Raw genomic sequence first — 45975 nt, 5'->3', positions numbered from 1 at the left:
ACTTGCCGCGATGGGGACGCGCGTCTCGCGCCGTTCATGCACGCGCCGCCAGTCGAGGCCTTCGAGCAACGCCTGCAACTGTGCCGCTGTCAGCCGAACGACACCGTCGGCGATGGCGGGCCACTGGAACTTGCCGTCTTCCAGCCTCTTCGAGAACAGGCAGACACCCGTCCCATCGAAGTAAACCAGCTTGATCCGGTCGGCGCGCCGCGCCTGGAACACATAAACCGTGCCCGAGAACGGATCGGCGCCCATGCTCTCGCGCACCAGCGCGGCCAGACCCTCCGCGCCCTTGCGGAAGTCGACCGGCTTCGTCGCGATCATGACGCGGACCGCGCCGGTCGGGCCGATCACGAGCCGCCCTTCAGCGCGCCGATCACCGCGGCAATCGTCTTCGGGYTCGCACCGGTTCCGACACGCACTACGACGCCGTCAATCTCAATCTCGATCCCGCCGCTCGGCCTGGCGACAGTGCGACGACGACGCGTGGCCGGCTGCTTCACGGTCTCGGGTTCCGAACGAGTTGCATCGACCACCGCAGGCACGAACATGGGCGACGATGCCGGCTCTGGCGCTCGCCGCAAAAGACGCCGCCAGCCGAACAACTGCTGCGGAGACAAGGCATGGCGGCGCGCAATCTCGCTTACCGTCGCTCCCGGCTCGTAGCTCTCCGCCACGATCCTTGCCTTGTCGTCGTCCGACCAGTCTCGTCGGCGCCCGGTCCCAGTGAAGACCTCGAACCGGCGAACCGGCTCGTCGTCGCCGGATTTAAGCGTAAGCTCTGAAATCGTCATGTGTCGAAGCCCTCAGGGGCTTCAAACATCGGCGCTCAGACCGCTCCAGCAAAGGTCCAACGGGACAGCGCTTACGATGTACCGCCGACCGAACACCTCGAAGCCGACGCCGGGGCACAAGATCTTCCCCTATCTCTTGCGCAAGCTGCCGGTGACGCGTCCCAACCAGGTCTGGGCGATGGACATTACCTACATCCCGATGGCGCGGGGCTTCGTCTATCTGACAGCCGTCGTAGACTGGTTCAGCCGCAAGGTCCTGGCCTGGCGGCTCTCGATTACCATGGACGTGGCCTTCTGCATCGATGCCGTCGAGGAGGCCATTGCGCGCTTCGGCAAGCCGGATATCTCAGCGCAATGCCAACGGCATTGTCGCGACAACACGGACCAAGGCTCGCAGTTCACCAGCCGCGAGTCCACCGCCCTGCTGAGCGGCGCGGGCATCCAGATCAGCATGGACGGAAGCGGCGCTTGGCCCGACAACGTCTTCGTCGAGCGCATCTGGAAATCGGTCAAATACGAGGAGGTCTACCTGCGCGCCTACGCCAGCGTATCCGACGCGCGCGCCTCGATCGGCCGGTATCTCGCCTTCTGCAACGGCCGGAGGCCTCACCAGAGCTTGGGACGGCAGACGCCCGATCAGGCCTACTTCAACGCGCTGCAGCCAATCCCGGTTGCGGCATAACCTGGGCCAAAATCCACTTAGAGCCTGAAGATTTTAGTTGGAAGCGTACCCTGAGTTTTTGAGGTATGCGGCGCATTCCTGTGCTGAGAAGGTTTCGAGCAGAGTTCCGATGCGGTGCCGCGTTGCCTCGACGGTGCGTTCTGCGGCCTTTCGCATGAGGTGCTTGAGCTTGGCGAAGACCTGCTCGATCGGGTTGAGGTCCGGGCTGTAGGGCGGCAGGAAGAACAGACGCGCGCCGGCGGCCCGGATGGCGCTGCGGACGGCTGCTCCCTTGTGCGAGCCGAGATTGTCGAGGACGACGATGTCTCCCGGCTTCAGGGTCGGCACGAGTTCGGTCTCGACATAGAGGCGGAAGAGTTCGCCGTTGATCGGCCCGTCGAGCACCCGGGGCGCGGTGATGCGGTCGCGACGAAGCGCCGCGAGGAAGGTCATCGTTTTCCAATGGCGTGGGGAACCTTGGCCTTCAGCCTTTCGCCGCGCCTGCACCAGCCGCGCAGCGGCGCCATGTTGGTCTTGGCCCAGGTTTCGTCGATGAAGACGAGGCGCGTCTGGTCGATCTTGCCCTGATGGGCTTTCCAGCGCACCCGCTTGCGCGCGACGTCAGGACGATCCTGCTCGCTTGGCAGCACGCTTTTTTTTGAAGCTTAGATCCGCGTCATGGATGAAGCTCCAGACTGTCCGATAGTCCACGGTCAGACCACGCCCGGCCAGTTCCGCGACGAGGCCGCGCAAGGTGAAACATCTAGAGACAGCCCACAAACTGTTCAGACAAACCGAGCCAGCTCTTTCTGAAGCCCGCAAGCGGACATTCGCTACTACTGCGATAAGCCGCAAGCCTCGCTCGCTCGTCCGAGCGAAATGCGCCAAAAGCGCCCTCGCCGTTCGCGGGCGAAATGCGCCAGCATCAGAACTTCAGCGACCTTTGGGAAGCTGCCCTTCGGATTTGGTCGCTTCGATCCATATCAGCGGCTCGAACATGCTATTTCCGAATAAGAGCCAGACTTCGGATCAATCGCGCGATGAGACAGCGACGCTGGCGCTAAAGCCGTGTTGTTCAGTTCTCTGACTGGCTCACAAAGCCCGCATCGGCGTCACGATGAGACGCCCATCTGGCGCCGACGACAGTGCTGCCTCCACCCCGAAGACTGAGGCGACCATACCTTCGTCGATGACGTCGCCGGGCCTGCCGCAGCAGACGACCCGGCCCTGCCGCATCACCATCACGGCATCGGCGAAGCGGGCGGCGATGTTGAGGTCGTGCAGGATGACGAGCGTCGTCAGCCCGCGCGCCTTCGTCATGCGCAGGACGATCTCCATCACTTCAAGCTGGTGGCGGATGTCGAGCGCGCTGATCGGCTCGTCGAGGAGGAGCAGCGTCGGTTCGGAGGCCAGCGCCTGCGCGAGGAAGACGAGCTGGCGCTGGCCTCCGCTGAGCTCGCCGAGATAGCGCGCCGCAAGCGGCATCAGGTCGAGCTCGGTCAGCACCGCCTCGACCGCGGCAAGATCATTCGAGCCGACGCGCAGGCCCAGGCGGCCGAGACGTCCGAGCAGCACCGTCTCCAGCACGGTCAGGGCCGTGCGGGCGCCGATATCCTGCGGCATGTAGCCGATGCGCTCAGGCCTCGCAGGCGATCCTTCGAACGCGATGGCGCCGATGTGATTCACCAGTCCCGCTATGGCCTTCACCAGCGACGACTTGCCCGAGCCGTTGGGGCCGATGACGGCCAGAACCTCGCCGGGCTCGGCGACGAGGTCGAGGCTCTCGATCGCCAGCGTCGCACCGTAGCGGACGCTCAGGCCTTCGACGGTCACCCTCACCAGAAGGCCCTCCGGTTGCGCAGGATCAGCCAGATGAAGAACGGCACGCCGATCAGCGAGGTGACGATGCCTATCGGAACGATGGCGCCGGGAAGCACGGTCTTGCTGGCGATAGAGGCTAGCGACAGCAGCAGCGCGCCATAGAGCGCCGAGGCTGGCAGGAAGCTGCGCTGGTCCTCGCCGACGAGGATACGCGCGATGTGCGGCGCGACCAGCCCAACGAAGCCGATCGTGCCGACGAATGCCACCGCGACGCCGGTCAGTGCCGAGATCAGGGCGAAGGAGCGCAGCCGCAGACGCCGGACATCGACGCCGAGACCCCGCGCCCGCTCGTCGCCGAGCTTCAGCGCCGTCAAGCGCCAGACATCGGCGATGAGGACAGGGATGCAGAGAACAAGCACCGCGGCGATGATCCAGAGCTTGCTCCAGGTCGCCTTTTGGAGGGAACCGAAGAGCCAGAACACGATCTGCTGCAGGGCCTCGGGCGAGGCGACGAACTGCAGCAGTGCCAGCAGCGCCTGGAACAGGAAGAGCAGCGCGATCCCCGCCAGCACCAGCATCTCCGGCGAGGACTCGCGCGCCTGCCCGATGCCGTAGACGCCGGCGCAGGCGATCGCCGCGAAGAGGAAGGCCATCAGCGGGATGCCATAGGCTTCGGGCACCGGCATGGCGACGCCGAGCACGATGACGAGCGCCGCCCCGAAACCGGCGCCCGCCGAGACGCCGAGCGTGTAGCTCGACGCCAGCGGGTTGTTGAGGATCGTCTGCATGATCGCGCCCGAGAGCCCAAGCGCCGCGCCGACGACGAGAGCGACGAAGGCGATCGGCAGCCGGATCGACCAGACGATGGCATCCACCGTGCGATCCTGCGCCAGGCCGAACACGGATTTCGCGACGGCAGCGACCGGCAGGAAGGCCGGCCCCGTCGCGACGTCTAGCACCAAGCTGACGAACAGGCCGACGCAGCCGATCGCGATGACGGCGACGCGCCGAACCGACAGCCGCCGGTACGTCGCCGCGATGGACGCCGAGGCGTTCACGGCTTCAACGGCAGCATCCAGGTGCCGCTATAGGCGATCGGCAGATACTTCTCGTGATAGGCCTTGAAGGAGGCGACCGGATCGACGTCGGCGAAGGCCTCGGGATAGAGCCGCTTGCCGATATACTGCATCGCCACGTAGTCGTAGAGCGTGCGGGCCAGCCCGTGCTCGATCGCGTTGATGTCGCCTGACTTGATCGCCTTGAGATCGGCCCAGCCTGCACGCTCGGCATAGGGCTTCAGGCTGGCGCGGGTCTCGGCCTCCGGAATGTCGTAGCCGGTGCGCACCGCCTTGGGCCTGCCCACCCAGGATGATGAGGCCATCAGGATCAGGTCCGGGTTCTCGGCAATCACCGCCTCGCCGTTGAGTGGGCCCCAGGGGCCGGGGATTTTTCCGGTGGCGATGTTGTCGGCCCCCAGCGTGGTGATGATCTTGCCCCACATCGTGTTGTTGTAGGTGTTGCCGACCGTGTCGGCCCCGGCCTGGCCGAGCTCGACATAGACCTTCTTCGGCTTGGCGCCGGCGGCACTGGCCCTTTCGACGCGGGCGATTACATCCTTGTATTGGCGCTCGTAGAGGCTCGCGAGTTCCTCGCCCCGGGCTTCCGCGCCCATGACCTTGCCGAGCGCCCGTGTCGAAGCGAGATGGCGCTCCAGAAGCTGGGCATTGTAGTCGATCACGACGACCGGGATGCCAGCCCCCTCGATCTGCTGCATCTGCGTCGTGGCGGCCGTGTAGCCCCATTCCGACATCAGCAGAACATCGGGCTTGAGGCTGATGATCTTCTCGGCGCTGAGGCTGTTGTCCTCGGTGAACCCGAAATCGGGCATGGCGGCGAGGTTAGGGATCACCGCCTTGTAGCGGTTGAAGATCAGCGGCCGCCAGCCCTCCCAAGGACCGCGCGAGATGCCGACGACCTTCTTCCAGCCATCGACGCCCGCGACGGCGGTGAACTCCTCGAAGTTGAAGTTCACCGCGACGCGCTTGACCGGCAGGTCGACGGTGACCTTGCGTCCGAGCGCGTCCGTGATCTCGATTGGGGCGGCGAGCGCTGCAAGCGACGAGGCGAGCAGCGCCGCGCCGGCGAGCAGATTTCTGAGAGACGGAATCATATTCGGCTCCTTGGGTTTCGGTCCGGGATGGGGTTGCAATGTCGGAGGGCCGGCGCGGTCATGGCCTGATCTCCAGTGTCTCGCTGAGGCGCAGCATCTCGAATCCGAGACCAGAATTTCGAGCTCGACGGTCCAGCGGCCGGGAACGGGCAGGTTGAGCCCGTCGATGCGCCAGACGCCGTCTTGCCCAAGAACTGCTGGACGCTCGATGGCTTCGATCCCGGCGACAGTGTTGGAGAGCGCGACGCGCAGTTCCTTTGCCGGCAGCGGCCCGAACTCACCGTTCAGCAGCGAGATCGCGAGCGTCACAGGCCCGACCTGGCCCGGCGTCACGGCGATGTCGGCCATCGCCTTGAGCGTGTGGATGTGGACCGAGGCCGGCTGGCTGGCGGTCATGGCGAGCGCGCGCGGCGGCGGCGTGAAGCGCCAGAGCGCCGCCGTGCCGAAGACCAGCAACATGAGGACGATCTCGGCCGCGATGATGCGACGGATCTGCAGGACCGCGCCGCCATCGCCCGATCCCGCTCGGGCCGTCAGTCGGAAGCGGTTCCAGGCGGCGAGCCCGAACAGGACGGCGACGAGGGCGAGCTTCACGAGGAGCACCCGGCCATAGGCCGTTGCGACCAACGCGCCCGGCGTCTCGACCTGGACGATGGCAAGGACCGCGCCACTGGCGAGGATCACGCCGACGATGAAGGGGATTTGCCTGGAGAACCGAGCGAGCGCCCCTGCGGCTTCATCACGTCTCAACGCGACCATCAGCGGCAATAGCGCGCCGGCCCAAAGGGCGACACCAACGGTGTGGAGGAAAACGGCGGGCCGCATCAGTGCCTGGGGCGATGCTGCGCTTGCATGACCGCTGGCAGCGAGCGCGGCTCCGACGCCCAGCAGCGCAGTCGCGGCGAGACCCGTCCGGGCGGTTGCGCGGACGACGAGGGAGGCTAGGCCCACCGCGAGCGAGATCGTGGCGATCAGCACCGTCACGCCAAAGCTGCTGCTTGCAGCCGTGCGCCAGACTTGCATCTGCGTGACGCTCGCGGCCGAGGCCCCGAGAGCGTCCAGCCCTTGCGCCGCCAAAGCGAGCGGAATGGCGATGAGACCCACGCCGATCAGCACGGCGGAGAACCTGCGGGCTCCAGCGGACAACGGCGCGACCCAGGCAACGAAGGCCGCCCCGCCGACGCCGAGAAACAGCCCGAGATAGAGTCCGAGCTTTCCCAACCAGAGCCCCGCGCGAACGACGGGATCGAACGCGGGCTCCACCACCGGAGCCGCAGCGCTCGGCGCGCCGATCGAGAACACGACCGCGCCGCCGACCGGATGGCCATCCTCGGAAACGACGCGCCAGCTCAGGACATGCGTGCCGCCGCCGAGACCGGCCGGCGGCTCGATCGCCAGCGTCTTATCCCGAAGAGCGTAACGGCCCAGCGTCCGGCTGGCGCCGTCGGGACCGATCAGCGTCAGGACCAGCGGCGACACGGGCTCGCTGAAGCTCAGCGCCAGTTGGCTCGGAGCCGTCGCCACGACCGCGCCATCGGCGGGCGACGCCGAGACCAACGCAGCATGCGCAAAGGCCTGCCCTGCAGTCGCCAGTGCGACGACCATGGAACAGAGCAGAGGGAGCGTGAGGCGAAGGAAGGCGGCCATGCGAGATGCCATGAAAGGTCCCTCGCGGCCGGGCGCGAGGCCCGGCCGCTCTGGTCGGTTCACTTCTTGGGGGTGAGCTTCAGGCCCGGAGCCGGGAATTTGTAGTCGTCCGAGACCTTGCCGGCGGCGGGGATCTCGATCCAGCGCTCGACCCCGCCGCCTTCGCACTCCTGCACGATCGGCACATAAAGCGTCGTGTCGGCCTTGAGATCGGTGGTGAGATAGCCGCGCAGGCCGAACTCGTCATAGTGCTCGTCGAGCAGCTTGCCGCCGCTCCAGACCACTTCCTTGACGCCTTCCGAGGTCGGGGTGCCGTAGTAGTCGTAAGCCTTCTCGTACTTGCCCTTGACGGTCTCGAGCGTCCAGCCGGGCTTGGGCATCGGCTTCACGGCGATCACCCCCTCGGGGATCTGAACGCGGACCTTGGTGGTGGCCGCGCCCTTGCAGCCATGCGGCACGCGGATCACCGCCTTGTAGGTCGAGCCGACCGGGGCGGTCTGCGTCTCCAGGGTGATATGGGCGAATGCCTGCGAGGCGCCGAGCATGGCGAGCGCAGCGGTTGCGAGCGATAGTTTCGACATGAGGTCGTTCCTTCGGTGATGAGGCCGCTTCGGGCCGGGGAGATTCGCCTGCGGTGCGGCAGGCTCGGTGGTGAGCCCGCGTCGAGCGCGGGCCCGATCGCGATCAGGCCCGCAGGATCGCGGGAAGGATGTGAGAGGCCGCGACAGCTGTGTTGCCGCCGAGCCAGAGCCAGGCGACCTTGAGTGCCGGTTCGATCGGCGCGAGCCGGTCAACGGCGATCAGCGCGACGGCCGCGATCAGCAGACCCGTCGCGAAGCACGCCGCAAGGCGCGTCAGCGGATGATGGAACATGGTGGAGTCCGCGCTGCTCGGCACGGCTTCGAGCGTGATCGCGGCGGATCAGCCCATGGCCGGCGAGATTCCGAATGACGTGAGCGAGCCTGCCTTGCGTCGCAGAGACGCTAGGCCGGGCAGGTCAGGCTACGGACGGTGGAGCGCGAGCCCGCCGCTGCGGGACAAACCAAGGTGACCCATGACCCGCAAAACCCTGTTTGAGCCCTATATTCTCGGCTCGCTGATCCTCTCCAATCGGATCGTGATGGCGCCCCTGACGCGCAATCGCGCCGGCCCGGGTTTCGTGCCGAGCGACCTCGCCGCGGAGTACTATGGTCAGCGCGCGTCGGCCGGTTTGCTGATTTCCGAGGCCACGCAGATCTCGCAGCAGGGACAAGGCTACCAGGACACGCCCGGCATCTACTCCCAGGCCCAGATCGACAGCTGGCGCAAGGTCACGACCGCCGTGCATGCCAAGGGCGGGCGGATCTTCCTGCAGCTCTGGCATGTCGGCCGTGTCAGCCACGTCGATCTCCAGGAGAACGGCGCGGCTCCGGTCGCGCCGTCGGCGATCCGGGCCGCGACCAAGACGTTTGTGAACAACGGCTTCTTCGATGTCTCGGAGCCACGCGCCTTGGCCCTCGACGAACTGCCGGGGATCGTGCGCGATTTCCGGAAAGCAGCCGCGAACGCGATCGCGGCCGGCTTCGACGGTGTCGAGATCCATGGCGCCAACGGTTATCTGCTCGACCAGTTCGCCAAGGACGGCGCCAATGTCAGGACGGACGCATACGGCGGCTCGGTCGTGAACCGCGCCCGTCTGATGCTGGAAGTCACAGCTGCGGTCGTCGACGAGATCGGCGCCGCGCGCACCGGTATCCGGATTTCGCCCGTCTCGCCTGCAAACGGCGTTTCGAGCAGCGACGCTCAGGCGCAGTTCGACTACATCGTGGATCAACTCGACGCCTTGGGCATCGTCTACATCCATGTCGTCGAGGGCGCCACCGGTGGGCCGCGCGATGTCGCGTCTTTCGATTTCGGCTCGCTCCGCCGTCGCTTCAAAAACACCTACATCGCCAATAACGGCTATGATCTCGACCTCGCGACGTCACGGCTGGCCGAGGACAAGGCCGACCTGTTCGCCTTCGGCCGCCCCTTCATCGCCAATCCCGATCTGGTGGAGAGGCTGGAAACCCGCGCACCGCTGGCGGCTGTCGACCCGGCTACGATCTACGGCGGAGGTGCGGCGGGATACACCGATTATCCCGCCATCGCCGCAGGCCGCTCCTGACCCCTTGGGTCGTCCTGTCGGCGAGATTGGAGAACAGACACCATGAGGGCCTTCATCCTCGATAAATACAAGAAGAAGGGCGCGCTGCGCTTCGGCGAGATGCCGGAGCCGGCGCTGCGGGATGACGACGTCCTGGTCGAGATCCACGCAGCCGGGCTCAACATGCTGGATTCCAAGATCCGGGATGGAGAGTTCAAGCTGATCCTGCCCTATCATACGCCTCTCGTTCTCGGACACGACCTTGCCGGAACCGTCGTTCGGATCGGGCCCAAGGTACGGCACTTCAAGCCAGGCGACGAGGTTTATGCCCGGCCGCGTGACGGCCGGATCGGGACGTTCGCTGAGTTCATCGCCATGAACGAAGCCGACTTGGCGCTGAAGCCCAAAAACCTCACCATGGAGGAAGCCGCTTCCATCCCCCTGGTGGGGCTGACGGCCTGGCAGGTGCTGGTCGAGCGAGCCGGCCTGCGCAAAGGGCAGAAGGTCCTCATACACGCCGGCTCTGGCGGCGTGGGCACTTTCGCCATTCAGCTTGCGAAGCATCTCGGCGCCACGGTCGCGACGACGACGAGCGCAGTGAATGCCGAGCTGGTCAGAAGCCTCGGCGCCGATGTCGTCATCGACTACAAGACGCAGGACTTCGAGACGCTGCTGTCGGGCTACGATGTCGTGCTGAACAGCCTGGACGGCGGTACGCTACGAAAATCCCTGAAGGTCCTTAAACCTGGCGGTAAATTGATTTCGATCTCCGGCCCGCCCGACACAATTTTTGGCAGAGAACAGGGCCTCAACTGGGGGCTGCGACAGATCCTGCGGCTATTGAGCTTTGGCATTCGCAAGAAGGCAAAGCGCCATCGCGTCGATTATTCGTTTCTGTTCATGTCCGCGAGCGGCGCGCAGCTGGGCCAGATCACGCCGCTGATCGAAGCTGGAATCGTACGTCCCGTCCTTGATCGGGTCTTGCCTTTCGAATCGACCAACGAAGCCATGGGCTATATCGAGACAGGCCGGTCGAAAGGCAAGGTCGTCGTCAAGCTCAGGTGAAGGCGGTATCATTTTACCTGAAATCACAACGATATCGCCGTTGCATCGCGCGCATCCAGAGGAATGATCATATAATCATCGTCTTTCCCTAGCCTAGGACATATTCTCGAGCGCAGGATATAAGAGCCCGCTGCGGAACCATATCTTCTCGTGAATAAGGCTCGCCATTTCGTGCCAGCCGGAAGCTTGTGGAGGTCAACGGCGGCCTCTGCTCGCCAAGGCGCCAAGGGAAGCCCATGGTTGGCCGTGGCGGCCGCAGGCTGACTGTCGGATGGAATGTCCGCTTCCGGGCGAGTGCCAAGTGTCAGCAAGTGGCGCATTCATTCAGTTGCACGAGCAGCCAATAGCCTACATTGGCGCCGTCAGTATTGGGGCTTGTCGAAGGCTTCGCGTCAGCCCGACAGCCAGAGCACGGAGCGGTCGTCCAGGGTCAGCAGGGCAGCGGCGCCGGGCTCCAGCAGATCGCGGCTCGAATAGAATGGCACGTCCACGGCCACTTCCGTTGCGCCGACACCCGCGAAATAGCGAACGCTCGAACCGAGAAACTCGCGGCCGATGATGTTGCAGGCCAGCGTGAACTGGCTTTGCTCGGGCGCGCCAACGGGCGATAGCCGGGCATGCTGCGGGCGGAAGACCAGCTTGGCCCGCTCCGGAATGGCGCCGGTATCGGTGACGCGGATTTTGACCCCGCCCTCGATCTCGAAATAGCGGTCGCTGCCGCTGCCGCGGAATTGTCCGCTCAGGATGTTGGCTGTGCCGAGAAAGTTCGCGACGAAGAGATTGGCCGGCCTTTCGTAGAGCTCGATCGGTGTGCCGACCTGCTGAATGACGCCGTCGTTCATCACGGCGATACGGTCGCAGATCGTGTTGGCCTCCTCCTGATCGTGCGTGACGAAGATCGTGGTCAGGCCGAGGCGCTGCTGCAAGTCCCTCAGCTCGCGCCGGACCTGGACGCGCATCTTGGCGTCGAGATTCGAAAGCGGCTCGTCCAGCAGCAGCACCTTCGGCTCGACCGCGACGGTGCGCGCGACCGCAACGCGCTGCTGCTGGCCACCGGAGAGCTGTGAGGGCCGCCGCTTGGCGAGGTGCCCGAGGCCGACGAGATCGAGCGCGACTGCGACCCGGCGGCGGACCTCGTCACGGCCGACGCCGCGTTCCTCAAGACCGAAGGCGACGTTGCGCGCCACGGTCATGTGCGGCCAGAGCGCATAGGACTGGAAGACCATCCCGACATCGCGCTTCCAGGGTGGCAGCGCCGAAATGTCATTGCCGCCGATCAAAACCCGGCCGCTATCGGCCTGATTGAAGCCGGCGATCAGGCGCAGCAGCGTGGTCTTGCCGCAGCCGGACGGGCCGAGGAAGGCAAAGAACTCCCCCGGCCTGATCGCGAGATCGACGGATTTCAGCACGTGATTGTCGCCATAGGACAGGTTGACGCCCTCGATGTCGACGGAGACGGCCGGTGTGGCGATGGCGGTGATGGCGTTCATGTCAGTGTCCCATGCTCGTCTCAGTGCCCCATGCCTTTGGCCTTCTGGCTGCGTTCGACGATGAGATGCGAGAGGAAGGTGCAAAGCGCGACGAGCAGCACGGCCACGACACCGAGCGCCGCGCCGGGCCCCCTGCCGGCCGCCGACTGCATGAAGACGTAGAGCCCATAGGCGAGCGGTGCGTCCGAGTTGGACTGGACCAGCATCAAGGTCGCGGAGAGCTCGACCGCGGCGGTCGAGAAGCTCGTGACGAAGCCGGCGAGGATGCCGCCGGCCATCAGCGGCACGACGATGCGCCTGACGGTGCGGCTCTTGGTGGCCCCGAGATTTTCCGCGGCTTCCTCCAGCGAGACCGAGATCTGCTGGAGTGCCGCGTAGCAGGCGCGCAGGGCATAGGGCAGGCGCCGGATCGCCAGCGCCAGGACGATGGTGATCCACAGCGAGGCCAGCGGCGTCCCGTCCGGCAGGGTGACGCCGTAGAAGGTCCTGAGATAGCCGATACCCAGCACGACGCCTGGGATCGCCAACGCGGCGGAAGCGGCCCAGTCGAGCCATTCGCGGCCGATCAGCCTGGTGCGCAGCACCAGATAGGCGATGGCGACGCCAAGCACGATGTCGATGCCGCCGGCCAGCGTGGCGTAGATCAGCGTGTTCTTGATGTAGAGCGAGCTCTCGCCGAAGACGCGGGCATAATGCGCCATGGTGAAGGCGTCGGGGAGAGGGGAGAACGACCAGATCGTGGCGAATGATAGCAGCAGCAGGCCCAGATGCGGCGCCAGCACCAACGCCAGGATCAGGATGACGATGCCGTAGCCAAGGAACGCCTCCCCGGGTGCCATGGCGCGCCGGGCAAGGCCGCCACCGCCGCGCTGGGTCGTGGCGTAGTCGCGGCCCTTCAACGCCGCAGCCGAAAGCCACATGGCGACGACCGAGGCAACGATCAGCACGACCGAGATCACATAGCCCATCGGGTCGGCGATGCCGATCGAGGTGACGCGCAGATAGGCCTGCGGCGCCAGCATGTCCTTGACGTTGAGCAGGAGCGGCGTCGCGAGATCGTCGAAGACCTTGACGAAGACGAGCGAGGCACCGGCGAGATAGCCCGGCAGAGCGAGCGGGAAGACGATGCGGCGGAACAGGCGGAAGCCGGAGGAACCGAGGTTCTGCGCGGCCTCTTCCATCGCCCGGTCGATATTGCGCAGTGCCGCCGAGAGGTTGATCAGGATGAACGGGAAATAATGCACCGACTGGACGAAGATGACGCCATTCAACCCCTCCATGAAGGCGATCTTGAAACCGAACCAGTCATCCAGCAGCAGGTTGATCGAGCCGTTGCGGCCGAAGAAGAGCTGCATCGCCACGGCACCGACGAAAGGCGGCATGATCAGCGGCACGAAGCCCAGCGTCTGGACCAGCGCGGCGCCGCGAAAGACGAAGCGGGTGGTCAGATAGGCGAGTGGAAGCGCGAAGACCGAGGCCCAGACCACCGACATCGCCGAGACATAGAAGGAATTCCACAGCGAGCGCATGAAGAGCTCGGTGCGGACGAAGTCGTAGAAGTTGACCAGCGTGAAGCTGCCCGTCCCCTTCTCGGTGAAGGCGACGTAGAGCACGGTTCCCACCGGCAGCCCGAGGAACAGCAGCAGGAAGGCGGCGATCGTCAGCGCCAGCGCGATCTGGCCGGGTGTCGCGGACAGAGCGCGGGCGCGGGGTAGGGCGGCGATGGGGGTGGAGACGGTGGACATCAAGGGCCTTTGCGAAACGCGTCACGCTCGGGCTTGACCCGAGCATCCCGGAGACCAGCGGGGAGCCTCCTCCGGCTGGAGATTCTCGGGTCAGCGCCGAGCGCTGCCGGAGAATGCCGGGATTGGCTCCTACTTCGCCGCCTTCAGCGCCTCTTCCGCCTTGGACTTGGCCTTGCCGTAGTTGTCGCGCGCGAAACTCGCCCATTGCGCCTCGACTTCGGCCTGACGGGCGCCCTTCTCCTTTGCTCCGGTGAAGGCGCCGCGCAGTTCGGCGCTCGCGGCTTGCGCCTCGGTTACGGGCAGCGCCGCAATCAGGCTGCGCGCCTCGTCGGCCATCGCCTTGGCCTGCGCGTTGGGCTTCTTCGCGAGCGCCGCATCGACCTCGTGCAGCGTCTTGGTCACGCCCTTCAGCGCATCGAGCTGGAAGGAGATCATCTGGTCGAACAGCGTATCCACGACGGCGGTGCGCGCCTCCGACTTGTCGACGTCGAAGCCGATCATCTTCTGGAAGCGCGGATCGGTGAAGGGATTGGGATAGTCGGCGCCGGCTTTGGCATAGACCGCCGGATTGACCGGGAGGCGACGGATGCCGGGCTCGAGCAGAACCTCCTGGCCCGTGGGCGAGAGCAGGAACTCGATGAAGGCCTCGGCGGCGGCCTTGTTGGGCGGGTTGGAGACGATGCCGACATTGGCCGGCACGACCGTCGTCACGGTCGGATAGACGAATTTCACCGGGAAGCCGGAGGCCTGCGCCGAGAAGGCGAAGAAATCGATTACGATGCCGACGCCCACCTGGCCCGAATTGACGGCCTCGGGTACGCCAAAGGAGCGGTCGGTGATCGTGTTGAAGTTGCCCGCCATCGCCTTGATCGTGCCCCAGCCCTTCTCCCATCCCTCGCCCTGGAGGATGGTTTCGATGGTCAGATGCGTCGTGCCCGAGCGGGCCGGCGAAGCGATCGAGACGTGGTCGTAGAAGGCCGGCCCTGCCAGGTCCTGCCAGTCCTTCGGCTCCGGCAGCTTCCGGGCCTTGGCATAGCGCTCGTTCCACATGATGCCGTAGCCCGAGGCGGCGAAGCCGGTATAGAAGCCTTGCGGATCGTTGATGGGGTAGGAACCGATTTTGTCGGGGATACCGGTGGCCTTGGGCTTGTAGGCGCTGAGCAAAGTCTTGCCCTTCAGCACCTCGAAGGCGTCTGGCGCGGACGCCCAGAACAGGTCGACCTGGTTATTCGCCCGGGTCTCGTCGAGATACTTCACGCCGGCATTGGTGTTGCGGTTCTGGACTTCGAGGGTGACGCCAGGCGTGGCCTTTTCAAAGGCCTTTTTGATGGGGTCCGTCACATCCTTCGAGAACGAGGTCACCACCGTGACCTTTCCCGTGGGCGCCTGCGCCTGAACCATCGATGTCGTCAGGGCAAAGCCCAACGCCAGAGCGAGCTTGCATATCGTCACGATGTCCTCCCGAACTGGTTAGCCCCGCCAGCATCGAGGCCGGACGTGGATCGCATGGCGGATGACCGGCCACGCTTGTCATGAATTTGTCATATCCGGCGGTGCGCTGTCACCCCGCACCATGGGTGCATGGCGCCACGGCCGCTCATGCCGCGATGGGGGCCCATCGCAGCTGCGCCAATGCGAACTCCGGATGCATGCGATGGCGATTGAAAAGCGCGCGGCAGGAATCCGGATCGACCCCGTCGACATTGTGCCAGACGAGGTCTTGCCGATGAATCCCGCCGGCAATGAATGCGCTTTGCATACCGACGCCTATCGCCCCCGCGACGTCATGTGCAAGCGAGTCGCCGATGCATAGAACCTCCGAGACGGCCAGCCCCAGTCTCGACAGGCAGGAGCGATAGATCCGCGGTTCCGGCTTGCCGTGATAGCGCACCACGCCGCCCATCGCAGCGTAGGCTTCGGCGATGAATCCGGGAGCCTCCTGCAGTGTGCCGTCGCCGCGTGTGCGTTGCACATCCGGGTTGCCGCAGACCATCGGCAGCCCTGCCGCAAGCGACGCCTCCAGCAGAGGGCGCCATCCCGCCAGAGACTGCTGCGGCGGATCCATGCTCATAAGCAGCAGAAAATCGGCTTCTGCGGGCCGATCGACGAGATCGAGGCCCAGGCCGTCGCCCAGATCGCGGTCGCTTTCCCTTGCCAGCAGCAGGCAGCGCCGGCCGAGATCGCGGTAGAATGGCTCGTCTGCTGCCGTGATGGCCTCGCGCGCGTCGTCGCCGGCGGACACGACGGTATCGTAGAGGTCGCGCGGGAAGCCCAGGCTCGCCAGATTGCGCGCGTTCGCCGCGCCGCTGCGCCCGGAGTTGGACAGAATGATCACGGGCTTTCCGAGATCGCGTAGCCTCGTCAGGCAATCCAGGGCATCCGGGTAAGGCCGCACGCCGTCATGCAGCACACCCCACTGGTCTATGAGGAAACCGCGATACCGCATGGCAACGGCCGAGAGGCCGCTGAGGAAGGTGGTTGGGCGGCCATCGGAGTGCTTTATCGACGTTGGCATGGATCGGCGGCGCTGTTTCTGATGTCGCGGTGCGGCGCGCCTGTCCTTCGGCACTTGCCACTTAAGTCTTAGGCGAACAGGGTCGCCCCGGGGCGAATATGACAGTTATGTGTCACACACCATAAGCAAGCCGGCAAACGGCATTCCGGGAGAAACGTTCGATGAGCCTGAAACCGCACTTCCTCGCCGCGACGGCTTCGCTGATGGTCGGCCTGTCTCCCGGCTTTACCAGCCCCGCGGCAGCACAGGATGCCTGCCAGCATACGGGTCAGCTGGACACGATATATTGCGACAGCAACAAGGACCTCGTTGCCGACGCGCCTTCCGATCCGAAGAAGTGGAAGGACCCTTCGGCGCTGGTCTGGGCCTATACCCCGGTCGAGGACCCTGCCGTCTACGCCAATATCTTCAAGCCGCTGACCGACCATCTCGCGACATGTACCGGCAAGCGGATCGTCTATTATCCGGTCCAGTCAAATTCGGCCGAAATCGAGGCGATGCGCTCCGGGCGCCTGCATTTCGCTGGTTTCTCGACCGGGCCGACCGGCTTCGCTGTCAACCTCGCCGGCGCCGTGCCGTTCGCGGCCAAGGGCTCAGGCGATGGGGTGAGGGGTTACAACCTCGTTGCGGTCGTCAAGGCCTCGAGCCCCTATCAAAAACTCGCCGATCTCAAGGGCAAGAAGGTCGCCCACACCTCGCCTTCGTCGAATTCGGGCAATCTCGCGCCGCGCGTGCTCTTTCCGGAACACGGCCTGATCGCCGATACCGACTACAAGCCGCTGATGTCGGGCGGGCACGACAAGTCGATCCTCGGCGTCGTCTCGGGCGACTACGACATGGGCGCGGTCGCCGGCGACGTCTATGAGCGCATGATCGTGCGCGGCACCATCAAGAAGGAGGATGTGCGCGAAATCTATCGCAGCGCGATCTTCCCGACCTCCTCCTTCGCCTACGCGCATGATCTCAAGCCGGAGCTCGCAAAGAAGCTGACTGACTGCTTCTTCTCGTTCCGCTTCACGCCCGAGATGACCAAGGAATTCAACGGCGACGATCGCTTCCTCCCAATCACCTACCAGAAGGACTGGGCGGTGGTGCGCGATGTCGCAGAGAAATCCGGCACCCCCTATAACAAGTCGGCCTATGACACCGAGGCCAAGCGCGAGGCGGACGAACTCGCCAAGAAGAAGGCGGCGCCTGCCAAGGCGCCCTGACGACAAGACGTAACCCCAGACGAGGTCTACCAATCATGAGCGCCCAGCCTGCGGCGTCCGGCCAAGGACGGGCGCTCGTCATTCGCAATCTCGTGAAGGAATACCGGCCCGGACAGCCGGTGCTGCGCGACATATCCCTGACCGTCTCGGAGCCAGGCATCGTCGCCATCATCGGCCCGTCCGGCACCGGCAAGTCGACGCTGATCCGCTGTATCAACCGGCTTGTGGACCCGACATCGGGTTCGATCGTGCTCGGCGGCACGGATCTCGCGAAACTGCAGGGCGAGGCGTTGCGGCAGGCGCGCCGCCGGCTGGGCATGGTCTTCCAGGAATATAACCTGGTCGAGCGGCTTACGGTCATCGAGAACGTGCTTTGCGGCCGGCTCGGCTATGTCCCGGTCTGGCGAGCCTGGACGCGACGCTTCCCCGAGACCGATATCGCGCGGGCCTTCTCGCTGCTCGATTCCGTCGGGCTGACCGAGTTCGCCACGCGCCGCGCCGACCAGCTCTCCGGCGGGCAGCGCCAGCGTGTCGGCATCGCGCGCGCCGTGATGCAGGATCCCGATCTCGTGCTGGCCGACGAGCCGACGTCTTCGCTCGACCCCAAGACCTCGGTCGAGATCATGGAGCTGCTGGCCAAGGTCGGCCGCGACCGCGACATTCCGGTACTGGTCAACATCCACAACGTCGCGCTGGCGCGGCGCTATGCGCTTCGCATCATCGGCATGTCGAAGGGGCTCGTGGTTTATGACGGCCCTCCGGCAGGCCTGCAGGACAGCCATCTCGCCGAAATCTACGGCGGCGAAGGTTGGATGGAATGAGCGCGCCTTCGCTCAAGGCCCCAGGCCTGCGTATGAGGGCCTTTCCAGCGAACTGGCCGCTGCGCATCGGAACCGCGCTGTTCCTGATCTATGTCGGCTATGCCGCGCGGATCCTCGACATCCGCTGGGAGCGTTTCGTCCAGGGCCTCGACAACGGCGCCAAGTTCCTCGGCCGGATGTTCCCGCCCAATGTCGCGGCCGACAAGATGCAGCTGCTCCTCGACGGCATGCTGGAATCGATGCAGATCGCCATCATCGCAACGGGGGCGGGGGTGCTGCTGGCACTGCCTCTCGGGCTGTTTGCGGCGCGCAACCTGATGCCGCTGCCCGTCACCATCGCCGCGCGTGGGCTGATTGCGCTGTGCCGCACCTTTCACCCGGTCATCGTCGCGATCCTGTTCGTGAAAGCGGTCGGCTTCGGTGCGCTCGCGGGCGTCATGGCGCTGGTGGTCGCGACGCTCGGCTTCATCGCCAAGCTGATCGCCGAGGCCATCGAGGAAATGTCGATGAAGCCGATCGAGGCACTTCGCGCCGCCGGCGCGCCGTTCCTATCGGTCGTCACGATGGGGGTGGTGCCCCAGGTGCTGCCGCGCTTCATCGGCTTTGCCGCCTACCAGCTCGATTCCAACCTCCGGAATTCGGCGCTGGTCGGGCTGGTCGGCGGCGGTGGAATCGGGGCGACGCTGTTCACGGCCTTCCAGCGATTCGACTACGACTTCGTGCTGACGATCATCATCGCGATCATCGTAACGGTGATGGCGGGCGAAATCCTCTCGGCCTTCATGCGCCGGATCTATCAGGATGAAGCCCCTTCGGGCGTGGTGGTCGAGAAGCCCGCAGGGCGGGTCTGGCACCGGTTCACACCCGTGGAGCGCGGCCTGCGCCTTGCGTTCTGGGGGCTGGCGGCGCTGGCGCTCGGCTGGTCGCTGCAGACCATCGAGGTCATCCCTGAATTTCTCTACGATGCCCCGCAGCAGACCGCCGACCTGTTCCAGCGGATGTGGCCGATCGACTGGAGCTATTTCGGCAAGACGGTCGGCGAGGCCTTGGTCGAGACCTTGCATACGGCGACGCTCGGCACGATCCTCGCCATCGGGCTGGCGACGCCGGTGGCGCTGCTATGCGCTCGCAACGTCTCGCCGTCGCCTTGGGCCAATGCGCTTGGCCGTTTCATCTTGGTCGCGACGCGCTCTATCCACACGCTCGTCTGGGCGCTGCTCTTCGTTGCGGTGTTTGGACCGGGCGCGCTGGCCGGCGTTATGGCGGTCGCCGTGCATTCGATCGGCTTCACAGGGAAATTCCTGTCCGAGGCCATCGAAGAGGCGAGAGCCGGCCCGATCGAGGCACTTCGTGCCGCGGGTGCATCGCGCCGCGCGATCCTGCTGAAAGGTTTTTGGCCGCAGGTCAAGCCGGCCTTCCTGGCGGTCAGCCTGTTCCGCTGGGATATCAATGTCCGCGAGAGCGCCGTGCTTGGTCTCGTCGGGGCCGGTGGGCTTGGTGTGGCGCTGCAGGCCTCGATGGACAACCTCTACTGGGATCAAGTCGGGTTGGTGCTGCTCGTGATCTTCGTGGTCGTCGTTTTAACGGAGATCGTCACCACGACCGTCAGGTCTCGCGTGATCTGACTGGCAGCGGATATCGCGATTGAAGACGACGAACGCGCTATCGCCGAAACCGAACAGGCAGGTCGGAGCGTTGCCCATTCGCAGGGCGGCCGATGGCTCCCGGGAAATGCTGCTCGTTACGACGCGGACGACGAAGCGTTGAACGATCCCGAAGGGCTGGCCGATCAAGGGCTTCAAGGCTCATGAGGCGGTAGCTCGCGAGGCCATGGAGGAGGCGGGCGCAATCGGCAAGCGCCGGAAGCGAGCCGTCGGACGCCATCTTTGCTGGAAGCGCAGGGAGGCCGATTTCGAGGCTGTTTGAGGAACCAGGGCTCAAAGCAGCGCTTCCGGGGCTGCTGCTGACATGATGGTGGCCGCTACTTGGTTCTGGCGTCCGAATTCGAACCCGGCCGGGCCGAGAACGTCTGCTTCTGGACGGCATTCCAACGTCAGGAATTGGCGCAATGCGGCTCTCGATTAGTCAGGCTTAAGGATCTCGGTGGTTTCATGCCCCCGCAACCAAAAATGTCGCAAAGCCCAACTCGTCGTGAGTTGGGCTTTTGTCGTTTCGGAGGTCGCTGTCGCGCAGCCGTGTCGGATCGCCGTGAAGCGCGAGCGAAACGCCGCCATCCTCGCGCGGCGTCACCATCAGCCGATCGATCGGCGTCCGGATGTACCCTGTCGGCCCGTCCCCGCACCAGGTGTCATCAGATCAGGACAGCGCTTCCCGCGGCTTGGCGGCGCCGGATCCGAACCGTCCGGGCCGAATAGCCCGCCATACCGCCTGCGGCGTCGCCGGCATGTCCAGATGCTTGATGCCATATGGCGTCAGGGCATCGACGACCGCATTCATGACCGACGGCAGAGAACCGGCGCAACCCGCTTCGCCGCAACCCTTGGCGCCGACACGATTATTCAGCGTCGGCACGCCCTGGCTGATGAACGAGAAGAAGGGGACGTCCACCGCCCGAGGCAATGCGTAATCCATATAGGATCCCGTCATCGGCTGGCCGCTGTCGTCATAGACCGTCCTCTCGAACAGCGCCTGGCCGATGCCCTGAACGACGCCGCCGTGGAGCTGGCCTTCGACGATCATGGGGTTCACGACGGTTCCGAAGTCGTTGACCATCACATAGCGCACGACCTCGACATGTCCGGTCTCCGGATCGATCTCGACCTCGGCGATGTGACAGCCATTGGGATAGGCCGAGGGCGCCGCCTTGAAGACATGATCGACGTCGAGCGACTGGGGCAGGTCCGGCGTGACAGCGGCGCCGCCGCGCAATCGTGCCGCCACGTCCATAATCCCGATCGAACGGTCGGTGCCGATGACGGTGAAACGGCCGGCGGCGAATGCGATATCGGCGACACTGGCCTCGAGGAAATGACCGGCGAGCAGCTTGCCCTTCTCGATCACCAGTTCGCTCGCCTCGATGATCGCCGAGCCGCTCGCCATCAGCGATTTCGAGCCGCCCGTGCCCCCGCCGGCGATCAGCCGATCGCTGTCGCCCTGCACGAGCTTGATCCGATCGAAGGGAACACCCAGCTGGCTGGTCAGGAGCTGGGCGAAGGGCGTCCAGTGTCCCTGCCCGTAATCGAGCGTGCCGGTGACGATGTTCACGCTCCCGTCCGGCTCGAAATGGATGCCGCCCATCTCGTTGCTGGGTGGCGCCGTCACCTCGAGATAGCAGCCGATACCGCGCCCGCGCAGCAAGCCCGCCTTCCGGCTTGTCTTCAGTCGCCCGGCATAACCCTTCCAGTCCGACGCCTCGATGGCCCGCTCAAACAGGGCCGGGAAATCGCCGCTGTCGTAGACCGTCCCCATCGGCGTGGCCCAGGGCAGCCTGGCGGGCGCGATCAGGTTGCGCCGCCTCAGGCTGGCGCTGTCGATGCCCATCTCGCGGGCCGCCGTATCGATCAGCCGCTCCATGAAATAGTTGCCTTCCGGTCGACCCGCGCCGCGATAAGCGCCGATCGGCGGCGTATTCGTCACCGCACAGCGCGTCCGGACCTCGACGAGAGGCGTCGCGTACATGCCGACCGAGTTCTTCCCCACATTCATCGTCGGCATCATGGCCCCCACCGGAGTGAGGTAGGCGCCCATGTTCGCCACGCCCCTGAAGCGCGTGGCGAGGAAGCGCCCCCGAGCGTCCAGCGCCAGTTCGGCCTCGAAGACCATGTCGCGCCCATGGTGATCCGAGACGAAGCTTTCCGATCGTTGATCGGTCCATTTGACCGGACGCCGCAACATGCGGGCTGCATGGAGGAGCGCCACATATTCGGGAAACACGGCGGATTTCATGCCGAACGAACCGCCGACATGGCCGGTGACCAGCCGCATGGCAGCAGGCTTCACGCCCATGGCCGTCGCCAGATTGTTGCGCATGCCGAACGCGCCCTGGCTCGGCGCGTGCAGCGTGTAGCGCTTCGATGCGCCATCGAAGCTCGCAAGGGCGCTGCGCGGCTCGATCGGATTGACGATGACGCGGTTGTTGACGATCCGCAATCGTGTGACATGCGCGGCAGCGGCGAAGGCCGCGGCGACCTTCTCGCGGTCGCCGAACTGGAAATCGACGATCAAATTGCCGGCCACGTCGTCATAGAGCTGCGGAGCGTCGGCCTTCAGCGCGTCCTCGGCCTCCGTGACGGCAGGCAGGACATCGATGTCGAGCCTGACGACCTCGGCTGCGCTGCGGGCCTGATCCGCCGTACGGGCGACGACCACTGCCACGGGGTCGCCGACGAAGCGGACCTTGCCGGCCGCCAGCGCCGGCCGCTGAGGCTTTCGCATCGCGGCGCCATCGCGGCCCGGTACGTCGATTGGCGTCACGATCGCGTTGTAGCCGTGGCCGTCCAGGTCCGCGGCGGTGTAGATCGCGACGACGCCCCTCATCGCCCGCGCCTCTGCCGCATCGACGGCACGCAGATGGCCATGCGCATGAGGACTGCGGACGAAAGCCGCGAAGAGCTGCCGCTCGACGCTCAGATCGTCGGTGTAGCGCCCCTGCCCCTGCACGAGGATTGCATCCTCCTGGCGCGGCACGGGCTGGCCTATTCCAACCGATGCCATGAGGTGGCTGTCAGGGGTAACGCGAGTGTTCATCAGGACGGGCCATGGGCAAGCGCAACGGGAAATCAGGCTTCTTCTTGATAGGGCGGGTGTCCGATCCGATCAAAGAGCGTCGATCGCAGCCCTGCCCAGCGCCCAGCGGTTGCGAAACTTGCAAACTGAGCCAGCATAGTCGCCAGCGCGCGCCGGTTCGTCGCCGCGCGACCCGGACGAACGGAACGGAACAGGTGTCCTGATGGGCCTTCGCTTCATCTTCATGCTGACACGCAACGACCGGACGGTCGGCGATGCGATGGAGCAACTTCGGACTGCCCTGGCGCTCGGGGTCCGGCACATCGGCTTCAAGGACATCGGCCTGCCGCTCGACAAGCTGAAGGCGCTCAAGACAGCGATCAAGGCTGGCGGCGCGACATCGTATCTGGAGGTGGTGTCCCTCGATCGCGACAGCGAGATTGCGTCGGCAAAAGCGGCGGTCGAGATCGGCATCGACATTCTGCTCGGTGGCACGAGGGTGGATGACGTGCTTCCCATCATCGCCGGCACGACGATCCAGTACTGCCCGTTCCCGGGCACGATCTCCGGACATCCGAGTGTTCTGGAGGGCAGCATCGACGAAATCGTCGCCAGCGCCAAGACCCTGGCCGCCCGCAACGGTGTGCACGGGCTCGACCTGCTGGCCTATCGCTCCCGTGAGGATGTACCGACGCTCATCGAAGCCGTCTGCTCCGCGGTTGCCAAACCCGTCTATGTGGCGGGATCGATCGACACGCCGGGCCGGATCGCGGCCCTGAAGGAGGCCGGGGCAGCGGGCTTCACGATCGGCACGGCCGCTCTCGATGGAAAATACCCGGCCGATGGCAGAGATGTGCCAAGCCAGCTCAAGACGATCATCCGTGACGTTGCGGTGCTGAACAGGCACATCTCGCCGTTCCGAACGGAGAATCTGGAGAGTGCTTTCGGACGATTTTCCGACAGCTGGCCCCCTCGGCTCGCCGCATCCGTCAACAATCTGCAGATCAAGCTCGCGAAATTCGAAGGTGAGGCCGGCTGGCATTTCAACAGCCGGGAGGACGAGGTTTTCTTCGTTCACAAGGGGCGGCTGCTGATGAAATTCCGTGACCGTGACGAAGTCATCGCGGAAGGCGAGTTTATCGTCGTGCCGCATGGTGTCGAACGGTGTCCGACAGCGCCCGTAGGCGTCTGCGAGGTCGTCGTGCTGGAAATGGGCGCCATGAACGGCGGTCCCCCCAACGGAAATTGACAGCGACGTTGAGGGTTCTCGTGGACGCGGCTTCCGTCATGGCCGATGGCGTTGGATCGATACCGGGACATTTGCGCAGGCGCGCTCGGTTCCATCTCTACCCAATGCTCGACATGAGCTCGGTTCGTCCCGATCGCCGCGGCCGAAGCTGTCTGCCGCATCTCGCCTTCGCCTTAGGCCGCCAATGACAACCAGAGTCATCGTTGCAACGAACATGGAGAGAAATTCACTTTCTCTGCATCGACGCCCATTCTAGAAGCAGGCGCTGTCGCATCATTTTCCGCGATATCGTCGCTCGGCTTTGGAAGGACGGGATTTGTCGGGTGATGCGCATGGTCGTGTCGGGTCCAGCAACAGAATAGGCGCTCTTCGCCTGTTGATCGTCGCCTCGATGGCGCTTGTCCTCAGCGCCTGCCTGCCGGCCGAGCAGCGTCCCGACCTTGCCGTGGCGATCACGCCACGTTTTGCGGCTGGCGACCGCAAGCCGGCCCCGGCCCCGCGCGCCGACTGGCCGCGCCTGTTCGGTTCGGCCGAGCTGAACCGGCTTGTCGAGCGCGCGGTCGAGGACAATTTCGACATCGCCATAGCCGTGGCCCGGATCAGGCAGGCCGAGGCGCAGGCGCAGGTTGCGGCCGCCGCGCTCTATCCGACGCTCACCGGCTCCGTAGACAGCTCGCGCAGTCTGGCGCCGGGAACGCTGCGGGCAAAGCGCGAACCCTTCAGCGATTCGGTCGGCAACCGTTTCGGGCTCGGCCTGACGGCGAGCTACGAGATCGATTTCTGGGGCAAGAACCATGCGACCGCCGACGCCGGCAGGCTCGCCGCCGAGGCGACGAGGTTCGATCGCGACGTCGTCGCGCTGACCACGGTTTCCAGCGTCGTCGGCGCCTATTTCCAGGTTCTCGCCGCGCAAGACCGGTTGCGCATCGCGCGCAACAACATCGCGGTCGCCGAACGCACGCTGAAGGCGATCCAGGCCAGGCTTTCGGTCGGTACGGCGACGCAACTCGACATCGCGCAGCAGGAAAGCGTCGTCGCGCAGCAGAGGGCTTCGATCCCGCCGCTCGAACTGCAGTTGCGCCAGGGTCGCGTCACGCTCGCGCTGCTGGTTGGCGCGCCGCCAGTGACCGTCGCGGTCAAGGGCGGCAGCCTGAACGCAATCGTGACTCCCGCCGTCCGAGCCGGCCTGCCGGCGCAGCTGCTGCAACGTCGGCCCGACATCGCCGAAGCCGAAGCCCGTCTCTCATCCGAGGAGGCGACGATCCTGGCGGCGCGGGCCGCGCTGTTTCCCAACATCAGCCTGACGGGACAGGGCGGGCTGGAAAGCGTGGTGCTGAAGAATTTGCTCAGGCCTGAGGCCGCCTTTGCCTCCGCTGCGGCCGGCCTGGTCCAGCCGATCCTCGATGGCGGCGCCTTGCGGGCCCGGCTCGAACTGGAGAAGGGCCGCGGCGACGAATTGCTGGCCGCCTATCGCCTRACCATCGTCAGCGCGTTTTCCGATGTCGAGAACGCGCTGATCGGCGTACAGGAGAATACGCGTTACGAGCGCCTGCAGGCGGACACGGTGGCGTCGGCGATGCGGGCCTACACCATCACCGAGCAGCGGCTGCGGGAAGGAACCATCGATATCGTGACGCTTCTGAGCATCCAGCAGACGTTGTTCCAGGCGCAAAACCAGCTCTCGGTGGTCAGGCTGCAGCGCCTGCTGTCCTATGTCGGGCTGTTCAAGGCGCTCGGCGGCGGCTGGACCGATCCGCGCGTTGTGCTCGCGCCAGTGCCGGGAGCCGCCCGGTGAAACGCCTGCTGCTTTTGATCCTGATCGTCGCAGCCTCGGCCGGCGGCTGGTACCGTTACAACGGCGGCTGGATGCCAAATACGGGCGAGACGGTGTCGGCCGCGCAGCAGCAAGGTCGTGGCGGCGGCCGGGGCGGCCGCAGGCGCGGTGGCGGCGGCGAGGGCCCGACACCGGTGATCGCCACGCCGGCACGCTACGACGATGTGCCCGTCACCACCGATGCCGTCGGCACGATCCAGGCGCTGAACACGGTGACGGTGCGCACGCAGGTCGACGGCCGGCTGATGGAGATCGTCTTCAGGGACGGCCAGGACGTCGCGAAGGGCGACATCCTGGCAAAAATCGATTCCTCGACCTACCAGGCGCAATACGATCAGGTCGTCGCCAAGAAGGCGCAGGACGAGGCCCTGCTCGCCAATGCCCGCGCCGATCTCGAGCGCTACGCCAAGCTCGCCCTGACCGATTACGGTTCGCGCCAGCAGGCCGACACGCAGCGCGCGCTGGTGACGCAGCTTTCAGCCCAGGTCAGGGCCGACCAGGGCGCGATCGACAACGCCAAGGCCTATCTCGACTACACCACGATCAAGGCGCCGATCGACGGCCGTCTCGGCATCCGCCAGGTCGACCAGGGCAACATCGTGCGCGCCTCCGACAGCGGCGGCCTCGTCGTGATCACGCAGCTGAAGCCGATCGCGATGGTGTTCAACCTGCCCCAGCAGCAATTGCGGGCGGTCAGCGCCGCGATGGGGCGCGGTACGGTCGCGGTCGAGGCGCTCGATGCCGACGGGACGACGATGATCGACCGGGGCGTGATCGAGGTGATCGACAATGTCGTCGACCAGACCACCGGCACGATCCGGGTCAAGGCGCGTTTTCCCAATGACCGCTTGCAGCTCTGGCCGGGCCAGTTCGTCAACGTGAAGGTCTTCGTCGACGTGCTGAAGCAGGTCGTCGTCGCCCCGACGGCGGCGGTCCAGCGCGGCCCGAACGGCGCTTACGTCTTCGTCGTCAATGACGACGAGACGGTGAGCCAGACGCCGGTCACGGTCGGCCAGCAGGACGAGATGATCGCGGTGATCACGGCCGGCGTTTCGCCGCCCGCCAGGCTGGTGACGACCGGCTTCGCGCGCCTGACCGACAAGGCGGAAGTCAGCGTGACGACACCGGAAGACGCGGCCAGGCCGACGCCGCCCGCTGCGGCGCCCGGTCGTCGCGGCACGCGCGAGCCCGGCCAGCGCCGCAGGCGCGACCAGCAGAGCGAGGCCGGCGCGCCGGACCAGCCACGGCCGGCACAGGAGACCACCGGCGCGCAACGCCCAGCCGGCGGGCAAGGTCAGGACGGCCAGCGACCAGAGCGGCGACGTCGCGATGCGCCGGCTGCCGGAGCCGAGAGGTCCGAAGCGCCGGGTGCTCAAACGCCGAGAGCCGGGGCGCCCCGGGCGGAAGCGCCACCGCCCGCCCCGCCGCAATGACGAGACAGACCGGATGAGCGTCTCCGCCCCTTTCATCAGCCGGCCGATCGCCACCTCGCTTCTGGGCATCGCCGTGCTGTTGTGCGGGATATTGGGCTATCTCAGGCTGCCGGTCTCGGCGCTGCCGCAGGTCGATTTCCCGACCATCCAGGTCACGACGCAACTGCCCGGCGCCAACCCCGAGACCATCGCCTCGATCGTGACGGCGCCGCTCGAACGGCAACTCGGACAGATTCCCTCGCTCCAGACGATGTCGTCGCAGAGCTCCTTCGGCCTCAGCCAGATCACGCTGCAATTCGATCTCGACCGCGACATCGATTCCGCCGCGCAGGACGTGCAGTCGGCGATCAACGCGGCGGGCTCGACCCTGCCGCGGACGCTGCCCTACCCGCCGACCTACGCCAAGATCAACCCGGCCGATGCGCCGATCATKGTGCTGGCGCTGACGTCGGACACCGTGACGCTGCGCCAGCTCAGCGATATCGCCGACACGCTGCTCTCGCCGCGCCTGAGCGAGGTCGCCGGCGTCGGCCATGTCGGAATCGAAGGCGGCGTGCGCCCCGCCATCCGCATCCAGGCCGATCTCGCCCGGCTGGCCGCCTATAGCCTCGGCATGGAGGATCTGCGGACTGCGATCGTCGCCGCCAATGTCGCCGGCTCCAAGGGCGCGCTCGACGGCAACCACCAAGCCTACACGATCAGCGCCAACGACCAGATCGGCAGCGCTGCGGCGTACCGAGACGTGGTCGTCGCCTATCGCAGCGGCGCGCCGGTTTTCCTGCGCGATGTCGCGGTCGTGCTGGAGGATCTCGAGAACAGCCGCGTCGGCGGCTGGTTTCGCGGTAAGACGGCGGTGATCCTCGACGTCATGCGCCAGCCCGGCGCCAACATCGTCACCACCGTCGATCGCGTGAAGCAGGAGATTCCGCGGCTGAAGCGCTCGATGCCGGCCGGCATCGACCTGCAGGTGGTGAACGACCGCACCGAAACGATCCGCGCCTCGATCGCCGACGTGCAATTCACGCTGGCGCTGGCCTGCGCGCTGGTCGTGCTGGTCGTGCTGCTGTTCCTGCGCACGGTCCGCGCCACGATCATCGCCGGTGTCGCGCTGCCGCTCTCGCTGGTCGCGACCTTCGCGGTGATGTGGCTTTGTGGCTTCAGCCTCGACAATCTCTCGCTGATGGCGCTGACCATCGGCACGGGCTTCGTCGTCGACGACGCCATCGTCATGATCGAGAACATCGTCCGCAACATGGAGCAGGGCAAGAGCCCGCTCAAGGCTGCCTATGACGGCGCTCGCGAGATCGGCTTCACTGTGATCTCGCTGACGGTGTCGCTCATCGCGGTCTTCATCCCGCTCTTGTTCATGACCGGGCTGGTCGGCCGGATGTTCCGCGAATTCGCTCTGACCCTGACGATCGCGGTCGTCGTCTCGGCCGTTGTTTCGCTGACGCTGACCCCGATGATGTGCGCGAAACTGCTGCGCCATACGCCGCATGAGCGCGAGAACTGGCTGATGCGCCTGGCCGAATGCCCGGTCAGCGCCATGGCCAAGGCTTATGAGGTGACGCTCGGCTGGGCCTTGAAGGTTCAGGGTCTTGTGCTGCTCATCACTTTCGGCACCTTTCTGCTGACGATCTGGATGTATATCGAGATCCCGAAGGGATTCCTTCCCGGTCAGGATACCGGCCTGCTCAATGCGGTCATGGAGGCCGCCCCCGACGTGTCCTTCGCCGAGATGAAGCGGCTGCAGGACAAGACGACGAAGGCCTTCGAGCAGGACGGCGATGTGACCGGCGTGGTCTCGGTGCTCGGCATCGGCCAGGCCAACGCCACCGCCAAMACGGCCAGGCTGACGGTAACGCTGCGGCCCAAGGACGAGCGGCGCGACGACGCGACCGTCATCGCCGAGCGGCTGCGCGCGCTTGCCGCGACGATTCCCGGCGTCACCGCCTATGTCCAGCCGGTTCAGGACATCCAGATCACGACCCGGTCGAGCCGCTCGCAATACCAGTACACGCTGACCGGCGCGGATCAGGAGGAGGTGACGTCCTGGGCCAAGCGGCTGAGCGAGGGCATGCGCTCCGAGCCGATCATGCGCAACGTCGCCAACGAAACGCAGGATGGCGGCTTGCGCGCCCATGTCGAGATCGACCGGGCCAAGGCCGGCCGGCTCGGCATCTCGATCCAGGCGGTCGACGACACGCTGAACGACGCCTTCGGCCAGCGCCAGATCGCGACGATCTACGAGCAGTCGAACCAGTATCGCGTCATTCTGGAGGCCGCGCCGCAATATCTGCGCGACCCGTCATCGCTGTCGAAGCTCTACGTCACCGGCAACACCAACACGACCGGGCAGACCAATTCGGCGGGCAACTCGACCACGACGGCCAATAGCGTGCAGGTGCCGCTCGCCGCCTTCACCAGGTTGATCCGGGAGACGGCTCCGCTCTCGATCGCGCATCAGGCGCAGTTCCCGGCCGCAACCATCAGCTTCGATCTCGCGCCGCAGGCCGCGCTCGGCCAGGCGGTGACGCAGATCGCCGAGATCGAGCAGCGCATCGGCCTGCCCGGCTCGATTTCGGGCGCCTTCAGCGCGGATGCGGCCGAGTTCACCCGGTCGCTGGCGAACCAGCCCTGGCTGATCCTGGCGGCGATCGTGGTGATCTATCTCGTGCTGGGCGTGCTCTATGAGAGCTACATCCACCCCTTCACGATCCTGACCACACTGCCTTCGGCTGGCGTCGGCGCCCTCCTGGCGTTGATCCTGACGCGGCAGGAACTCTCGATCGTGGCGCTGATCGGCATCATCCTGCTGATGGGCATCGTCAAGAAGAACGCGATCATGATGATCGATTTCGCGCTCGACGCCGAACGCAACGAAGGGCTCACGCCCGAGGTCGCGATCGTCAAAGCCTGCCGGCTGCGCTTCCGGCCGATCATGATGACGACGCTGGCGGCGCTGCTCGGCGCGCTGCCGCTGGCGCTGGCGACCGGAACGGGCAGCGAATTGCGGCAGCCGCTCGGCATCACCATCATTGGCGGGCTTCTGCTCAGCCAGCTTTTGACGCTCTACACCACGCCGGTGATCTATCTGGCGCTGGAGCGGCTGCGCCGGCGGCTCGGCGGCGGCCGCGACGGCGTCGTGCCTTATCCGGAGCCGGAGGCGGCCGAATGAAGGGGCTCTCCGACATCTTCATCCTGCGGCCGGTCGGCACGACGCTGATGGCGATCGGACTTTTCCTGATCGGCGCGGTGGCTTACGTGTTCCTGCCGGTGGCGAGCCTGCCGAGCGTCGATTTCCCGACGATCCGGGTGTTCGCGAGCCGGCCCGGAGCCGACCCCGCCACGATGGCCGGCAGCGTCGCGGCCCCGCTTGAGCGCAGGCTCGGGTCGATCGCCGGCGTCACCGAGATCACCTCGTCGAGTTCGCTGGGCTCGACTTCGATCGTGCTCCAGTTCGACCTCAGCCGCAAAACCGACAGCGCCGCCCGCGACGTCCAGGCGGCGCTGAACGCGGCGGCGACGGATCTTCCCGGCGATCTGCCGACCCTGCCGCGCTTCCGCAAGGCCAATCCCAACGCAGCGCCGGTGCTGATCCTGGCGCTGACCTCGGACACGATGACGCCGAGCGACATGTACGACGCCGCCGACACGATCATCGCGCAACGCATCTCGCAGGTGGAGGGCATTGGCGAAGTCACGGTCAACGGCGCCGAGCAGCCGGCGATCCGGGTCAGGCTCGATCCCGCCCAGCTCGCCGCGATGGGCCTGAGCCTGGAGCAGATTCGCAGCGCGATCGTCAACGCCAACACCGTCTCGGCCGTCGGTTCCTTCGATGGCGAGCGCCAGAGCGAGACGCTCTCGGCCAACAACCAGATCCTTGCGCCGGAAGACTACGGCAACATCGTCGTGCGCTCCGCCAGGGGCACGGTGGTGCGCCTCGCTGACGTCGCGCTGATCGAGCGCGGCGTCCGCAACAGCCGGGCCGCGGGCTGGTACAACGGCAAGCCGGCGATCCTCCTGACGATGACCAAGCTGCCCGACGCCAACGTCATCGACACGGTCGACCGGGTGAAGGCGCTCTTGCCCGAGATCAGGCGCTGGGTGCCGGCGGGGATCGAGTTCTCGATCATGTCCGATCGCACGGTGACGATCCGCGCCTCGATCGCCGACATTCAAAAGACGCTCCTGATCTCGATCGCGCTCGTCATGCTGGTGGTGTTCGTTTTCCTGCGGCGCACGACGCTGACCATCGCCGCCGGCGTCACCGTGCCGCTCTCGATCGCCGGTACATTCGCCGCGATGTGGCTCGCCGGCTTCACGCTCGACAATCTTTCGCTGATGGCGGTGACGATCTCGGTTGGCTTCGTCGTCGACGACGCGATCGTCATGATCGAGAACATCGAGCGCAATGTCGCCAAAGGCATGACGCCGCTGCGCGCTGCTTTGCTCGGCGCCGGCCAGATCGGCTTCACGGTGATCTCGATCAGCCTGTCGCTGATCGCGGCTTTCATCCCGCTCTTCTTCATCGAGGGTGTCGCCGGCCGCTTCTTTCGCGAATTCACGCTGACGCTGACCTTCGCCATCCTGGTCTCGACGGCGGTGTCGCTGAGCGTGACGCCGATGATCTGCGCGCATTTCCTCAAGGCCGAACCTGTTCTCAAGGCCGAACCTGCCGGGCGCGGCAGCCGGTTCGACCGTCTGGTCGAAGGCGCGCTCTCGGCGATGACCCGCTTCTACGGCAGGACGCTGAAGGTTGCGCTGCGGCACAGCTGGCTGATGCTGATCGTGATGATCGCGACACTCGCCTTGACCGTGCAGATGTTCCGCAGCGCGCCGAAGGGGGGTGTCCCGCAGGACGACACCGGGCTGATCATCGGCTTCACGCATGCCTCGCCCGACGTCTCCTTTCCGGCGATGATGGAGCTCCAGCAAAAGGGTGCCGCGATCGTCGGTTCGGACCCCGCCGTGCTGGGTCTGGCCTCCTTCATTGGCGGCGGCTCGGTCAATCAGGGGCGGTTCTTCATCAGCCTCAAGCCGGAAAGCGAGCGCAAGCTGAGTTCGCAGCAGGTCGTCAACCGGATGCGGGCGCGGCTCGCGGACCTCGCCGGCATCGGCGTCTACCTCTCGCCGATCCAGGATGTGCGCGCCGGAGGGCGGCAGGGCCGCTCGCCCTACCAGTTCACGCTCTGGGACCCAAACCTGCCGGAGCTGGAAGAGTGGGTCCCCAAGGTGCTCGCGCGGATGCGCAGTCTGCCGCAGATCGTCGATGTCTCGACCGATCGCGAGCAGGGCGGGCTCGAGGCCAAAGTCGTGATCGACCGCAATAGGGCCTCGCAGCTCGGCGTTGCGATCCAGGCGATCGACAACGTGCTGTCGAACGCCTTCAGCCAGCGCCAGATCTCGACGATCTATGGCGAGCGCAACCAGTACCGCGTCGTCATGGAGGTCTCGCCGTCGCGCAGCCGCGACCCCAACGACATCAAGGACCTCTACGTGCCCGGCCGCAACGGCGTGCAGGTGCCGCTGTCGAGCCTCGTCAGGGTCGAGCGCGGCACGGCCCCGCTCGTGATCAACCATCAGGGCCAGTTTCCCGCCGTCACCATCACCTATGACGCCGCGCCCGGCGTCAGCCTGCAGGAGGTCAGCGACGCCGTCACCAACGCGGTCGCGGAACTCCATCTGCCGGCCTCGCTGCATGCCGATTTCGCCGGCGACGCCAAGGCCTTTTCGCAGAATGCCGGCGGGCAGGGCATGATGATCCTGGTCGCGCTGCTGGCCGTCTACATCATCCTGGGCGTGCTCTACGAGAGCCTGATCCACCCGGTGACGATCATCTCGACATTGCCCTCCGCAGGGCTCGGCGCATTGATCGCGCTCAAGGTGGCAAGCGCCGACCTGACGATCATCGCCTTCATCGGCATCATCCTGCTGATCGGCATCGTCAAGAAGAACGGCATCATGATGGTCGATTTCGCGATCCAGGCCGAGCGCGTGCGCGCCCTGCCGCCGCGCGAGGCCATCTTCGAGGCCTGCCTCGAACGCTTCCGCCCGATCCTGATGACGACGCTCTCGGCCCTGCTCGGAGCGGTGCCGCTGATGATCGCCACGGGACCCGGCGCGGAACTGCGCCGCCCGCTCGGCATCACCATCGTCGGCGGCCTAATCCTGAGTCAGGTGCTGACGCTCTACACCACGCCGATCATCTATCTCTGGATGAGCAGATTGAAGCGAAAACGGAGCGTCGCAGCCACCGAGGCTGCGCCCGCGGTGTGACAGCGGAAGCTCGATCTCGACGGGGGCGTGGCGCTCTTCCCCGCGATCGCGCGAGCGTTGCTGCTTCGGCCCGCCATCGTCGTGATGGTCGAACCCTTACTCGATGGCCGCTTGTCCCTATAATGACGTGGCGAGGTCAAAGCTCCGCACGCTCCAGTCGGGCCGCCCGACAACAATATTCAAAGGCTCGACCGGTCCGCGCTTCGTCGGTCGAGTTCTTCATTGTAGCGGCGCAGCGCGTGCTGTTCGGTCAGCAGACCGATGACGCGCATCGTTTCGTGACCGTCGACCACGGCGAGTTCCTCACTGGCCGCGGACATGAAGTTCTTCGCCGCCTCGCGGATATTCATCTGCGGCAGGAGGACATCCTTGGGAAAAAGCGCGAGCTCGCCGACCGTTTGCGCCTCGATGCTTTCGCGATAAGCGTCGGCCACGACGACGATGCCGGCGTAGCGCTCGTCCCGGTCGACGAGAACGAGACGCTGGGTCGATCCGAGCGGAGCCCTGCGGCGGAACTGCTCCAGCGGCATGTCGGCCGGTATCGTGCGGACGTCGCGCCGCATCATCCGGCCGACGCTCAGCTCCTTGATCCAGCCGATATCGGCGGCGCTGCGGATGGTCTCGCCACGCAGATGGAAGCGCCAGGTCGCGAAGGAATAGCCGAAGGCGCGCCGCACCGTCAGCGACGCCACCACCGAAGCGGCCAGCACGGCGATGGTCAAGGGCAGGCTGCCCGTGGTTTCGAGCGCCAGGAACGACATCGTCAAGGGGCCGCCGAGCACGGCGGTGGCCATTGCACTCATGCCGATGATGGCGATGACGAGGCTGGGCGTCTGCAACCCGAACGCCACGATCCAGATGATGGCAACGAGCTTGCCCAGCATCGCGCCCAGGAACAGCGAGGCGAAGAACAGGCCGCCGCGAAACCCCGCACCGATGGAAATCGCGGACGCGACCGTCTTCAGCACGATCAGCAACGCCAGGAAACCCGCCGTGTAAAAGGCGCCGAAGCCGACATGCAGCGCCGAATGGCCCGAGGACAGCACCGCCGGAGTGATGAGCGCCATCGTCCCGACGACGGCGCCGCCTGCGGCCGGGCGCATCCAGACAGGAAGGCGGCTGCGGCGGAAAGCGGCCTCCGCCAGCCCCACGCCGCGCATCACGATGATGCCGAGACCGGCGCAGAGCAGGCCCATCACCACGACCAGAACATAGTCCGACCAGGACAATGTGCCGGCGAAGCCGACCTGGAAGGAGGTGGGCGTCGAGACCAGCCGCATCGTCCCGACCGCTGCGATCGAGGCGACGATGACCGGTGCGAGGCTGCCGATCGTATAGGCGGCAATGATCAGCTCGAAGGCGTAGAAGGCGCCGGTCAACGGCGCGTCGAAGGCGGCGGCGATCGCGCCCGCGGCGCCGCAGCCGACGAGGATCCGCAAATCCGCGCGGCGCAGTTTTGCAAGACGGCCGAGACCGGATGCCGCCGCCGCTCCGGCCTGGGTGTAGCCCGCCTCCATGCCGACCGAGGCGCCGAAGCCGTTCGAGACCAACGTCTGCAGGATCAGGATCGCGCTGTCGGGCATCGAGAGCCGGCCGCCATGCAGCGCATTGGCCTCGACGGGGTCGATGATGGCGCTGCGCCCGCGCCGGGCCAGAAAGAGGCCGATCAATCCGATCAGGAGGCCGCCGAGGATGGGGATGCCGAGCGCGCGCGACGGATCGATGGCGTCGGCCCCGCTGATGTCGTCCCCGCCGACCGCGAAAAGAGCATGATGCATCTGCCGCGACAGATCGACCATCCCGGCGACGACGAGGCCCGCGACGGCGCCGATGATGGCGGCCATGAGCACGAGCGCGATCTCGTCGGTGCGGATGAAGCCGCGCAGGCCACGGCGAGCGCGCCAGCGCAGAATTCGCGAACGCCGACCCAGTTGCGCTCCGGCGGCGGTCAGAATCTGGACGAACCCGCTCGCCATCGGTCCGGCCTCCATTGGTCTTTGCTCAAGCCACAAGGCTCTGCTGATAGATATCGCCGATGCGGGCGGTCAGCGCCCCCGGCTTGCCCGATCCGATCGCGCGGCCGTCGATCATGGTCACCGGCGTAATGCCGCCGAGCGTGCCGGTGACGAAGGCCTCGTCGGCCGCATAGGTCTCGGCCAAAGTGAAATCATGCTCGCGCACCGTACCGAGGTTTTCGCCGAAGAGCTTGATCGTTTTCTTGCGGGTGATGCCCTTGAAGTTGAAGCGCCCGGTCGAGGTCCAGAGCTCGCCGCGCCGGACGATGAAGAAATTGGTCGAGTTGCAACTGGCGACGAAACCATGGGGGTCGAGCATCAACGCCTCGTCGCAGCCGGCATTGATCGCCTGGATCAAGGCCTGGATGAAGTTCAGGCGGCTATGCGAATTGAGCCGGAGATCGAAGACGTCGGGGCCGCTGCAGCGGATCGTCGAGGTCAGCAGCTTGAGACCCTGCTGCCTGATCTCGGGCTTGGGAGCCTTGTATTCGGCGACGACGACGATCGTCGGCTGGCCGAGCGCGAAGCGCGGATCCTGGTTGGGCGTCTTCTTCTTGCCGCGTGTCACCATCAGCCGGACATGGGCGCCGTCCTCCATGCCGTTGCGGGCAAGCGTCGCCATGATCGTCGCGACGAGCTGCGCCCTGGTCATACCGAGGTCGAGCTGGATCGCGCCGGCGCCTTCGAACAGGCGATCCATGTGATCGTCGATGGCGACGAGTTTGCCCTTGACCAGCCGCAAGCCCTCCCAGACGCCATCGCCCAGGACGAAGCCCGCGTCGAAGACGGAGACCTTGGCCTCGTCACGCGGAAAGAACGCGCCGTTGACGGAGATCAGCACGTTCTCGTTGCGCGGATCGTCGACATAGCCCTGGGCGCTGGACTGGCTGAGTGAATTGAGTGCGGTCACGGCATCTACCTCATGGTGCCCGGCCTGCCGGCCGGGGTCGGCTCTCAGAAGGAAAATTCGGTGAAGCGGGCAAGAAAGGCCCGAGTGCGCTCGCGCCGCGGGCGCTTCAGGACTTCGTCGGGCGTGCCGACCTCATGGAAGGCGCCGTCGGCGAGGAAGATCACGCGCGTGGCGAAGTGATAGGCAAAGCCCAGTTCATGCGTGACGAGCAGCATGGTGCGGCCCTCGCCGGCGAGCGTGCGGATGACCCGCAGCACCTCACCGACCAGCTCCGGATCGAGCGACGACGTCGGTTCGTCGAAGAGCAGGATCTCCGGCTCCATGGCGAGCGCACGCGCGATCGCGACGCGCTGTTGCTGGCCGCCCGACAGCCGCGCGGGATAGGCGTCGTGCTTGTCGCTCAAGCCCACCTTGGCGAGTTCGCCTTGAGCCCGCGCGCGGGCCTCGATGCGGGCCAGCCCCTTCACGGTGAGGAGACCCTCCATGACGTTCTCGATCACGCTCATATGCGGGAACAGGTTGAACTGCTGGAACACCATGCCGAGACGCTCGCGGACCCGGCAAAGCTCGCTCTGCGAATAGGCGACGGTCTCGGTTCCATCCTTGCCAGTCCGCGCCTTGCCGATCCGCTTGCCGTCGAGCGTGATCGCGCCTTGGCTCGGCATCTCCATGAAGTTGAGACAGCGCAGCAATGTGCTCTTGCCGGAGCCGCTGCCGCCGATGATGGCGATACGCTCGCCCGGTTCGACCGTAAGGTCGATGCCGCGCAGGACATGCAGCGCGCCAAAGCGCTTGTGCAGTCCCTGCACCTGAAGAATGGGCTCAGGCATCGCATTGGCCTCCATGCGGGTCGGCGTCATCGGTTAGCCATTGCGCGCGAGGCGGCGTTCCAGCCGCATCGAGAGGAAACTGCCGGGATAGATCAGCAGGAAATAGACGAGCGCGACCGTCGTCAGGATCTCGAACGGCCGGTAATAGGTCGAACTGAGCAGCCGGCCCTGGTACATCAGCTCGTGGACCGAGAGCACCGAGGCCAGCGAGGTGACCTTGGCGAGTTCGATCGCCCGGTTGGTGAAGGCTGGCAGCATCCGGCGGAAGACCTGCGGCAGAATAATCCGCCGCAACACGGCGCCGTGCCGCATGCCCAGGGCGCGGGCGCCCTCCCACTGGCCCGAAGCGATCGATTCGATGCCGCCGCGATAGATTTCGGCGCAATAGGCCGACGTGTTGAGTCCGAGCCCGATACAGGCGGCGGCGAATGGCGAAAGCTGCACGCCGATGATGATCGGAAAAGCGTAGAAGAACCAGATCAGCTGGATCAGCACGGGCGTGTCGCGGAAGAGTTCGATATAGCCGACGCTGGGCCAACGCAGCCAGGACACCGGGGACATCCGCCCAAGGCAGATCACGAAGCCGGCCACGAGGCCGAAGACGAAGCACGGAGCCCACAGTGCGAGCGTGATCCAGAGGCCGCGCAGCAGCACCGGCCAGGTTTCGAGGATCAGGCCGTAATCGAAGGTGTAATCCATGGCTCAGCGGCTCCGATAGGCGGTCAGCCGCTGCTCGCCGAGACGCGCCAGCGCGCTCGCCGATGCCAGCAGGACGAGGTACATCACCGCGATGACGCTATAGACTTCCAGCGGCCGGAAGGTCTGGCTGTTGAGCTGCATCGCCTGATAGAGCAGGTCGGCATAGGCCAGCGTCGACGCCAGCGCCGTCGTCTTGGTCAACTCGAAGGAGCGCTCGACGAAGGGCTGAACCATCCGCGCGAGCGCCTGCGGCAGGATGATGCGCGCCATCGCCCGGCCATGGCTCATGCCCAGCGCCTTGGCGCCTTCCCACTGGCCTTTCTCGATCGAAACAATGCCGCCGCGAAAGACCTCGGCATAGAAGGCGCCCGATTGCGTCGACAGCGCCAGGACCGCGGCGACGAAGGGATCGAGGCTGACATTCATCACCACCGGCAGCGCATAGAAGAACCAGAAGAAATGCACGATCGGTGGCGTGTTGCGGTAGAACTCGATGAAGCCGCCGGCTGGCAGCCGGAGCCAGAGCCGTTCCGAAAGCCGCATGAAGGCGAGCGCGAGTCCGATGACGACTCCGAGCACGATCGAGATCAGCGCGATCTTGATCGTGTTGACGAGCCCGATCAGCAGCAGATCGAGATTCCGCAGGACGGGCATGAAATCCCATTGATAGGGCATCGCGTCTCGCCTTCGGGAGGGAGAGTCTGGTCAGCTGCGCGCGAGGCTCAGCCCCACTGCTCCTTCACCAGGCCCGGGATGCCGCCGGCGTCGATTCCCTTGCTCTTGAGGTATTCGGTGAAGAACCCCTGTGGTTTCGCGGCGGCGTAGTATTCCGCGAATTTGCCGCTGAGCCAGTCGCGGAAGGCGGGATCGGCCTCCTTGCGGACGCCGGCGCTGGTGGCGACCGGCGTCACCGGCGTCGGCAGCACGACCTTGCCGGTACGCAGGCGGGCATATTGCACGACGAGAGCCGGGTGGAACTGCGCGACGACATCGACGCGGCGCGCAGCGAAAGCCGCGATCGCCTCGTCATTGTTGGAGAAGCGGCTAATGCTGGCGGTCTTCAGGGTTTCGGTGACGGTGCGATCGACCGAGGTGCCGAGCGTGACGCCGATCCGGACCTCGGGTTTGTCGAGCTCGGCCCAGCTCTTGATCGCCGTGCCGTCGCGCGTCAGCGCGCCCATGGCGTAGTAGAACAGCGGCGCTGCCGGAAAATCGATCGCCTTGCGCCGCTCCTCGGTCGGGTCGAGGACGAACATCGTGTCGATCTGGTCAGCCTGAAGCGCGGCGATGGCGTTGGCCCAGGTCGTCTCGACGGGCACCAGCTCGACCCCGAGATCGGCGGCAAGCTGCTTGCCCAGGCTCAGGCCGACGCCGCTCCAGTTGCCGCTCAGCGGATCCTTGGAGAACCAGGGCTCGGCCGACGTCACGCCGATACGCAGCTTCTTGCTCTGCTTGATGCGTTCGAGCGTTGAGGCGCCCTGTGCGCGAGCGGGGGTGCCGACCACCGTCGTGGCCGCTGCGGCAAGGGTCAGGAAAGCGCGTCTGTCGATCGTCATGGCAGGTCCCCTTTTGCTGTCTTCGGCAGCGAGAAGTCGAAATGGTCAGGCGATACGGATCCCGGAGCGGAAACGGCTCATGGGCGGAACGTCGCGAGCGGCATGTCGGGCGTGATCTGGTTGTTGCGTTGGCTCAGGAACGCCTCGGTCTGAGTTGCGCCGCGCCGCATATGGTCGCGGATTTCCGCGCGCATCGCTTCGAGATCATGGCCCGTCGCGGCCTCGACATAGCTGTCGTGACCGTCGCGTCGCGGGCCGCGGATGCCATGCGCGCGATGATGCGCCGCCCAGTAAAGCTGGAGGCGGCCTCTCAGACCGGTCCAGCTGTGACGCAGGATGCTATGCCCTGTCGCCTCATAGACGAAGCCATGAAAATCGAGTTCGGCGAGGATGCTCTTGCGGTCGTCGCCAGCGTCGATCGAGGCCGTAAGGCAGGCCTGGCGCCGTCGCAGCTCGGCATGGAAGCCTGCGTCGCGCCTGTCCCAGATGTGCTCGAAGGCGAAGGTCTCCAGTGCGACGCGCATCGAATAGATTTCACGGATGTCCTCGATCGACAGGTCGATCACATGCGTGCCGGTGTAAGGCACGGTGACGAGCAGGCCTTCCTCGACGAGCTGGCGGATCGCCTCCCGCAGCGGGCCGCGACTGACCCCGAACTGCTCGGCCAGCCCCATTTCGACGACCGACGCGCCCGGCGCGATATCGCCGCCGAGAATCGCCTCGCGCAGCGCCTCGACGATATGAGCGCGGAACGTGCTCTTTTGGACGCGAGCGAGGCGGATATCGCTGCTGCCTGCGTTTTGCTGGCGAGTTGGCATCGGGGGCGGCAAGGAGCAATCTCGTCTGTGATCGATTGTCAACAATCAATCACAGCCGGCGCGGCGGCGCAAGCCGTGAGCGGGCTCTTTCCGCAGCTGCCTCCGGCGCGCCGGAGGCAGGCGATGGACGCCTGTCAAAAACCGGACGCATCGGAATGCCAGGCGGGTGGCTCGGTCCCAACTCGCGGGAACCGCCTGAAGCTTCTGCTTGAGGAGGATATTGACTCGCGAACTGCAGGGTGGTCATTTGCCGAGAGATTGGCCTGACCAACTGGCCAAATCCCGCAATGTCGGGGCAAGGAAACGCCGGGAGAGTATTTTTGCCGCTCGAAGTGGTCGGTTCACCACGCCTATATCGCCAGATCGCCGATCAGCTTCGCGGCCTGATCGAGCGGCGCGAATTTGCCGTGGGCTCGCGCCTCCCGCCCGAGCGCGAGCTTGCCGAAAAGCTTGGCGTCTCCCGACCCTCCGTGCGCGAGGCGCTGATTGCGCTCGAGGTCGAAGGACTGGTCCGCATCCGCATGGGATCGGGCATCTATGTGCTCGACCCGCCTGCCAATGGGCGCGCCGGCGCGCGCCAGCCGGAGGGCGAGGGACCGTTCGAGCTGCTCAAGGCGCGCGAGCTGATCGAAAGCGGCATCTGCCGGGAGGCGGCGAAAGTCATCGCCCCGCAAGACATCGCCGATATCGATGCGATCCTGACGCAGATGGGTACGGGCGGGCTTGGCAGTGACGAGCTGATACGGCTCGACCGGGCGTTCCACGTCACGATCGCCGGCGCGCTCGGCAACGGCGTGCTGGTGCGCTGCGTCGGCGAGCTCTTCGACCAGCGGATCAACCCCTATTTCACCCGGCTCGCCCGCTATTTCGAGAACGAGCAATCCTGGCGCGAAACGCTGGACGAGCATGGCCGCGTCCGCGACGCGCTCGCCGCCCGCGATGGGACCGCCGCCGGGCGGGCGATGCGCCGGCATATCCAGAATTCGCAGGCGCGGTTCTCGCGCAGTTTCGGCGAACCGCAGGCTTCAAACGGGCGAGCGAGCGTCAGCGCTCACCCGGCGTGACAGAATTGACGCGAGACCGATCACAGGGATCCAGGGAGAACATTCGATGAAGACCTATCTGACTTTTGCCGCGCTCGCCGCTGGCCTGAGCCTGCTTGGCGCGCCGGCGCAGGCACAGACCAAGCTGAAATGGGCCCATGTCTACGAGACCTCGGAGCCGTTCCACACCGAGTCGGTCTGGGCGGCCGACGAGATCAAGAAGCGCACCAACGGGCGCTATGAGATCACGGTCTATCCGGCCTCGCAGCTCGGCAAGGAGACCGACATCAACCAGGGCCTGACGCTGGGCACGGTCGACATGATCATCTCCGGATCGAGCTTCGCAGCCCGGGCCTTCCCGCCGATCGGCGTGACCTACTACCCCTTCACTTTCCGCGGCCCGGACCATCTGCTCGCCTACGTCAAGAGCGACGTCTTCAAGGAGATGGCCCAGGGCTATCAGGAGAAGAGCGGCCACCAGATCCTGGCGGTGAGCTATTACGGCACGCGCCACACCACCTCGAACCGGCCGATCAAGTCCTGCGCCGACATGAAAGGCCTGAAGATCCGCGTGCCCGACGTGCCGGCCTATCTCGCCATGCCGCGCGCCTGCGGCGCCAACACGACGCCGATCGCCTTCGCCGAGGTCTATCTCGCCTTGCAGAACGGCACTGTCGAGGCGCAGGAGAATCCGCTCAACACGATCGAGGCCAAGAAGTTCTACGAGGTCCAGAAGAACATCATCCTGACCGGCCACATCGTCGACCATCTCAACACGGTCGCCTCCAAGCAGCTCTGGGACAAACTCTCGCCCGAGGACCGCAAGATCTTCAGCGACGTCGCCCAGGAGGCGGCCGAGCGCACCACCAAGAAGATCCAGGCGGACGAGGTCAAGCTGGTCCAGTTCTTTAAGGACAAGGGCATCTCGGTGACCGAGGTCGACAAGGCCGACTTCCTCGCCAATGTGCAGAAGAACGTCACCTTCGAGCAGTTCGGCTACCGCAAGGCCGACTGGGAGAAGATCCAGGCGATCAAGTAAGCCCGCTAGGACCTCCCCGCAGCGACCTGGTCACTGCGGGGAAGCCACGCCGGCAAAGTGATCCAGCCCCGTCGCAAGACCTTCCCGATCGCTTCTCCGCGCGCGCAATGACGGCCATCGGCATGGCCATTTCCAGACCGGACCATCAAGCCCATGACGCCAACGCCCGAAGTTCATATCAAGGTCACCGGCGACGAGCTCGCGCAGGTCTTCGACGAGGCGCCGCCGCCAGCCGATCTCGGCGGCTACGGCGTCGAGGACTGGGTTACGCTCGCAGCGTTCTGGGTGATGGTCGGCTGCGTCATCCTGCAGTTCTTCACGCGCTATGTGCTGAACGACAGCTATGCGTGGACGGAGGAGATCGCGATCTACGCGCTGATCGTCGTCGTCTTCCTCGGCGCCTCGCTTTGCGTGCGGGCCTCCCGGCACATCCAGGTCGATTTCATCTACCGCTATCTGTCGCCACCGGTCGGGCGGGTCCTGTCCACCTTCGTCGACATCGTCCGCATCGTCTTCTTCGCCTACGCGACCGTGCTGATGCACCGCTACGCCTCGCTCATCCCCGACGAGATGATGACCACGATCCAGTTTCCCAAGGCGATCGTCTTCTATGCGGTCGTCGTCGCGTTTGCGCTGATGACGCTGCGTTCGATCCATGTCGCCTGGCAGAACTGGCGGCGCGGCTATTCCGTTCTCGAAAAGCCGTCGGCCTTCGACGGTTCGGAAGCCTGAGGCCGCCATGCTGATCCTGCTCGGTTCCTTCCTCGGCCTGATGATCCTCGGCGTGCCGGTCGCGATCGCGATGGCCGTCGCCTCGCTCGCCTTCATCCTGATCTCCGGCACGGTGCCCGACGTCATCCTGGCCCAGCGCATGATCGCGGGTGTCGAGAGCTTTCCGCTGCTCGCCGTGCCGTTCTTCATCCTGGCCGGCAATCTGATGAATATCGCCGGCGTCACCGGCCGGATCTACGCCTTCGCGGTGGCGCTGGTCGGCTGGATGCGCGGCGGCCTCGCCCAGGTCAACATCATCGGTTCGGTGATCTTCTCGGGCATGTCCGGCACTGCGATAGCGGACGCAGCCGGCATCGGCACGATCGAGATCAAGGCGATGCGGGACCATGGCTATTCAGCCGAGGTCGCGGTAGGCGTCACCGCCGCTTCGGCGACGCTGGGGCCGATCATCCCGCCCTCGCTGCCCTTCGTCATCTACGGCATGATGTCGAACACCTCGATCGGCGCACTCTTTCTCGGCGGCGTCGTCCCCGGCGTGGTGATGACGCTGTTCATGATGGCGACGGTCGCGATCTTCGCCCGCATCTACAACTGGGGCTCGGACGCGGTGTTCTCGCTCCGCCAGCTTGGCTCTGCGGCGGTCGAGGTCGCGGTCGTGCTCGGCTTCCCGCTGCTGGCCTACGCGCTGGTCTGGGCCGGCATGTCGGAAAACCTCGCAATCGGGCTCGCGCTCGCAGCGTTGCTGGCGCTCGACTATTATTTCGACTTCTCGGCGGTGATGGCGCTGATGACGCCGGTCATCCTGATCGGCGGCATGACGCTGGGCTGGTTCACGCCCACCGAAGCAGCCGCCGGCGCGGTGATCTGGTCGCTGTTCCTCGGTCTCGTGCGCTATCGCTCGATGTCGCTGCGCAGCCTGACCAAGGCGACCTTCGACACCATCGAGACCACGGCGTCGGTGCTCTTCATCGTCACCGCCGCCTCGATCTTCGCCTGGCTGCTGACAGTGTCGCAGACGGCGCAGATCCTGTCGGACCTGATCCTCGGCTTCACCCAGAACAAATGGGTCTTCCTGATCCTGGTGAACCTGCTGCTGCTGTTCATCGGCTGCTTCCTCGACACCATCGCGGCGATTACCATCGTGGTGCCGATCCTGCTGCCGATCGCGCTGAAGCTCGGCGTCGACCCGATCCATTTCGGGCTGATCATGACGCTGAACCTGATGATCGGGCTGCTGCATCCGCCGCTCGGCATGGTGCTGTTCGTGCTCTCGCGCGTTGCGGGGCTCTCGGTCGAACGGACGACCATGGCGATCCTGCCCTGGCTGATCCCGCTCTTTGCGGCGCTGTTTGCGATCACCTTCATCCCGGAGCTGACGCTCTGGCTGCCGCGCCATATGGGGATGGTCCGCTAGGACCGTCCCCGCCTGCCCGTCATCACCCAGACCGAAGAGCTGACAAGCCGATGAAGATCGTCGCCGTCGAACCGTTCATCATGCATCTGCCGCTGACGCAGAGCTCGATTTCGGACTCCACCCATAGCGTCACCCATTGGGGTGTCGTGGGAACCCGCATCCGCACCGATGACGGCCTTGAGGGTTACGGTTTCACCGGAACGCATTCGCATCTTGCGTCCGACCGGCTGATCACGAGCTGCATTTCGACCTGCTATGCGCCGCTGCTGATTGGCGAGGACGCCAATGACCGCTCGCGACTCTGGACGAAGCTGGCGCGTCATCCGGCGCTGCAATGGGTCGGCCGGGCCGGCATCACCCATCTGGCGCTGGCGGCCGTCGATGTCGCGCTCTGGGATCTCGCGGCGAAGAAAGCGCAGATGCCGCTGTGGAAATTCCTCGGCGGGCAGGGCGTGCGGAAGCTTGAGGGCTACAACACTGATATCGGTTGGCTGTCCTTCACCAAGGACGAGCTGGTCGCGGGCGCGAAGCGCGCCGTCGAGGTCGACGGCTTCACCCGGATCAAGCTCAAGGTTGGGCATGACGATCCCAATCTGGACATCGAGCGCCTTGCCGCCGTGCGCCAGGCGCTCGGCTCCGGCGTCCGCATCGCGATCGACGGCAACGGCAAATGGGATCTGCCGACCTGCATGCGCTTTTGCGCACGGGCCGAGCCGCTCGACATCTTCTGGTTCGAGGAGCCGATCTGGTATGACGATGCGGCGAGCCATGTCGCACTGGCGCGGGCGACCTCCATCCCCGTGGCTCTCGGCGAGCAGCTTTATACGCTCGACGCATTCAAGGCTTTCGTCGCCGCCGGCGCTCTGACCTATGTCCAGCCGGACGTGACCCGCCTCGCCGGCATCACCGAATACATCCAGGTCGCCGACCTCGCCCATGCGCACCGCTTGCCGGTCGCGCCCCATGCCGGCGAGATGAGCCAGGTCCATGTCCATCTGTCCTATTGGCACCCGGCCTCGTCGATCCTGGAATACATCCCCTGGATCAAGGATCATTTTCAGGAGCCGATCCGCGTCGAGGGAGGCATCTACGCCCTGCCGCAGCATCCCGGCGCCGGCACGACGCCGCTTCCCGGCAGCCTTGAGCGCTTCGGCCAGTCGCTTTGAGGAGAGCGCCGCTTAGAGCATCGGACGGTTAATCATACGCATATCCTGCGTGTTTGAAGAAGTTTCGGCATTCGGCTGGCGAGAAGAGTTCGCAGATGTTTCCGACGGCCCTCCAGAGGGCGTCGAAGGTTCGTGCCTGGGCGGCTCGCAGGTGCGCCTTGAGCTTGGCGAAGGCCATCTCGATCGGGTTGAGATCGGGGCTATAGG

General features: G+C 65.5%; 35 protein-coding genes and 3 pseudogenes. 16 read left to right on the top strand and 22 right to left on the bottom strand.

The window, feature by feature from the left end:
* Both tnpB and tnpA read right to left on the bottom strand, forming a co-directional pair.
* Positions 1-324 (bottom strand): IS66 family insertion sequence element accessory protein TnpB (gene tnpB, locus AC1DZY_RS24555; RefSeq protein ID WP_476822777.1); only part of this gene is annotated, 324 nt, incomplete at its 3' end.
* Positions 325-350: 26 nt separating this feature from the next.
* Positions 351-794, bottom strand: coding sequence for an IS66-like element accessory protein TnpA (gene tnpA, locus AC1DZY_RS24550; RefSeq protein ID WP_476822776.1), 444 nt, complete (start codon positions 792-794; stop codon positions 351-353).
* Positions 795-870: 76 nt separating this feature from the next.
* Here tnpA and AC1DZY_RS24545 point away from each other — a divergent pair.
* Positions 871-1476, top strand: a pseudogene (locus tag AC1DZY_RS24545) (IS3 family transposase); the annotation flags it as partial.
* 33 nt (positions 1477-1509) lie between these two features.
* Here the strand turns inward: AC1DZY_RS24545 and AC1DZY_RS24540 are convergent.
* From AC1DZY_RS24540 to AC1DZY_RS24515, 6 genes and pseudogenes are all read right to left on the bottom strand, one after another.
* A pseudogene (locus AC1DZY_RS24540) lies at positions 1510-2232 on the bottom strand (IS630 family transposase); the annotation flags it as partial.
* A gap of 315 nt (positions 2233-2547) precedes the next feature.
* Entirely contained in the window at positions 2548-3294 is a 747-nt protein-coding gene (locus AC1DZY_RS24535; protein ID WP_476822775.1) for an ABC transporter ATP-binding protein, read from the bottom strand.
* Entirely contained in the window at positions 3291-4334 is a 1044-nt protein-coding gene (locus tag AC1DZY_RS24530) for a FecCD family ABC transporter permease (protein ID WP_476822774.1), read from the bottom strand. Before AC1DZY_RS24530 ends, AC1DZY_RS24535 begins: the two co-directional genes overlap by 4 nt.
* Positions 4331-7093 carry a CopD family protein gene (locus AC1DZY_RS24525; RefSeq protein WP_476822773.1) on the bottom strand — a complete coding sequence of 921 codons (2763 nt, stop codon included), beginning with the start codon at positions 7091-7093 and terminating at the stop codon, positions 4331-4333. Before AC1DZY_RS24525 ends, AC1DZY_RS24530 begins: the two co-directional genes overlap by 4 nt.
* A 59-nt stretch (positions 7094-7152) precedes the next feature.
* Positions 7153-7674, bottom strand: coding sequence for a YcnI family copper-binding membrane protein (locus tag AC1DZY_RS24520; RefSeq protein WP_476822772.1), 522 nt, complete (start codon positions 7672-7674; stop codon positions 7153-7155).
* Positions 7675-7777: 103 nt separating this feature from the next.
* The gene (locus tag AC1DZY_RS24515; RefSeq protein ID WP_476822771.1) at positions 7778-7966 is read right to left on the bottom strand and encodes a hypothetical protein; all 189 of its coding nucleotides are present in this window, start codon (positions 7964-7966) and stop codon (positions 7778-7780) included.
* Between the two features lie 181 nt (positions 7967-8147).
* Between AC1DZY_RS24515 and AC1DZY_RS24510 the strand changes: the two genes are divergently transcribed.
* Both AC1DZY_RS24510 and AC1DZY_RS24505 read left to right on the top strand, forming a co-directional pair.
* Entirely contained in the window at positions 8148-9239 is a 1092-nt protein-coding gene (locus AC1DZY_RS24510) for an alkene reductase (RefSeq protein ID WP_476822770.1), read from the top strand.
* Between the two features lie 42 nt (positions 9240-9281).
* A complete protein-coding gene (locus AC1DZY_RS24505) occupies positions 9282-10283 on the top strand; it encodes an NADP-dependent oxidoreductase (RefSeq protein ID WP_476822769.1) in 1002 nt (333 codons plus the stop codon).
* 392 nt (positions 10284-10675) lie between these two features.
* Here the strand turns inward: AC1DZY_RS24505 and AC1DZY_RS24500 are convergent, their stop codons facing one another.
* The 4 genes from AC1DZY_RS24500 to AC1DZY_RS24485 all read right to left on the bottom strand — a co-directional run bounded on the left by AC1DZY_RS24500 (position 10676) and on the right by AC1DZY_RS24485 (position 15964).
* Positions 10676-11773, bottom strand: a complete 1098-nt coding sequence (locus AC1DZY_RS24500) for an ABC transporter ATP-binding protein (RefSeq protein ID WP_476822768.1) — start codon at positions 11771-11773, stop codon at positions 10676-10678.
* Positions 11774-11793: 20 nt separating this feature from the next.
* Positions 11794-13518 carry an ABC transporter permease gene (locus tag AC1DZY_RS24495; RefSeq protein WP_476822767.1) on the bottom strand — a complete coding sequence of 575 codons (1725 nt, stop codon included), beginning with the start codon at positions 13516-13518 and terminating at the stop codon, positions 11794-11796.
* A 129-nt stretch (positions 13519-13647) separates the two neighbouring features.
* The gene (locus tag AC1DZY_RS24490) at positions 13648-14919 is read right to left on the bottom strand and encodes an ABC transporter substrate-binding protein (protein WP_476822778.1); all 1272 of its coding nucleotides are present in this window, start codon (positions 14917-14919) and stop codon (positions 13648-13650) included.
* A gap of 196 nt (positions 14920-15115) precedes the next feature.
* Positions 15116-15964, bottom strand: coding sequence for a TIGR01459 family HAD-type hydrolase (locus tag AC1DZY_RS24485; protein ID WP_476822766.1), 849 nt, complete (start codon positions 15962-15964; stop codon positions 15116-15118).
* A gap of 230 nt (positions 15965-16194) precedes the next feature.
* On the opposite strand from AC1DZY_RS24485, the gene phnD reads away from it, so the two are divergent.
* From phnD to phnE, 3 genes are read left to right on the top strand one after another with little or no spacing between them, the layout of a single operon-like run.
* On the top strand, positions 16195-17244 hold the full coding sequence (phnD, locus tag AC1DZY_RS24480) for a phosphate/phosphite/phosphonate ABC transporter substrate-binding protein (protein WP_476822765.1): 1050 nt from the start codon (positions 16195-16197) through the stop codon (positions 17242-17244).
* Between the two features lie 35 nt (positions 17245-17279).
* On the top strand, positions 17280-18065 hold the full coding sequence (phnC, locus tag AC1DZY_RS24475; RefSeq protein ID WP_476822764.1) for a phosphonate ABC transporter ATP-binding protein: 786 nt from the start codon (positions 17280-17282) through the stop codon (positions 18063-18065).
* Positions 18062-19690, top strand: a complete 1629-nt coding sequence (gene phnE, locus AC1DZY_RS24470) for a phosphonate ABC transporter, permease protein PhnE (protein WP_476822763.1) — start codon at positions 18062-18064, stop codon at positions 19688-19690. The genes phnC and phnE overlap by 4 nt, the downstream gene beginning before the upstream one ends.
* Before the next feature lie 484 nt (positions 19691-20174).
* Here the strand turns inward: phnE and AC1DZY_RS24465 are convergent, their stop codons facing one another.
* Together AC1DZY_RS24465 and AC1DZY_RS24460 are read right to left on the bottom strand one after the other, a co-directional pair.
* Positions 20175-20318, bottom strand: a complete 144-nt coding sequence (locus AC1DZY_RS24465; RefSeq protein ID WP_476822762.1) for a hypothetical protein — start codon at positions 20316-20318, stop codon at positions 20175-20177.
* A gap of 63 nt (positions 20319-20381) precedes the next feature.
* The gene (locus AC1DZY_RS24460; RefSeq protein WP_476822761.1) at positions 20382-22739 is read right to left on the bottom strand and encodes a xanthine dehydrogenase family protein molybdopterin-binding subunit; all 2358 of its coding nucleotides are present in this window, start codon (positions 22737-22739) and stop codon (positions 20382-20384) included.
* Between the two features lie 235 nt (positions 22740-22974).
* On the opposite strand from AC1DZY_RS24460, the gene AC1DZY_RS24455 reads away from it, so the two are divergent.
* The 5 genes from AC1DZY_RS24455 to AC1DZY_RS24435 all read left to right on the top strand — a co-directional run bounded on the left by AC1DZY_RS24455 (position 22975) and on the right by AC1DZY_RS24435 (position 33546).
* The gene (locus AC1DZY_RS24455) at positions 22975-24000 is read left to right on the top strand and encodes a cupin domain-containing protein (RefSeq protein ID WP_476822760.1); all 1026 of its coding nucleotides are present in this window, start codon (positions 22975-22977) and stop codon (positions 23998-24000) included.
* A gap of 391 nt (positions 24001-24391) precedes the next feature.
* Positions 24392-25795: an efflux transporter outer membrane subunit gene (locus AC1DZY_RS24450; protein WP_476822759.1), complete on the top strand. Its 1404-nt coding sequence runs from the start codon at positions 24392-24394 to the stop codon at positions 25793-25795.
* Complete coding sequence (locus AC1DZY_RS24445) at positions 25792-27267, top strand: efflux RND transporter periplasmic adaptor subunit (protein WP_476822758.1); 1476 nt, start codon at positions 25792-25794, stop codon at positions 27265-27267. Before AC1DZY_RS24450 ends, AC1DZY_RS24445 begins: the two co-directional genes overlap by 4 nt.
* A 13-nt stretch (positions 27268-27280) precedes the next feature.
* Positions 27281-30445 (top strand): efflux RND transporter permease subunit, encoded by a 3165-nt coding sequence (locus AC1DZY_RS24440; RefSeq protein WP_476822757.1) that lies wholly within the window; start codon positions 27281-27283, stop codon positions 30443-30445.
* Positions 30442-33546, top strand: a complete 3105-nt coding sequence (locus AC1DZY_RS24435) for an efflux RND transporter permease subunit (RefSeq protein ID WP_476822756.1) — start codon at positions 30442-30444, stop codon at positions 33544-33546. Before AC1DZY_RS24440 ends, AC1DZY_RS24435 begins: the two co-directional genes overlap by 4 nt.
* Before the next feature lie 179 nt (positions 33547-33725).
* Here AC1DZY_RS24435 and AC1DZY_RS24430 read toward each other — a convergent pair whose 3' ends face one another.
* From AC1DZY_RS24430 to AC1DZY_RS24400, 7 genes are all read right to left on the bottom strand, one after another.
* Positions 33726-35522 (bottom strand): chloride channel protein, encoded by a 1797-nt coding sequence (locus AC1DZY_RS24430; protein ID WP_476822755.1) that lies wholly within the window; start codon positions 35520-35522, stop codon positions 33726-33728.
* A gap of 25 nt (positions 35523-35547) precedes the next feature.
* Entirely contained in the window at positions 35548-36471 is a 924-nt protein-coding gene (locus AC1DZY_RS24425) for an aminotransferase class IV (protein ID WP_476822754.1), read from the bottom strand.
* 44 nt (positions 36472-36515) lie between these two features.
* Positions 36516-37301, bottom strand: a complete 786-nt coding sequence (locus tag AC1DZY_RS24420; protein ID WP_476822753.1) for an amino acid ABC transporter ATP-binding protein — start codon at positions 37299-37301, stop codon at positions 36516-36518.
* 33 nt (positions 37302-37334) lie between these two features.
* The gene (locus AC1DZY_RS24415; protein WP_476822752.1) at positions 37335-38000 is read right to left on the bottom strand and encodes an amino acid ABC transporter permease; all 666 of its coding nucleotides are present in this window, start codon (positions 37998-38000) and stop codon (positions 37335-37337) included.
* Positions 38001-38003: 3 nt separating this feature from the next.
* The gene (locus AC1DZY_RS24410; protein WP_476822751.1) at positions 38004-38675 is read right to left on the bottom strand and encodes an amino acid ABC transporter permease; all 672 of its coding nucleotides are present in this window, start codon (positions 38673-38675) and stop codon (positions 38004-38006) included.
* A 47-nt stretch (positions 38676-38722) separates the two neighbouring features.
* Positions 38723-39556 carry a transporter substrate-binding domain-containing protein gene (locus AC1DZY_RS24405; protein WP_476822750.1) on the bottom strand — a complete coding sequence of 278 codons (834 nt, stop codon included), beginning with the start codon at positions 39554-39556 and terminating at the stop codon, positions 38723-38725.
* A gap of 77 nt (positions 39557-39633) precedes the next feature.
* Positions 39634-40386, bottom strand: coding sequence for a GntR family transcriptional regulator (locus AC1DZY_RS24400; RefSeq protein WP_476822749.1), 753 nt, complete (start codon positions 40384-40386; stop codon positions 39634-39636).
* A 308-nt stretch (positions 40387-40694) separates the two neighbouring features.
* On the opposite strand from AC1DZY_RS24400, the gene AC1DZY_RS24395 reads away from it, so the two are divergent.
* The 5 genes from AC1DZY_RS24395 (at position 40695) to AC1DZY_RS24375 (ending at position 45768) form a co-directional block, all read left to right on the top strand.
* Positions 40695-41438, top strand: a complete 744-nt coding sequence (locus tag AC1DZY_RS24395) for a FadR/GntR family transcriptional regulator (protein ID WP_476822748.1) — start codon at positions 40695-40697, stop codon at positions 41436-41438.
* A 46-nt stretch (positions 41439-41484) separates the two neighbouring features.
* Entirely contained in the window at positions 41485-42456 is a 972-nt protein-coding gene (locus AC1DZY_RS24390) for a sialic acid TRAP transporter substrate-binding protein SiaP (RefSeq protein WP_476822747.1), read from the top strand.
* Between the two features lie 153 nt (positions 42457-42609).
* A complete protein-coding gene (locus tag AC1DZY_RS24385) occupies positions 42610-43188 on the top strand; it encodes a TRAP transporter small permease (protein ID WP_476822746.1) in 579 nt (192 codons plus the stop codon).
* A gap of 7 nt (positions 43189-43195) precedes the next feature.
* On the top strand, positions 43196-44602 hold the full coding sequence (locus AC1DZY_RS24380; RefSeq protein WP_476822745.1) for a TRAP transporter large permease: 1407 nt from the start codon (positions 43196-43198) through the stop codon (positions 44600-44602).
* A 50-nt stretch (positions 44603-44652) separates the two neighbouring features.
* Complete coding sequence (locus AC1DZY_RS24375; protein WP_476822744.1) at positions 44653-45768, top strand: mandelate racemase/muconate lactonizing enzyme family protein; 1116 nt, start codon at positions 44653-44655, stop codon at positions 45766-45768.
* A gap of 28 nt (positions 45769-45796) precedes the next feature.
* Here AC1DZY_RS24375 and AC1DZY_RS24370 read toward each other — a convergent pair.
* Positions 45797-45975: pseudogene (locus AC1DZY_RS24370) on the bottom strand (IS630 family transposase); the annotation flags it as partial.

The organism is Allobosea sp. P2_A10 (assembly GCF_056405115.1).
The sequence above is the reverse complement of the archived record's forward strand: the minus strand, read 5'-3'. Positions and strand labels throughout refer to the sequence as shown.

Coding starts and splice junctions, on each gene's coding strand:
- AC1DZY_RS24525 (WP_476822773.1), bottom strand. CDS start 7,093: ATGGCCGCCTTCCTTCGCCTCACGCTCCCTCTGCTCTGTTCCATGGTC.
- AC1DZY_RS24520 (WP_476822772.1), bottom strand. CDS start 7,674: ATGTCGAAACTATCGCTCGCAACCGCTGCGCTCGCCATGCTCGGCGCC.
- AC1DZY_RS24515 (WP_476822771.1), bottom strand. CDS start 7,966: ATGTTCCATCATCCGCTGACGCGCCTTGCGGCGTGCTTCGCGACGGGT.
- AC1DZY_RS24510 (WP_476822770.1), top strand. CDS start 8,148: ATGACCCGCAAAACCCTGTTTGAGCCCTATATTCTCGGCTCGCTGATC.
- AC1DZY_RS24505 (WP_476822769.1), top strand. CDS start 9,282: ATGAGGGCCTTCATCCTCGATAAATACAAGAAGAAGGGCGCGCTGCGC.
- AC1DZY_RS24500 (WP_476822768.1), bottom strand. CDS start 11,773: ATGAACGCCATCACCGCCATCGCCACACCGGCCGTCTCCGTCGACATC.
- AC1DZY_RS24495 (WP_476822767.1), bottom strand. CDS start 13,518: ATGTCCACCGTCTCCACCCCCATCGCCGCCCTACCCCGCGCCCGCGCT.
- AC1DZY_RS24490 (WP_476822778.1), bottom strand. CDS start 14,919: ATGGTTCAGGCGCAGGCGCCCACGGGAAAGGTCACGGTGGTGACCTCG.
- AC1DZY_RS24485 (WP_476822766.1), bottom strand. CDS start 15,964: ATGCGGTATCGCGGTTTCCTCATAGACCAGTGGGGTGTGCTGCATGAC.
- phnD (WP_476822765.1), top strand. CDS start 16,195: ATGAGCCTGAAACCGCACTTCCTCGCCGCGACGGCTTCGCTGATGGTC.
- phnC (WP_476822764.1), top strand. CDS start 17,280: ATGAGCGCCCAGCCTGCGGCGTCCGGCCAAGGACGGGCGCTCGTCATT.
- phnE (WP_476822763.1), top strand. CDS start 18,062: ATGAGCGCGCCTTCGCTCAAGGCCCCAGGCCTGCGTATGAGGGCCTTT.
- AC1DZY_RS24465 (WP_476822762.1), bottom strand. CDS start 20,318: ATGGTGACGCCGCGCGAGGATGGCGGCGTTTCGCTCGCGCTTCACGGC.
- AC1DZY_RS24460 (WP_476822761.1), bottom strand. CDS start 22,739: ATGGCATCGGTTGGAATAGGCCAGCCCGTGCCGCGCCAGGAGGATGCA.
- AC1DZY_RS24455 (WP_476822760.1), top strand. CDS start 22,975: ATGGGCCTTCGCTTCATCTTCATGCTGACACGCAACGACCGGACGGTC.
- AC1DZY_RS24435 (WP_476822756.1), top strand. CDS start 30,442: ATGAAGGGGCTCTCCGACATCTTCATCCTGCGGCCGGTCGGCACGACG.
- AC1DZY_RS24430 (WP_476822755.1), bottom strand. CDS start 35,522: ATGGCGAGCGGGTTCGTCCAGATTCTGACCGCCGCCGGAGCGCAACTG.
- AC1DZY_RS24420 (WP_476822753.1), bottom strand. CDS start 37,301: ATGCCTGAGCCCATTCTTCAGGTGCAGGGACTGCACAAGCGCTTTGGC.
- AC1DZY_RS24415 (WP_476822752.1), bottom strand. CDS start 38,000: ATGGATTACACCTTCGATTACGGCCTGATCCTCGAAACCTGGCCGGTG.
- AC1DZY_RS24410 (WP_476822751.1), bottom strand. CDS start 38,675: ATGCCCTATCAATGGGATTTCATGCCCGTCCTGCGGAATCTCGATCTG.
- AC1DZY_RS24405 (WP_476822750.1), bottom strand. CDS start 39,556: ATGACGATCGACAGACGCGCTTTCCTGACCCTTGCCGCAGCGGCCACG.
- AC1DZY_RS24390 (WP_476822747.1), top strand. CDS start 41,485: ATGAAGACCTATCTGACTTTTGCCGCGCTCGCCGCTGGCCTGAGCCTG.
- AC1DZY_RS24385 (WP_476822746.1), top strand. CDS start 42,610: ATGACGCCAACGCCCGAAGTTCATATCAAGGTCACCGGCGACGAGCTC.
- AC1DZY_RS24380 (WP_476822745.1), top strand. CDS start 43,196: ATGCTGATCCTGCTCGGTTCCTTCCTCGGCCTGATGATCCTCGGCGTG.
- AC1DZY_RS24375 (WP_476822744.1), top strand. CDS start 44,653: ATGAAGATCGTCGCCGTCGAACCGTTCATCATGCATCTGCCGCTGACG.